We start from the raw sequence: 44,058 nt of genomic DNA, 5'->3' as shown, positions 1-44,058 counted from the left end.
CAACCGCACCCCCGGGGCGCATTTGCACACTCCGCCCATCCCGCGGGCGTGCGCTCCTACCCCCGCCGGCGGGCCCCCCCCCGGCGCCGCCCGTCTGCATTTCAGCCGCCGTCTTGCAGATCGACGGCCGCCTCGGCGCACGGCACCACCGATGCCAGCGTGCGCCCGCCTTCGATCAATTCGCGCTTCTGCCGCGGCGTCAGCCGCTTGACGAAGTATTCCGCGCGCGACGCCTCCGAGCGCCCCGTCAGTTCGAACGACGCCATCACGCGCAACGGCTTTCTTGCCCGCGTATAGCGCGCGCCCTTGCCGCTCAGGTGCGCGGCGAAGCGCGCCTCGACATCGGTGGCGATGCCGGTGTAGAGACTGCCGTCAGCGCATTCGATCAGATACAGGAACCAGGGCATTGCGTTCGCCGGGCGGGAGGGTGTGTGCCGCGCATTATGGCTGAAAGCGTCGGGGCGGGGCGCTGCAACGCTTCGGCCGGCTTCGGCGAGGCGTGGCGAGTTGCGCGAGAATAGCCGCTTTCGGGCGCGCGCGGCCGCGTGGCGCGCGCTCATCGATATTCCAGCGAGGTAGCCTGTTGAATCGCGAAGTCGAAATTCATGTGGTCGATACGCTCGAAGACATCCCGGCGGACGACTGGAACCGGCTCGCCGGCGACAATCCCTTCGTGCGCCACGCGTTCATTGCCGCGTTGCAGGACACGGGCTGCGCGGTCAAGCGCACCGGCTGGCGCGCGCATCATCTGTTACTGAAGCGCGGCGACACCCTCGCGGGCGTCATGCCGCTGTACCTCAAGTCGCACTCGCGCGGCGAATATGTGTTCGATCACGCCTGGGCCGACGCCTTCGAGCGCCACGGCCTGCGCTATTACCCGAAGGCGCTGTCCGCGGTGCCGTTCTCGCCGGTGACGGGGCCGCGCCTGATCGCGGCGCATCACGACGAACGCGTGATGCTGGCGCGCGGCGCGATCGAACTGACGCGCCAGCTCGAACTCTCCTCGCTGCATGTGCTGTTTCCGGAGGCACAAGACGTCGAGGCGCTGACCGATGCGGGCTACATGCTGCGCGAAGGCGTGCAGTTCCACTGGGAGAACGCGCCCGGCGATGGCTACGCAGACTTCGACGCGTTCCTCGCGACGATGAGCCACGACAAGCGCAAGAAGATCAAGCAGGATCGTCGCCGCGTGACGGAGGCGGGCGTGACGTACACCTGGCTGCGCGGCGCGCAGATCGATCAGGGCGCGCTCGACTTCTTCTACGACTGCTACGACAACACCTATCGCGAGCACTGGAACGCGCCATATCTGACGCGCGAGTTCTTCGGCCGCATCCACGCCGACGCGCCCGACAGCATGTTGCTCGTGATCGCCGAAGCGGACGGCCAGCGGCTCGCGTGCGCGCTCAACATGATCGGCGGCGACACGATGTACGGCCGCTACTGGGGCACGCGCGAGTTCATCTCGGGGCTGCATTTCGAGACCTGCTACATGCAGGGCATCGCGTATTGCATCGAGCATCGGCTGGCGCGTTTCGAAGGCGGCGCGCAGGGCGTGCACAAGATGTCGCGCGGGCTGCTGCCGACGCCCACGTGGTCCGCGCACTGGATCGCTGACCAGCGATTCGCCCATGCAATCTCCGAGTTTCTCGACACCGAAACCGAAGCGATGACCCAGCACATCGAGGAGCTGGAGGCGCATACGCCGTTCAGAAAAAAGACCTGATGCGATAATCGGCCGGACAACTCGCGTCCGGCGTCCGGCATCCCACCCGTTCAGATCACCATGAACAGAAACTTCTTCAATCTGTATAGCCACGACTTCGCGCGCGTCGCGGTGGGCGTGCCGGCCTGCAAAGTCGCGGATCCGGAATTCAACGCCGCGCAGACCCTCGAACTCGCCAGACAGGCGGCGGCGCGCGGCGCGGTGCTGGTCGCGTTTCCGGAACTGGGCCTCTCCGCCTATACCTGCGACGACCTGTTTCATCAGCGCGCGCTGCTCGATGCCTGCGAAGACGCGTTGCAGACGCTGCTCTACGCCTCGAAGGGCCTCAATCTCGCGATGATCGTCGGCGCGCCACTGCGCGTGGAGCACAAGCTGTTCAACTGCGCGATCGTCATCGCCGATGGCTTCATTCGCGGCGTCGTGCCGAAAAGCTATCTGCCGAACTACGGCGAGTTCTACGAGGCGCGCCAGTTCAGTCCCGCCGATGCCGCGACCACCACCACGCTCCGGCTGTGCGGCCAGGACGTGCCGTTCGGCGCGTCGCTGCTGTTCCAGATCAGGGACCTGCCGCTGTTCCGCTTCCATGTGGAAATCTGCGAGGATGTCTGGGTGCCGGTGCCGCCGTCGTGCTTCGCGGCGCTCGCGGGCGCGACCGTGCTCGTGAACCTGTCGGCGTCGAATATCGTGGTGGGCAAGTCGGCGTACCGGCATCAGCTCGTCAGCCAGCAGTCGGCGCGTTGCGTGGCGGCGTATCTGTACACGTCGGCGGGCGACGGCGAGTCGTCCACCGATCTCGCCTGGGACGGCCAGGGCCTCATCTACGAAAACGGCGCGTTGCTGGCCGAGTCGGAGCGCTTCGCGCGCGACTCGCACCTGATCTTCGCCGACGTCGATCTCGAACGGCTCTCGCGCGAACGCATGCGCCAGACCACCTTCGGCCGCTCGACGCAGCGGCATGCGGACGAAGTCGCGCGCTTCGACGTGATCGAATTTCCGCTCGCCATTCCCGCCGACAGCAAGCTGCCGCTCGACCGGCACGTCGAGCGCTTCCCCTACGTTCCGTCCGATGCCGCGCGCCGCGACGAACGCTGCAACGAGGTCTACAACATCCAGGTGCAGGCGTTGCTGCAACGCTTGCAGTCATCGGGAATGTCGAAGGTGGTGATCGGCATTTCGGGCGGACTCGATTCGACTCATGCACTGCTGGTGTGCGCGAAGGCGATGGACCGGCTCGGCCTGCCGCGCGCGAACATCCTCGCGTACACGATGCCGGGCTTCGCCACCAGCGAACGCACCTTGAGCCAGGCGCGCGAACTGGTGAACGTGATCGGCTGCACGGCGCATGAAATCGACATTCGGCCGAGCTGCGTGCAGATGCTGTCCGACATCGGTCATCCGCACAGCACCGGCGCCGAGCAGTACGACATCACCTATGAAAACGTGCAGGCCGGCGAACGCACGAGTCATCTGTTCAGACTTGCCAACTTCAACCAGGCGATCGTCATCGGGACCGGTGATCTGAGCGAGCTGGCACTCGGATGGTGCACCTACGGCGTCGGCGATCACATGTCGCACTACAACGTCAACGCCAGTGTGCCAAAGACGCTGATCACGCATCTGGTGCGCTGGGTGGCGGAGTCGGGACAGATCGGCAGCACGGGTAGCGACGTGCTCGAAAACGTCCTCGCCACCGACATCAGTCCCGAGTTGATCCCCGGCAAGACGAGCGGCGTGGTGGAGCAGAAGACCGAGAGCGTGATCGGCCCGTACGAGTTGCAGGACTTCAATCTGTACTACACGCTGCGTTTTGGCTTCGCGCCCACGAAAGTGGCCTTCCTCGCGCTGCATGCATGGCGCGACCGCGATGCCGGCACCTGGCCTGAAGGCCCCGCGGTGGTGCGCAATCAGTACAGCATCGGCGACATTCGCAAGAACCTGAAGATCTTTCTGGACCGCTTCTTCCGCACCAGCCAGTTCAAGCGGTCGTGCGTGCCGAATGCGCCGAAGGTCGGCTCGGGCGGCTCGCTTTCGCCGCGCGGCGACTGGCGCGCGCCCAGCGATTCGCAGGCCACCGTCTGGCTCAAGGATCTGGAGCGCGTGCCTGTCACCGAATAGCGGGCGACGCGTTTTTGAGGACCTCGCGGTTTACCGGACCGCTTGCGCGCTGAAACGCAGCTAGAATCGAAACCATCTGTCCCGCGCGGGACACGACCTCTTTCGAATCCATTGAACCGAACTCCATGCGAGGCACGCCATGAAACGCATCACCGCCATCATCAAACCGTTCAAGCTCGACGAAGTGCGTGAAGCGCTCGCCGAAGTGGGCCTCACCGGTCTCACGGTCACGGAAGTGAAGGGCTTCGGCCGTCAGAAGGGACACACGGAGCTCTATCGCGGTGCAGAGTATGTGGTGGACTTTCTGCCGAAGGTGAAGATTGAAGTGGTCGTCGCGAACGACCAGACCGACCAGGTCATCGACGCGATCATCGGCGCCGCGCGCACCGGCAAGATCGGCGACGGCAAGATTTTTGTCGCCGAAGTCGAACGCGTGATTCGTATTCGCACCGGCGAGGAAAACGAAGCGGCAGTCTGAGCGCCGCGGGTCTGCTGCCGGTTTCAGGGCTCGCCGTCCGCGCGAGCTCTCCTTCAGCCGTTTGGCGCACGCTCGCCGAACGCGCGCCGTCTTCCGCTGTTCATCCCAATTTATTGCCCGACCGCAGGATTTCACGGTCCGTGCGGTAACATCGGTGATCGATTACATATTTGAAAGGGTTTGCTGAATGCATCATGCGATCGGATTCATTCAGGATCTCGCGGTGATCATGGCCATCGCGGGCGTCGTGACGGTGCTGTTCCACCGCATGCGGCAGCCGGTCGTGCTCGGTTACATCGTGGCGGGCGTGATCATTGGGCCGTACACGCCGCCGTTCAATCTCATTCACGACGAAGCCACCATCCAGACGCTCGGCGAGCTCGGCGTGGTCTTCCTGATGTTTTCGCTCGGTCTCGAGTTCAGTCTGCGCAAGCTGTTCAAGGTCGGTGCAACGGCATTCGTCGCGGCGCTCTCGGAAATCGTGCTGATGATCTGGATCGGCTACGAGATCGGCCGCTGGTTCGGCTGGAACGCGATGGACTCGCTGTTCCTCGGCGCGATGCTCGCCATCTCGTCGACGACCATCATCGTGAAGGCGCTGTCCGAGCTGAACATGAAACGCGAGGGCTTCGCGCAGCTCGTGTTCGGCATTCTGATCGTCGAGGATATTCTCGCCATTGCCATGCTCGTGCTGCTGTCGGGCATCGCGCAGACGGGTTCGGTGAGCGCCGGCATCGCGTTCGTGACGCTCGGCAAGCTGCTGCTGTTCATGACGGTGTCGCTGGTGGTCGGCATCCTGACGGTGCCGCGCGCGCTCAACTACGTAGCGCGCGCGAAGAGCGACGAGATGCTGCTCGTCACCGTGCTCGGCTTCTGTTTCGGCTTCTGTCTGCTGGTCGTGAAGCTGGATTATTCGATCGCGCTCGGCGCCTTCCTGATCGGCGCGATCATGGCGGAATCGAAGCACCTTGCACGCATCGAGCATCTGATCGCGCCGGTGCGCGACATGTTCTCGGCCATCTTCTTCGTCACCATCGGCCTGCTGCTGAATCCGACCGTGCTGGTCGACTACGCATGGCCCATCGCCGTCATCACGGTCGCGGTGGTGTTCGGCAAGATCATCTCGTGCGGGCTCGGCACCTTTCTCGCGGGCAAGGACGGCCGCACGTCGATGCGCGTCGGCATGAGCGTCGCGCAGATCGGCGAGTTCTCGTTCATCATCGCGTCGCTGGGGTTGTCGCTCAAGGTCACGAGCGGCTTCCTGTATCCGATCGCGGTGGCCGTGTCCGCGCTCACCACGCTGTTCACGCCGTATCTGATCCGCGCCGCCGATCCGTTGACGATGCGCGTCGCCCGCGCGATGCCCGCACCGCTGTCGAACACGTTCGGGCTGTACTCGCAATGGCTCGCGAGCCTCACGACCGGCTCCGGCGGCCCGACGCTGTTCTCGATGACCAAGCGCATCGTGTTGCAGATCGCGGTCAATCTTGCGCTCGTCGCGGCGATTTTCATCAGCGCGTCGTATGCGGCGCCCTTTGCGTTCGCGCAGCTCGCGCGCTGGCTCGACTCCGACAATGCGCGGCGCGTCGTATTGTGGAGCGCGGCGCTGGTGGTGGCGCTGCCGTTCCTCGTGGCGGTGTATCGCAAGCTCGAATCGCTCGCGCTGCTGCTGGCCGAAGTGAGCGTGCAGCCGGCCAAGGCGGGGCGCTTCACGCGCGCGATCCGCTCGGCGATCTCGGGACTGATTCCGATCGTCGCGATGTTCGGCGTATTTTTGCTGGTGGCCGCGTTGTCGGGCGCGATTCTGCCGCCGTTCGGGCTGATGGTCGGCGTGCTGCTGTGCGCGGCGCTCCTGCTGACGGTGCTGTGGCGCTGGTGCGTGAAGATTCACGCGACGATGCAGATCGCGCTGCGTGAGACCTTCGAGGAACCGCGCGAACACTGAAGCGGTTTCGTCCGGCGGAGTATTACCGCTTTCCGCGAGAATGTGAGTCAATGTGACCAATTGTGTGCCGGTTTGCGGCAGATCGTCCGCAGGCGGATAATTGGGGCTTGTCCATTCTTTCAAGGCGCGCGGGCGTCCGACATCGGAATGAGCGATAACAACACCTCCAAAGGCAGCACCACTCCCGACGGGCGCACGAGCGGCGCGGGTTCTTCAACGGCGGGCGGCTCGCAGCACGACGCGCCGCGCAGCGCGAATCCCACGGCGCCACCGGAAGCTGCGGCGGCCGCCGCGGCGCCCGGGCCGGCCGCCAGCGCGACCGAACGCGCGTCGACGGATGCGCCTTCCAGCGCGGCGAACGTCGAACCCGTCGATACCCAGCAGGCGCGCCGCGATGACGCGCAGCAGGCCGCAAGCGAAGCCCGCGAATCGGCGGCTCGTGCCACGGCCGCGCAGGCGGCCGCGATTCCAGTGAAACCTGCACCTGCGAATCCCAGGTCGAGTCTTGCGCAGAACCTCGAAGCGGCGACAGAGGCGGAAGCGGAAGCCGAAGCCGAAGTCACACGCACCACGAACGCCCGGTCTGCGGCGTCGGACTCTCCCACCGGCCGCACCGCGCCGCCGGCCACAGCCGGTTTCCCCTCCGGCATCGCCGAAGCGCCGGATTTCGGCAAGCTCAATGTTCCGCACGTGGCCGAAGCGGCCCCCGTGCCGCCGCAGCCTGCGTATCTGAAGCAGTCGGATTCGGCGTGGTCGGTGTTTGGACGCATCATCGCGGCGCGCGCGCGCCAAATCTTCGACCGGGCCGGGCAGCGGGTCACGCAGCGCACCTTGCGCATTGGCGTGTCGGCACGGATCTTCCATCCGGAGCCCGGCGCCAAGGGACTGCGCGGCAAGACGCTGCAATACCTGGAGGAATCCATCGCCCATTGGGTGATGTCGCGCGACGTGCTGGTCTTCATGATTCCGACCGTCGGCAACCAGGGCATGCTGCATACGAGCAATATCCGTCTGCGCGACTACGCGAAGCATCTCGACGGCCTGCTGCTGCAAGGCGGCGCCGATGTCTCGCCGCAGTCCTACGAGGAAGTCACGACCCGTCCCGAATGGCCCGGCGACCGCGTGCGCGACATGTACGAGCTCGAACTGCTGCATGAGTTCGTCGAGTCGGGCAAGCCGGTGCTGGGCGTGTGCCGGGGTTGCCAGTTGATCAACGTGGCGTTCGGCGGCACGCTCTACGGCGATATCGCCACCGATGTCCCGATGGCCGGCGTACACGTCAACGAGCAGTACGACCAGCATCGGCACGCCATCCGCTTTCCGGACGGCTCGACGCTCGCCAACATGTTCCCGAACCAGCGCGACGCTCTCGTCAATTCGATCCACCATCAGGCGGTCAGGACGCTCGGCCGCGACCTGAACATCGAGGCGGTGTCGGCGTCGGACGGCATCATCGAAGCGGTGCGCTATCGGCGGGCGCCGTTTGTCGTGGGCGTGCAGTGGCATCCGGAGTTTCATCGATCGGGCGGTGCGGAGCTACTCGATTGCACGCCGCTGCTCGATACCTTCCTGCGCGTGGCGCGAGAAACGCGCTTCTGAGCCGGCGCAACGGTTCCATTCCTGCCAGACAAAGCCCGCTCGAATCGAGCGGGCTTTGTGTTTTATCGGCGGATGAACCCGACGTTCAGTCCGCCGCCTTATCCGACCATCGACGCGCAGCCGCCGTATTCGACGTGCCGAGCCCGGCTTCCGTCGCGCGCTGCAACTGGTCCACCTGCATCTGCAATGCGCGCAGCTTGCGTTCGGCGTCGAGCTTGTCGCTCTGCAAGGTCGCGGCTTCGACCTGCAATTGCTGCTGATGCTGCGACACCTGCGAGTCCTGCTGTTGCGCGAGCGCGAGATCGGCGGACAGCCGGTTCGCGCGATCCGCCGACTTGGCGATCACCCGGTCGAGCAGCACCTTTTGCGCCGTCAGCTGGATGCGGCGGATTTCGCCTTCCGCGAGCGAGAAGCTCTTGCGCGCGAAGTCCGCATAGACGGAATCGGCGCGCCCGGCGTCCTGCGTCTTCACCACTCGCCACCAGCGGTCGTCCTGCGACAACGCCACGTAGTACAGCATCTCCTGAGCAAGGAAGAAGAGCTTCGCGCCGTAGCTGCCGTTGCGGGTGGCGCGCAGCTCGGTGAGGCCTCCTGCCTGCACCAGGCTTTGCAGTTCGGCGATGTTGCCTTCGGCACGCGGCGCGCGCGGATCGCTGGCCGGGCTGGAAGCGTCGTCGGCGGTGTCGTCCGCGTTGCGGGTGTCCGGGCTCGGCCGCGGCGCAGTGGGCGCGGTTCTGGGTTGGCTCGAAGCAGCGGACGCAAGCGCGAACGGCGTGAGCGTCCCGCAGAGGAAGAGAGACAGCGCGAGCGTGAGCGTCGTGTGACGGATGGGTCTCGATGACTTCATGTTGGCGTTCGGGCCGAAAAGGTGGATCGGACGGGTTCGCTGCGTTTTGACGTGCATCCCGGGCTGGGCTGTTCGGCGCGGTTAATCCGCGGTTGCGCCTCCCTCGCCGGCATCGCGTGCGTCAGGCGCGGGCGCATTGCTGTCGAGCGTCGGCGAGTGCTGCAGCAAGGCATAGAGCGTGTGCACATTCATCGGGCCGGGTCGGGCGGACTTCACCTGCGCTGTCTTGCGACGTGCTTCCGTGCGCTCATGCCGCGAACGATTCACCGTGACGGCACGCGCCCGATCGGCTTCCGGTGCGACGGTGATGCGGCCGGGAACCGATGCCGCCGGATCTTGCGGCGGATCCTCCCGGCCGGGCTTGGAGACGTCGGCGAGCGCTTCCGGCTCGGTTGCGCGTGCAGGGGCGGCCACGGCTGGCTCGACCACCGCCGGCGGTGCAAGGGCGGAAGGAGTGGGCGGTTTCCCGGTCGGCCCGGATCGCGTGGCTTCCGTGAAAGGGGCCGCTGGCTGAACGCCCGGCACGCCCGGCTCGTTGCCGAACAAAAGCCACAGCAACAACAGCGCGCCGGCGGAGATGGCCGCGCCCGTCAGGATCTGCGCGAGGCGCGACATGCCGCGGCGTGCGGCTCCAAGCCCCGCATGAATCGGCGCGCTCAGGCGCAGCGGATCCACCGGCGCTTCTTCCAGGCGCGTGCGGGCGCGATGGCTGTCGAGCAGGTCGAGCATGGTGCGCGGCAGTTCGCCGTGCGCGAACACGCTCCACAGGCTCACCGCGCGATAGCGCGAAGTGGAATCGGACAAACGGAAGGCCGGCAGATAGGCGGTCTTGAACCGTGCCGCGTACAGCGCAATTTCGAACGGCGACTGAACCGGACGCGCGCGGGCGAGCGCCCATGCGTTTCCGAAATCCAGCGCGAGGTCCGGCAGCGGGCGCACCGTCGGCAGACGCAGTTCGCCTTCCACAACGATCAACGGTTCGCTCATCGAGATTCCACAGACACGCGCCGCACGCGGGCAGCAGCGGAATGCATCGACCCTGATGGCGCGGAAAACGGTCTCGTCGCGCGGGCGGACAAGCCGAATTTTCGACCGGCAATCATACGAAACGGTTTTCCTTCCCGCGACCAGAGCATTCCTAATTTCATCGGCGCTGGTGAAAAGACGCGTGCGTTCGGCGTGCGGCGCCGCCGGGCTCAGTCGAGCGGCAAAACGTAGCGCAAGGAGAACAGATCGATGCCCGCCATGTGATCGGCTTCGCGCGCCTCGCGTCGCCAGCCGCGCGATTCGTAGAAGCCGATGGCCGCGGCATTCTCCTCCAGCACGGACAAATGCAGTTGCCGCGCGCCGCGCTCGCGCGCCCAGCGGATGGCTTCGGCGAGCATCGCGGTGCCCGCGCCGAGGCCCTTGTGCCGCGGCAGCGCGTGCAGGTTGTCGACCAGCACGCTGCCGTGTTCGTCGGGTTCGATCAGACAGGTGAAGCCGACCGCCTCGTCGTCATGCAGGGCGATGACCACACGGCCCGCGCCGCGAGCCAGTTCCGGCAGTCGCGCGGCCCAGTGCGCTGCACGTTCCGCGTGAATGTCGCGATCGAGATAGCGGTCCGGCAAGATGCCGCGATAAGCCGACGTCCAGCTGCGCACGTGCATCGACACGATGAGGTCGCGGTCGCCGGGCGTGGCGTCGCGCAGGACGAGCAGACTGCCGGGCGTCTCGATTGTCGGTTTTACGTTAGGCATATGTAAGCTAATTTTAATGAAATTTGAACGAAATTAGACGCTGTTCTGTGCAGCGGTCAAGGCGCAGGCGTTAAGATTGAGGTCGCCGCAACCATAACAACGAAGCCTGTTCCTGCCGGTCAGCGCGGCGCGCCGCCATCCGTTCAAGTACGGATTTTGCGCAGGTCGCTGAACCGCGCACCGCGAGGCCCGTCGCGCTCATCTCACGATTCTCGAGAACGTTCATGTCCACAGCCCACGTCGCTCCAGCCAACGAATCAAAGTTCAAGTCGGTGTTTCGCGTCGTCAGCGGAAACTTCCTCGAAATGTATGACTTCATGGTCTATGGCTATTACGCTTCGGCGATCGCCAAGACCTATTTTCCGAGCGGCAACGAGTTCGCCTCGCTGATGCTCGCGCTGTCCGTGTTCGGGGCGGGTTTCCTGATGCGTCCGTTCGGCGCCATCGTGCTCGGCGCGTACATCGACCATCATGGCCGCCGCAAGGGCCTGATCCTGACGCTCGGGCTGATGGCGGTCGGTACCGCCTGCGTCGCGCTGGTGCCGGGCTACGCCACCATCGGCGCGCTGGCGCCGATCATCGTGCTCGGCGGGCGCTTGCTGCAAGGCTTCTCGGCCGGCGTGGAACTGGGCGGGGTGTCGGTGTACCTGTCCGAGATCGCGACCAAGGGCAACAAGGGCTTCTATTGCTCCTGGCAGTCCGGCAGCCAGCAGGTCGCGGTGGTGTTCGCCGCGCTCATTGGCGTGATCATGAACCGGCTGCTGCCCGCCGACCAGATGACCGCATGGGGCTGGCGCGTGCCGTTCCTGATCGGCTGCCTGATCGTGCCGTTCCTGTTCATCATTCGCCGTTCGCTGCGCGAAACGGACGAGTTCCTCGCGCGCAAGCATCGTCCGAGCATGGGCCAGATCGCCCGTTCGATCGCGCAGAACTGGGGCATCGTGCTGGCCGGCATGGGCATGGTCATCATGACCACCGTGTCGTTCTACATGATCACGGCCTACACGCCGACCTTCGGCAAGGAAGTGCTGAAGCTGTCGTCGGTCGATGCGCTCGTCGTGACTGTGTGCGTCGGCCTTTCGAACCTGGTCTGGCTGCCGTTGATGGGCGCGCTGTCGGATCGCGTGGGACGCCGGCCGGTGCTGCTGGTGTTCACGATCCTCACGATTCTCACGTCGTATCCGATCGTGCAATGGCTGGTCGCGGATCCGTCCTTCATGCGCCTCTTGCTATGCGAACTGTGGCTCTCGTTCCTGTACGGCAGCTACAACGGCGCAATGGTCGTCGCGCTCACCGAAGTCATGCCGGTCGAAGTGCGCACCACGGGCTTCTCGATGGCCTACAGCCTCGCGACGACCATCGGCGGCTTCACGCCGGCCATCTCCACGTATCTGATCCATGCCACCGGCAACAAGGCCGCGCCGGGTCTGTGGATGGGACTCGCCGCCGTGTGCGGGCTGATCGCGACGTGCGTGCTGTATCGCTCGCCGGAAGCGCGCAACCAGTACAAGACGGCCTGAGTGCGGCCGCGTGAGTGAGGCCGTCTGGGCAAGACCGCCTTGGCGCGGCACGCGGCCCGGCTTGGCGCCGTCTGCCGTGCAGCAGTCAGGGCGCGAGCCACTGGCCGCGCCAGCTTCCTGCTTCGTCGGAGTGGAAGCGCGCCCGGACGTGTCCTTCCGGCGCCAGATGAAGATAGTCGATCCCTGACACGGTGATCTCGATCAGGCAGAAGTGCTCGAAGCCGTCCGTCGCGGCGGGGTGGGGATGCGCTTCGGCGGGCGTGGACACCGGCGTGCCGGGCGCGATCGGCGTGCGATAGACAATCAGCGTCCGCGGCCGGCTCGCTTCCCATATGGGCCGCGTGTCGCGCGGATCCTCGACGATGCGCGCCGTGCCCGTCAGCCGCAGCTGCTTGCCGGCGTCCATGTCGCAACCCATGATCGCAATACGCGCATCGCGTCGCAGCTCGGCGACTTTGGTCGAACGCAAGTCCGTGTGAAACATGAGCGAACGCTGCGCGCGACACGAGCGCCGCAGCACCACGGTGCGCACGGCGGGCGCGTCGTCCAGCCCGTGCGTCGCGGCCTGGAGCATCGTGAAGGGCGAGCGCTGCGCGCCGGCGTTCGCGCCGGAGTCGAGCAGGGTCCAGACTTCGTCGAGAATCTCATCCATGGCTGATGTTCCGGTGCGTGGTCAGTCCCGCAGCGCCGCCGCCACGTCTTCGATCACCTCGCGCCACGCGCCCGGCGCACGCTGGCGCACCAGCCGCGCGGCGGGATACCACGGACAGCGGTCGGAATCGATGCCCCAGCGCCAGTCGGCGGCATGCGCCAGCATCACCCACAGCGGCTTGCCGAGCGCGCCCGCGAGGTGGGCCACCGAGGTATCGACGGACACCACCGCGTCCAGCCGGTCGACGACCGCGCCGGTGTCCGCAAAATTCGTCAGGCGACCTTCGAAGTCGTGAATGGCTTTCGCATTCGGATGCGCGCGCAGCACGGCGCGCTCATGCGCGGTGAGGAACGGCTGCAACACGATCCAGTCGACATCCGCGAGCGCGAACAGCGGCGCGAGCGCTTCCACCGGCGCCGAGCGCGTTTCGCCCGGCTGCATCCGTCCGGACCACGCAATGCCGATCTTGCGCTTGTGCTGCCCGCCGAGCGAGCCGCGCCATGTGCGCCGGTAGTCCGCCGGCACGACGAGATAGGGCGTGCGCGCCGGCACCGCATCGGGCGACGTGACGCCGAGCGCATGCGGCAGGCTCAACAGCGGACAGAAGGCGTCCGCGCGTGATGGCGCGTCGTCGGCGCGGCTTTTCAACTCGACGCGGGCGGCCTTCGCCGCGGGTGCCAGCAGCGGCGCGAGCGCGGGCTGCACCTCCAGCACGAGCCGGCCGACGCGCTGCGCCGCGAACGGCACGAAGCGCACGAACTGCAGCGTGTCGCCGAAACCCTGCTCGGCGCGAACCAGCAGCGTGCGCCCCGGCAGCGGTTCGCCATGCCAGCGCGGCAACGCCGGCGCGGGCTCGCTGCCGGCCGTTTCCAGACGCGCTTCGTAGGCGGGCAGGCCGCGCGCATAGTCGCCCGTTGCCAGCAAGGCGAGCGCGCGATTCAGTTGCGCGGCGGGCATGCCGGCGTCGAGCCGCAACGCCTGATCGAAGGCACGCAATGCCGCCTGATGCGCGCCGCGCGCCAGATGTGCATTGCCGAGCGACAGCCACGCGACGCCGTATTTCGGATCGAGCCCGACTGCGCGCTCGAAGTGCGGCACGGCTTCCTCATGAAACCCGAGGCGGGCAAGCGCATGACCCAGTCCGAAATGTCCGGGCGCGAAGCGCGGCTGCAAGCCGACGGCCTGACGCAAGACGGGCAGCGCATCGGCGGGATTGCCGTTCGCATCCAGCAGATTGCCGAGATTGAAGTGCGCGGCGACGTAGTTCGGCTCGACATCGAGCGCCGCGCGAAAGTGTTCGATGGCCCCGGGCGTATCACCGAGCGCATTCAGCGCCATGCCAAGATTGTTGTGCGCCCCCGCATGGCGCGGACGCAGGACGAGCGCGCGCCGGAACGCCTGCGCCGCGTCCTTGAAGCGCCGCAGCGCGGAGAGCGCGTTGCCGAAGTTGTTCCAGGCGGCGGGGTCGTCGGGGCGCAGGCGCAGGGCCTTCTCGAAGGCATCGGCGGCGTCTTCATGACGGCCCGCCGCCGTGTAGGCGTTGCCCAGGTTGTACTGCGCGAGCGGAAAGCCGGGCGCAAGCGTCAGCGCATTGCGGAAACGCTCGATGGCGTCGTCGAGCCGGCCGAGCGCCTTCAGCGCGTTGCCGAGGTTCAGCTGCAGGCCCGCGTCGGTCGGGCGCAGGTCCACGGCGCGGCGCACGAGCTCGGCCGCCTCCGCGTGCTGGCCTTGCTGATGGCGCAGCACGCCGAGGTAGTGGAGCGCATCGACGTGATGGGGTTCGGCGGCGAGCGCGGCTTGATAGTCGCGCTCCGCGTCGGTCAGGCGGCCGTCACGATGGGCCGCGAAACCGCGGGCAAAAACGGTGTCCATGACGGAAAGAGACACAGGCCGGAAATACAAACCTCGTATTTTCCCACACCGGCAGCTCCGGCTTTCCAAAAGCACGGTTGACCTTCGGCGATAATGGCGTCTAACATATGAATACCTGTTCATATGTTTGTTCGAATTTGCCATGTCCGCACCGTTCGTTGCTCCCGGCGAAATGACTTCAGACGAACGCGTCGTGCCCTTGGCCGACCTGTTCCGCCTGCTGGGCGATCCCACGCGGTTGCGCATCGTGCTGGCGTGCGTCGAGCAGAAACGGGCGGTGGGGGCCATCGCGCAGGGGCTGGGGCTGTCGGCGTCCTTGGTGAGCCACCATTTGCGGCTGTTGCGCGCGGCGCGCATCGTGCGGGCCGAACGTCAGGGCAAGCAGGTCTTCTATGTAGCCGCCGACCGCCACATCAGCGCGATGCTGGGCGAATTGCTGGAACACGTCGCCGAGCCGCAGCCGGAAGCCCCCGACCTCGACTGAATCAACCAACGAAGAGCATCGAGATGGACACGCATCGACACGAAGATCACGAACACAAGCACGAACACAAGCATGACCACAAGCATGACCACAAGCACGAAGGGCACGGCCACGGACATGCCCATGGTCCGGGCGGTCACCATCATCACCACGCGCCGCAGGCGGGGCAGGGGCGCAGCTTCGCGCTGGCGGTCGGGCTGAACGTGTTGATCGTCGTCGTGCAGGCGATCTATGGCTTTCTCGCGCACTCCACCGCGCTGCTCGCCGACGCCGGCCACAATCTCTCCGATGTCCTCGGTCTGCTGCTCGCGTGGGGCGCCGTCTGGCTCGGCACGCGCCAGCCCAGCGCGCGCTATACCTTCGGACTCGGCAGCTCGTCGATCCTCGCGTCGCTCGCCAATGCGGCGCTGCTGTTGTTCGCGTGTGGCGCGATCGTGCTGGAAGCCATTCAGCGGCTCATCCATCCGGCGCCCGTCGCGGGCCTCGACGTGTTCATCGTCGCGACGCTCGGCATGGTCGTCAACGGCTTCTCGGCGTGGCTCTTCATGCGCGGCAGCAAGGACGACCTCAACGTGCGCGGCGCCTTCATGCACATGGCCGCCGATGCCGCCATTTCCGCCGCTGTCGCGGTGAGCGGCCTCGTCATCCTGTTCACCGGCTGGAGCTGGCTCGACCCGCTGATGAGCCTGATCGTGGTCGCGGTGATCGTCTACGGCACCTGGGGCCTCGGACGCGACGCCATGCGGCTCGCCATGGCCGCCGTGCCGCCGGGCGTCGACGTGACGCGCATCCGGACCTATCTGGTGCAACTGCCGGGCGTGAGCGACGTGCACGATCTCCACGTGTGGGCGCTCTCCACGACCGAGAACGCGTTGACCGTGCATCTCGTGATGCCGGAGGGCCATCCCGGCGATGCGTTCGTGCAGGGCATCGTTACCACCTTGCGCCGCGACTATTCGATGCATCATGCGACCGTGCAGGTGGAGTTCGGGATGGCCTGCCACGCGTGCATTCTTCAGGAACGCGGGCACGTGCATTGAGCATGCGCGTGACGCAACCCACTGCGGACGTAAAGGAGGCGGGCGTACACTAGACGCCGTGACGTTTCACGGAGGACCGCATGTACGCGCCAAAGCTGAATCCGAACGACAAGCTGGACGTGGCGCCCGTCCTGATCGCGGGCGCCGGTCCGACGGGCCTCGCCGCCGCCATGAGTCTTTCGCGCGCGCACATACCGGTCAGGCTCGTCGACAAGGCGAAGCACCCGCTGCCGTATTCGCGCGCCATCGGCATCCAGGCCCGCACGCTCGAACTCTTCGAGCAACATCGAACCGTTGCGCCGTTCCTTGAACTCGGCCATCGCGCACGCGTCGCCAATCTCTATTCGAACGGGCAGCGCCTCGCGCGCCTCGACTTCGATCCGTTGCAGACTCGCTATCCGTATCTGCTGTTCCTCGACCAGACCGAAACCGAGCGCCTGCTCACCGAGCATCTGAAAGGCTTTCACGTCGAGATCGAACGCGGTGTGGAACTCATCGACTTTTCGCAGGGCTCGGCAGGCGTGCAGGCCACGCTGCGGCATCCCAACGGACGCGACGAACTGCTGCGCCCGTCCTACCTGATCGCGGCCGACGGCGCGCACAGCTTCGTGCGGCACCGGCTGGGCATCGGCTTCGACGGCAAGACCTTCGACCAGACTTACCTGCTGGCGGATCTCCAGGTGGACGTCGACTGGCCCGACGACGAGTTCCATATCTTCGCCTCGGGCGAAGGACTCGCCGCGCTCTTCCCGATGGGCGGCGAGCGCGCGCGCCTGATCGCCGACCTGCCAACGGCCGCCGCGGATGCCGTCAAGGCCGACAGCACCAAGACCGGTCCAACGCTCGACGAATGCCGCGCGCTCGTCAAGCGTCGCGTGCATCACAAGATGACGCTCTCGAACCTGACGTGGTCGTCGTACTTTCATTTGAACAGCCGGATGGTCGACCGTCTCCGCGTGGAGCGCGTGTTTCTCGCCGGCGACGCAGCGCACGTCCACAGTCCGGCCGGCGCGCAAGGCATGAACACCGGCATCCAGGAAGCGCTCAATCTCGGCTGGAAGATCGCGCGGATGCTCGCGGGCGGCGCGCCCGAGCGGCTGCTGGACAGCTATCACACGGAGCGTCATCCGATCGAGCGCGACGTGCTGCGGCAATCGAATCTGCTCACGCAGATGGCCGGCGCGGAACACGGTCCGATGAAGCTGATGCGCGATCACGTGATGCCTGCGCTTGCCGCGATCGGCCCGTTGCGCGACGCGATGCGGCGCACGGTGAGCGAGCTGTCCATCAACTATCGCAAGAGTCCGCTGACGCTGGAGCGTCTGCTCGATGGCGGTCCGCGCGCGGGCGAGCGTGCGCCCGATGCGCGCGTGCATGTGATCGACGGGCCGCTCGGACGTCTGCCGGGCGTCGGCTGTCTGTTCGACCTGCACGATCCCGGCTGCTTCTCGTTGTTCCTGCTCGTGAATCCGAGCGGCGGGGACGACATTGCGCTGGCGCCCGCCACGATCACCGTCGCGCACGCGATGCGCGACCCCGACCTCGACGGCCTGGCGAAAGCCATCGACGCGATCCTGCCGAACGCCGTGCGCGTGTGGCGCATCACCGACACGAGCGGCGAGGGCGCGCAATCGCTCACCGACCAGTACGGGCGCACGCGTCCCGCGTTCTACCTGATGCGTCCGGACGGTTATATCGCCGCGCGCGGCCGCGCGCCGTCCGATGTGCCCGCGTTGCTGCGTCACTGCGAAACCTGGTTTGGCGCGCAGGACACGAGCGTCGAGCGGCCGGCGCCGCGCGAGGATTAAAAAAAGCCCTGCGATGCAGGGCTTGTGGGGTCAGGCGTTCAAGGTCAGGCCGGCGCGGTCTTGGGCTGCAAGTCCGACCTGTGCAGTGTCAAAGCCTCGTGCAGGATCGGCTCCATCGTGGCGCTTGCTTCCGGGTTGTCCAGCGCGGCGAGAATCGCGAGCCGCATGCGCGGCTCCCAGAAACGGCGGATGTGATCCGCCACGCCATCGATGGCTTCGGCACGATCCGGCATCGAATCGAAAAATTCGCCGATCCGGTTCGCCATCTCGATCAGGTTGTCGACGTCCATGCGTTATTTTCCTGATGTGGTGGCAAGGTTCAGCAGTTCGAGCTGTTGCGTGTTGAAGCGCGAATAATCCTTCTGCCATTGCGACGGCTGCTCGACCGGCATCACCTGCACCGCCGTCACCTTGTACTCCGGACAGTTGGTGGCCCAGTCGGAGGAGTCCGTCGTGATGACGTTCGCGCCCGATTCCGGGAAGTGGAAGGTCGTGTACACCACGCCCGGCTGCATGCGCTCCGAGATCTTCGCGCGCAACACGGTCTGTCCCGCGCGCGATTCGATGCCGACCCAGTCGTCTTCCCGGATGCCGCGATCTTCCGCGTCCACCGGATGGATCTCGAGCCGGTCCTCGTCGTGCCACTGCGAGTTCTCGGTGCGCCGCGTCTGCGCGCCGACGTTGTACTGCGACAGGATGCGCCCCGTGGTCAGCAGCAGCGGATATTTGCGCGTGACCTTCTCCGGCGTCGCGACGAACTTCGTGATGACGAAACGGCCTTTGCCGCGCACGAACTCGTCGATGTGCATCGTCGGCGTGCCGTCCGGCGCGCGTTCGTTGCACGGCCACTGGATGCTGCCCAGCTCGTCGAGGCGTTCGTAGGACACACCGTGGAAGGTCGGGGTGAGACGCGCGATTTCGTCCATGATCTCGGACGGATTCGCGTAGTTCATCTCGTAGCCGAGCGCGCGCGACAGCTTGATCGTGACTTCCCAGTCCGAGAAACCGGCGAGCGGCGGCATCACCTTGCGCACGCGCGAGATGCGGCGTTCCGCGTTGGTGAAGGTGCCGTCCTTTTCCAGGAAGGTCGAGCCCGGCAGCAGCACGTGCGCGTACTTGGCGGTTTCGTTGAGGAAGATGTCCTGCACGACGATGCATTCCATCGACGAGAGCGCGTTCGCCACATGCTGCGTGTTCGGATCCGACTGCACGATGTCCTCGCCCTGGCAGTACAGGCCCATGAAGGTGCCGTGCATCGCGGCGTCGAACATGTTGGGAATGCGAAGGCCCGGTTCGTCCTGCAGCTTCACGTTCCAGGCTTCCTCGAACAGCGCGCGCGTGGCGGCATCGCCGATATGGCGATAGCCCGGCAGCTCGTGCGGGAATGAACCCATGTCGCAGGAGCCCTGCACGTTGTTCTGGCCGCGCAGCGGATTCACGCCGACACCTTCCCGGCCGATATTGCCCGTCGCCATCGCGAGGTTCGCGATGCCCATGACGGTCGTCGAGCCTTGCGCGTGCTCGGTGACGCCGAGGCCGTAGTAGATCGCGCCGTTGCCGCCGAGCGCATAGATGCGCGCGGCTTCGCGGACCTGCTGCGCGGGCACGCCGGTGGTCGCTTCCATGGCTTCGGGCGAATTCTCTTCGCGCGAGACGAAGTCACGCCATTGATCGAACGCGCGCGGCTCGCAGCGTTCCGCGATGAAGTCTTCCTTCAGCAGGCCCTCGGTGACGATCACGTGAGCCAGCGAGTTGACCATCGCGACGTTCGTGCCCGGACGCAGTTGCAAGTGATACTGCGCCTTCACGTGCGGCGTATCGACGATGTCGATGCGGCGCGGATCGATCACGATCAGCTTCGCGCCTTCACGCACGCGGCGCTTCAGACGCGAGCCGAATACCGGATGGCCGTCGGTCGGATTCGCGCCCATCACGATGATCACATCCGACTGCTCGACCGACGCAAAGGTCTGCGTGCCGGCGGATTCGCCGAGCGTGGACTTGAGACCATAGCCCGTCGGCGAGTGGCAGACGCGCGCGCAGGTGTCCACGTTGTTGTTGCCGAACGCGGCGCGCACGAGCTTCTGCACGAGATAGGTTTCCTCGTTCGTGCAGCGCGAAGACGTAATCCCGCCGATGGAATCGCGCCCGTACTTGTCCTGGATGCGGCGGAATTCGCGCGCCGCGTAGTTGAGCGCTTCCTCCCACGAGACTTCGCGCCATGGATCGGTGATCTTCGCGCGGATCATCGGCTTCTTGATGCGGTCCTTGTGCGTCGCGTAGCCCCAGGCGAAGCGGCCTTTCACGCAGGCGTGTCCTTCGTTGGCCTGGCCGTTCTTGTTCGGCGTCATGCGCACGACGGTGTTGCCCTTCATCTCCGCCTTCAGCGAGCAGCCGACGCCGCAATACGCGCACGTCGTGATCGCTGAATGTTCGGCCTGGCCCAGCATGATGACGGTCTTTTCCTGCAGCGTCGCGGTGGGGCAGGCGGCCACGCAGGCACCGCACGACACGCATTCGGACTCCATGAACGGCACGTTCTCGCTCGCCGCGACGCGCGACTCGAAGCCGCGTCCGGCGATGGTCAGCGCAAAGGTGCCTTGCGTCTCTTCGCACGCCCGCACGCAGCGGTTGCAGACGATGCACTTCGACGGATCGTAGGTGAAGTACGGGTTCGATTCGTCCTTCTTGTCCTTCAGGTGATTCGCGCCTTCATAGCCGTAGCGCACTTCGCGCAGTCCGACCACGCCTGCCATGTCTTGCAGTTCGCAGTCGCCGTTGGCGGGGCAGGTGAGGCAGTCGAGCGGGTGATCGGAGATATAAAGCTCCATCACGTTGCGGCGCAGCGATTGCAGCTTGTCGCTTTGCGTGCGGACCTTCATGCCGGCTTCCACGGGCGTCGTGCACGAGGCGGGATAACCGCGCTTGCCTTCGATCTCGACCAGGCACAGGCGGCACGAACCCCACGGTTCGAGCGAATCGGTAGCGCACAGCTTCGGCACGTTGACGCCGGCTTCGATCGCCGCGCGCATCACCGACGTGCCTGCGGGCACCGTCACGCTTTCACCGTCGATTTCCAGCGTCACGTCGACATCGGCATGACGCAGCGGCGTGCCGTAGTCGGTTTCGTCGAACGGGTCGCGGCGCTGCACCGATGCCGCGCTCTTGCACGCGCAATTGCCGGAACCGCAGCCGTTGATGGTATTGGACATTGTCTTTGTCTCCTTCTGTTCGCTCAGTCGCGTGCTCAGGCCGCCTTCTGTGCGGGCGTACGGGGCAGACCGAAATCTTCCGGGAAGTGATCGAGTGCGGACATCACCGGGAACGGCGTCATGCCGCCCATTGCGCAGAGCGAACCGGACACCATCGTGTCGCACAGTTCGCGCAGCAGGGTGATCTGCTTCACCGAGGTATCGCCTTCACGGATTTTCGCGATGACTTCCTCGCCGCGCGTCGAGCCGATGCGGCAGGGCGTGCACTTGCCGCACGATTCGAGCGCGCAGAAGTGCATCGCGTATTGCGCGAGTTCGGCGAGGTTCGAGGTGTCGTCGTGGATCACGAGACCGCCGTGACCCACCACCGCGCCGACCTTCGCGTATTCCTCGTAGTCGAGCGGGATGTCCCACTGGCTTTCCGGCAGATAGGTGCCGAGCGGGCCGCCGACCTGCACCGCGCGCGCCGGACGGCCGCTCGCGGTGCCGCCGCCATATTCGTAGATCAGTTCGCGCAGCGTCACGCCGAACGCCAGTTCGACGAGTCCGCCTTGCTTCACGTTGCCCGCGATCTGGAACGGCAGCGTGCCGCGCGAGCGGCCCATGCCGAAGTCGCGATAGAACGCCGCGCCCTTCGCGAAGATGATCGGCACGGTGGCGAGCGTGATGACGTTGTTGATGACGGTCGGCTTGCCGTACAGGCCGACCAGCGCGGGCACCGGCGGCTTCGCGCGAACGATGCCGCGCTTGCCTTCGAGCGATTCGAGCAGCGCCGTTTCCTCGCCGCACACATACGCGCCGGCGCCTTTCGCGACATGGAGCTCGAACGCATGCGACGAACCCAGCACGCTCGCGCCGAGCCAGCCGGCGTCGCGGGCACGATCGATCGCGCGGTTGAGCGTCGTGATCGAATGCGGATACTCGCTGCGCACGTAGATGTAGCCCTTCGTGGCGCCGCATGTCACGCCCGCGATGATCATGCCTTCGATCAGCATGTACGGATCGCTTTCCATCACGAGACGGTCGGAGAACGTGCCCGAGTCGCCTTCGTCCGCGTTGCAGACGATGTACTTCTGGTCCGCATGCGCCGCGCGCACCGTCTTCCACTTGATGCCGGCCGGGAAGGCGGCGCCGCCGCGTCCGCGCAGACCGGAATCGATCAGCGACTCGACCACGGCGTCGCCATTCATGTCGAGCGCGTTGCGCAGGCCCTGCAGTCCGCCGAGCGCGACGTAATCGTCGATCGACAGCGGATCCGTGATGCCGATGCGCGCAAAGGTCAGGCGTTGCTGGTTCTTGAGATACGGAATCTCGTCGACGACGCCGACGCGCTTCGCATGCGCGCCGCCTTCGTGGAAAGCGGCATCGAACAGCGCGGCGATGTCTTCGGCCTCGACGTTCGCATAGCCGATGCGGCCTTCGGGTGTTTCGACTTCGACCAGCGGTTCGAGATAGAAGAGGCCGCGCGAGCCGTTGCGCACGATCTGCACGTCGAGGCCGCGTTGCTGCGCCTCGCGCGCGACGGCTTCGGCGACGGCTTCCGCGCCCAGCGCGAGCGCGGCGGAATCGACGGGAACATAGATGCGCGTCATGCCGTCACCTCCGACACTTTGGTCTGTGCGGCGGCAAGGAGACGGTCGAACTTCGCGGGGGTCACGCGCGCGTGCAGTTCGCCGTTGATCATCATCGCCGGCGACAGCGCGCACTGGCCGAGGCAGAACACCGATTCGAGCTCGGTGTCTTCGGCGTGACCGCTGTCGAAGCGGCAGCCCGTATGGCCTTCGATGTGGTCCTTCAGCGCTTCCGTGCCCATGCTGCGGCAGGCTTCGGCGCGGCACAGCTGCACGGTGACGCGCGCGGGCGGCGCGGAACGGAAATGGTGATAGTAGGTGATGACGCCATGCACTTCGGCGCGCGACAGCGACAAGGTCCGTGCAAGCGGCGCAATGGCCGTCTCCGGCACATGGCCGACTTCGTCCTGGATGGCATGCAGGATGGTCATCAAGGTGGCGCCTTGCACGGCGTGACGACGCACCAGCTCTTCAGATGCAGCGGCATTCGGCTGCGTAGGTGTCATGGGGGGCTCCTCCAACGCTCGGCATATGTTTTGTGGTACATATTTGAGTCGATATAATTTCAGGTGCCGAGCCTGTAAAAGAACAATAGGCGTCGTGATATATCCTGGCAATAGGAGGGGGGAGTACATATGGTTGATGTCGAATGCCGTGCGGAGCTGGTGCTGCGGGACGCCGATGGCCGGGAAACCAGTCTCAGCGCGGTTGTGCCGCTGCTGCAGCTGGTCGCGCAAACAGGCAGCATCGCGAATGCCGCGAACGCTAAGGGTTTGTCCTATCGGCATGCGTGGGGTTTATTGCGGGATATCGAAGCGCGTCTCGGCGGCGCGCTCATCACTAAGTCACGCGGACGGGGCTCGGTGCTGTCCGAACTGGGCGAGTCCGTGCTGCGTGCGCAGCGGGTCTGCGGAGACCGGCTTGCAGCGCCACTGGAAGCCGTGGCGAGCGAAGTAGCGGGAGAACTGAACCGGCGCCTTGCGGGCGATGTCATGCAGGTGCGGATCCACGCGTCGCACGGCTACGCGGTCGCGACACTCGTGCGTGCGCTTGGCGAGCAGCGCGTGCCGGTCGACATCAAGTATCGGGAAAGTGCGGAGGCGGTCAGCGCGCTGGCGCGCGGCGAGTGCGAACTGGCGGGCTTCCATCTGCCGATCGGCGAGTTTCGTTCGACCTGCGCCGACATCTATCGTCCCTGGCTGGATCAGCGCAAGCATCAGCTGATCCGTCTCACGCGTCGCACGCAGGGTCTGTTTCTGCCGAAGGGCAATCCGAAGCGGATCATGGGCCTGCGCGATCTCGCGCGCCACGACGTGCGCTTCGTGAACCGGCAGCCCGGTTCGGGCACGCGCATGCTGCTGGATCTGTCGTTGCGGAGCGTAGGGGTCGATCCGGACCAGATCAACGGCTATGCGACCACGGAACTCACGCATTCGGCGATTGCCGCGTTCGTCGCGAGCGGCATGGCGGATCTCGGCTTTGGCGTGCAGCCTGCGGCGCAGCATTTCGCGCTCGACTTCATTCCGATCATCGACGAGGACTACTTCTTCGCCTGCGAACGCGCTCGGCTCGACGAGGCGCGTCTGGCCTCGGTCCTGCGCACTTTGCGCAGCCCCGGCTTCACCGATAGCGTCGCGCACCTCGAAGGCTACGATCCGGCGCGCTGCGGCACGGTGGTCGATGTCGATGAAGGGCTGCGCGGGTAATGCGCCGCAATGCGCGGTAAGAGGTTGAACCGGTTTCGGAACTGCCATGGGCGGCGAATTGGGTTAACCTAACGCTTTGCTGTCAGCCTCTTCGTTCAAGACGCGGTTTCGCCGCGCGACTATTGCCATGAAACTCTCGTTGCTTGCCTGTTCCGCTGCCGCGCTCGTCGCCGGCGCCGCTTATCTGGTTCCTGTCGCCTTTGCCCAGAATTCGCCTGGCATGCCAGGCGGCATCCTGCAAGACCAGTTCCGTCTCAACGAACATCCGCAGATGCAGTTCGCCGCCTCCGCGCCGTCGGAGAAGTATCAGAACGGCAAGTCCGCGATGCGCCGCCGCGGCGATTCCGGCGACCCGAACGGCTGTAACCTGAAGTGCCCGAAAGACGGCTCGAACTGATTTTCAGCGCCTGTATTACCGCGGCGCGTGTTCTCGCGCCGCGTCTCTCCTCCCGCCGCTTGTCCCCGTGCAACCGCGTCCGATTGACGCGCCGCCGTACCGTTCGACGCACTTTTCTGCCGCGACCGAAAAACACTACCTGATGGCGTGCGTTTGATATGACGTCAGGAGTACGTTAACCGTGCGCGGTGCTCTGCGATTTTCCCGGCGGGCGCCTTGATTCTCATAACGATAAAAACAGGAAGTGCGCTGACTGGCCGGTGACGCGATTCATCGCGCGTGCGGCCGGCGGCAACGAGGACACCCTACGTTGGCAGGACGGATCGGGCTCCGGGCGCTTCGGAATAGCCGAGGGACAGCATACATGCGAATTCTCCAGGTCATACTGGCGCCTCGCCTCTCAGGGGCGGAGGTGATCGCGAAGGGCGTGGCGATCGGTCATCAGCAAGGAGGACACAGCGTCTGCATTGCGTCGCTGATGCCGGAGCACGACGATTTCGCTCACATCAGCGCCGAACTTCAGGCCCATGACGTGATCCGCCGGTTTCCGAAACGGCCGCTGGGCCGGCTCGGACGTCTGCTGTTCCTGCAGCGGGCGATCCGCACCTTCAAGCCCGATATCATCTTTGCGCACGCGACGATTCCCGCGCTCTACGTCCGCGCCTTGCCGACACGCGTGCCGATCGTGTGGGTCATGCATTCCGGCGTGAACGATTTCGCGAACGGCCTGCTGCTGCGCGCGGAACGCTTGCTCTCGGGGCGCGCGAAAGCGGTGATCGGCGTGTCGCAGAAGAACATCGACGAGTACGTGCGGGAGATCGGCTCGCATCCGTCGATGATCGTCGTGCCGAACGGCGTCGATGTCTCGCACTTCACGGACGCAACGCTGCCCGCCGCGCCGGTTGCGCACAAGCAGATCGTGCAGGTAGGCCGCTACATTCCCGAGAAGAACCAGTTGCAGACGGTCGAAGCCTTCGCACACGTGGCCCGCGTGCATCCCGATGCGCGCCTGCGGCTGTGCGGCGTGATCGAGAATGTCGCGTATCACAAGGCCGTGGTCCAACGCGTTGCGCAACTGGGGCTCACCGAGCGCGTGGCGATCGACGGGCCGCAGATGCAGGTCGCGCAGATCCTGCGTGCGTCGTCGGTGTTCGCGATGCCGTCGAGCTTCGAGTCGCAGGGCATCAGCTTTCTGGAGGCGCTTGCGTCGGGCATTCCGGTGGTGGCGAGTGCGATTGCCGCGTTCGGCTTCGCGAGCAATTTTGCCGGCGTGCAGTTGCTCGATACCGCCGACATCGACGCCTATGCGCGCGGGCTCCTCGACGCGCTCACACAGCCGCGCGCCGAACGTCCGCTCAACGGTCTCACCTTGCAGGGCACGGCGGACCGTTATCTGGCGATCGCGCGCGATGTACTGAACCTGCGGGTTGGTCTGGGCTGAATTCGGATTGGGGTCGTTCTCATCGGCCCCAATAGCCGAGTGTCTTGAGCCACAACGACTCGGAGAACAGCCCCGGCAGATCGCCCCACAACTGCACGGGGCCGAGATTGAAGCCCGTGTCGAAGTCGCGGCCCGCGACGCTCGGCGGCCCGCCCGTGTAGTAGAACTCGCCGAGACGCGCGTTGGCGCGTCTGAAGAACACCAGCGTCGCGTGATTGTCGTGCTCGTCGCGGCGGATCAGCGCGGGCATCGAGTCGGCGTAGGACGTATCGGCGAGCGTTGCGCTTTCGCGGGCCGCGCCGAACACCTTGCCGCCCTTCATCGTGAAGACGCGGGTGCCGGTTGCGTCGCCGCGCGGTTCGAGCACGACGAGATCGTCGATGCCGTCGCCGTCGATATCGCCCGCCACCACTTTCACGAACGGCGCCCGGAACTGCGGCCAGACGTTCGTGCGATAGGCCGGCGTGAAGCCGCTCCCGCTGCTCGTGAACTGCGACAGCGTGAGCGCGCCGTTCACGTCCTCCAGCGCGACGAGTCCCGCACGGCGCGCGTCAGCCGCGCCCGCGACGCGCGCGGGCATGAAGCGCGCGCCCGCGTCGAGTTCGGGCGCCGTCAGCCAGCGCACAGGCGCGTTGCCGCCCGCCGGACCCGCCGTCAGCACGTCGAGATCGAGTCCCGCGTCGTGGCGCTTGCGGGCAATCAGCACGTCGGCGCGGCCATCGCCGTTGAAGTCGCCGGCAACGTATTGCTGCGCGTCGGCGGGCGTCCAGTCGGCGCTTGTCTGGTACCAGAGGCGCGGCGCCGCGAAGTGCGCGCCCGTGCTTTTCAGCAGCCAGAAAGCCGTGCCGCCGTTGCGCGGCGTGATGACCATCAGGTCGGCGCGGCCGTCGCCGTCGACATCCGCGAGCAGGAAGCGCGCGCTGTCGAAGCAGAGTACGTCGCCGGTGCAGGTGGGCGTGAGCGTCGCGTGCGGATCGAACGGCACGGCATTCAGGTACCACGGCGACGCCTGGTCCATGCGCGACATCTCCGCCACCCACACGTTGAAGCCCGGCCCGTCCTTGCGACGCTGCACGTACACGACGCTGTCCCGGCCCGCGCCTTTCACGTCGCCATAGAGGGCGCCTTCCTGGCGCGCGTCGGTCCAGACGGTCTGCGGCGAGGGCGACCAGCGGTACTGCGCCGTGGACATCGAGCAGCGGCCGGCGTCCAGCAGGCCGTCCTTTTCGCCGAGGCAGTGATCGAGCGGCGTGTAGACGAAGCCGAAGTCCCACGGCGTCCAGCGTTGCGCCGGGCTCGACGGGCTGCAGGCTTGTTCGACGAAGCCCGCATCGCGTTCCGCGATGCAGCCGCGCGTCGCGGCGTTGACGAGCAGGGCGTCGTTCTTGTCGCCCGGCATGACCGGCAACTGCTGCCAGAACCAGTTCTGCGACGGCGCGCCCGAGCACGCCGCCAGCCGTGGCGCGCGGCCGGTGCCGGACGAATCGATGCAGCGGCTCGAATACTCGTTGACGAGCTGGAACGGTCGCAACTGGAAATCCGGGCCGGGATCGTTCGAGCGGGCCGTGGTGCGATAGCGCCGCGCCACCCAGTTGCCGTCCCACATGTATTCGCCGAAGACGTGGCCTGCCTCGTTGCCATCGATCGCAAAATAGCTGCCGACGACATCGCGCTTCGTCTGGATCTCGTCGGCGCTCAGGTTCTTGGGCAGGCCGCCGGTCGGATACGTGATGTGATAGCTGATCGGTACGCTGCGCTTCAGGCTCTGCGCGACCGCGCGAGTGATGCGGGCAGCGTAGATATGGTCCGGGTGCTCCATGAAGGCGACCGTATCCGGATTGAGCGTGTAGATGTCCGTGGCGGGCGACAGGATCTCGCGCAGCGTCGCGCTCAGCGAGGCGCGATCGTAGCGGGTTGCGCCGCTGCCGTCGGCGTTCATCGGATGGGTGGTGAGAGTCTCGCCGCGATCCCAGAGCAGGCCGAGCGGCACCTTGCCGCCGCGCACGTGTCCGCCGGGCAGGCGCAGCTCCAGCAGCTTCACTTTCGGCTGGGGTTTGAGCACGATCTGATGAACCGGCTTGCCCGCGAACATGACGGTCGATTCGTCCCATTCATCGGCGACGCCGGCCATGCGGGCATAGGCGAGCTGGGTGCCGGTCTCGCGCAGCACGACGTAGTCGAACTTCGCGTCGTTCGAGCCGCCGATCAGATGGACGACGGTGACGCACCAGCCCGCCTTGAGCTTGTCGCTGATGCCGGGGTTGACGAACAGCAGGTCGTCGTCGAGATGCGCGACCACGGTGACGAGCGTGCCGGCGCTGCAATCGGCGGAGGGCGCGGCGGCGCTTGCCGTAAGCGGGGACAGCGCGAGGATCGCGAGCAGCGCGGCACGCGCCAGGGACAGCCACGCGGTCACGCTGCGACTCACCGATATGCCTTTGCCCATGCTGTCCCCGTCAGCGACGCCGGCGCGCCCGTTGGTTCACAGGATAAAGCAGGAGAATGCGCTTGCGCGAGTCAGGCGGTCGGTGGTCGAACGAACATGTGTGCGGAGCGGTGATGCGGTGTGGTGTCGCAAACGGCCTCAGGCGGGGTTGGCGGACCGCTCCGATTCGAAGGCAAGGGTTGCGCGCCGATTCATTTCTGCGTAGGCGGGATCGTGGAGGCTCTTGCCACGTCTCTCAAGGATCTTCACCCCGCTTCGTGCGGGGTCTTTTTTGGATGGGGTGCGGGAGTGCTTCGGCGAAAGTTTCAGAAGCGATAAAGCAGTGAGGCCGTGCCGTTGAGGTCGAGGCGGCGCTCGGTGATGGGGCTGCCAGCTGCGTTGTGCTCGAGGCGGCCCACGACGGCCGCGATATTCACCGACCAGTGCCGGTTGAGCGTGCCGGTCGCACTGACGTTGAAATGAACGTCGCGCAGGCCGGAACCTGTGTCGTAACGCGGCAAGCCGGATGCCGCGCTTTCCTGTGGCGTGATGCCGAAGAAGGTTCGCGTGTATTCGCCGTTGGCCCACGTGAGGCCCGGACCTATCGAGAACAGCCACTTGCCGACGGGCGCCGATACCAGCAGATCGCCCGTCGCCGTCAGACCCTGGCCGGTCCCCGCGATGTCCTGATACACCGCCGCCGCGCCGGTGAACGCCCACACGGTGTAGTCGCCGAACAGACGCAGCTTCGGGCCATAGTGAACATTGGGCAAGCCGCTGAGCCGTGGGGAATCGGACGACGAGCGCGACTGGAAGTCAAAGCTCACCGACATCCCCAGGTGATAGTTGTCGCCCTGCAGCGCGTTGACGCCGAGCACGTCCGGTCCTTGCGAGAAGACCCGGTCTTTCCAGGAGATATCCTGCATGGGGAAGGGCAGCACCTGAAGCTGCGAGGAGCCGGGGAACTTCGGGAAGACGTACAGGCCGGGTCCGATCGAGACTTTCCAGTCGCCTGGCGTTTCGGGTTCATCGGCGTATGCGACGCTTGTCGTGCCGCATACGGCGAACGCGGCAAGCGCCGCTGCACGCCTCGCAGCCGTTGCTTCGAACATCATGGCTTCCGCGCCACGGCGCTCAACTGTCGCAGACGTCGGGCCAGCGCTCGCGAGACGACCGGGGTCGGCGTGGCGCAGGACGCGGAAGACGCGGCGCTCTCGCGCAGAAACAGCGTGCATTCGCGCGCGACGACCTCCCGTTCGTTGTCGGAGGCGATCATGTGGTACGAGTCGTCGAGCCAGATGGTGCGGAGAAACGGCGCCTTGATGCTGGCCGCGACGAGGCGCGCGTTGTGAGGGCTGGAGGTTTCATCGTCGATGGCGTGAATGATGAGGCAGTCGGCACCGATGCAGTTCAGCTTCCGGTTTACCGCTTCGGCAAGCCGGCTGGCCTCGTGAATCGCAGGCATCGTAATGAACGCAGGCCCCACTTCGCTGATGTCGCCTCTCTGCATCGCGCGGGCGATCTTCTCGCGCAGCGCCTCATTGCGCACGCCGTACGGCGTGTGCTCGCGGTAACGGTAGCGCGAGCGCCACGGCGTGAAATACACGGCGTCGAGCAGGAAGCGGTACCACGGTATCGCCCAGCCGTCGTAGTTCAAAGTGATCGACAGCAGCAGCAACGCGCGCACGTTCGGGCGCTGCTGCGCGACCGCGGCCGCCAGCGTCGCGCCCATCGACAGGCCGCACACCGAGACGTGCTCGTGCCGTGCCGCGAGTGCGTCGAACTCGGCAAGCGCCGCGTCGATCCACTGCCCCATCGGCGCGTGCCCCATGCCGGCGCTGTAACCGTCGAGGGTCGGCGCGTGAGTGGTGATGCCTTCCTCTGCGAGCGCGCGGGAAAGATAGCGCAGCTCCACCGGGGTGCTCGACAGGCCATGCAACAGGAGAACGGCGTGATCGTCGCGTGGCGTGGGGAAGATCAGAGAGGCGCGCATGGTCAGTCGTCCGTTCGAAGGACCAGGAATTCGCCGGTCGGCGTAGCGAAGCGCTCGCACACGCAGTCGCCTGTTTGCCAGTCGGGTCCGCTCATGAAACGCAGGCGATAGTGACCCGGCGTCAGGCGATCACTCACGCGTGCGAGATCCTCCTGATGCACTTGCGAATGCTTCGAGCCAAACGTCATGCCGAAGGAAAACAGTGCGTCGTCGACGTCATCACCGGTTGCGGGAACGGGTGTTGCCGCAACGCTGCCGCGCGTGCGGGCGCCAGTCGCGGGATCGAGCGCCTTGATGAGAATCAGCGACTGGTTGAAATGCGAGATGTGATGCAGCATGCGATGCATTTCATCGTTGGCGCGACGCGTGAGGAGGCGTTCGTTGTCGCCGCGCAATAGCATTTCATAGCGGGAGTGCGCGACGGACGCCAGCAGTTCGCCGCGATATTGTGCGCGCTTCAGGTGTTCGATCAGCGTGATTACGAGAATGGCAATGAGCAAGTAGGAAAGCATCAGGCCGACTAGCGGTTGATCGATAGGGCCGATACTGCCGTAGGGCGGGACGAACATGTAGATCGAGATGAACAGTCCCGTCAGCATGACGATGACGGCAGGGGCGAGGCCGCAGAAGTATTCCACGAGCACGGCGGCCAGGAGGAAGGTGATTTGCGGCATGATCGGGCCGAGCAGCGGGTGCAGCATCAGGCGGACAAAAAGCGCGGTGAAGAGAGCCGCAGCGGCGATGATCCAGCGTCTACGGCCTCGCGAGGCCCATCGTTCAGAGTTCTTGACTTGCATTGTTTCGTGTGGCGATTGAGTGCTTCTGGTTAATATCAAAAACTCGGGCGGTCATGTCGTGAAAATGGTTCGACTTGTGCGAACTACATGTTCTGGTTCAAGTATCGTTTCACGTTACGACGGAGTTTTTATGATTAATATCAAAAAATCGGGCGGTCATTTGATGAAAATCGTTCGGATCATGCGAACTGCATGTTTTGGTTAATGTGACAGGTTGAATAATTGAATAGTGGCGGTGACTGTGTTGATTTTCGAAATTCAGGTCGGATGGGTGTCGCGGGTTCAGCCGCGCCTCGGAACGACGCGCACGTTCCCGTTGGCGGTGGCCGCATCGCGCGGCTCGACATAGCGCGTCTTCTCGATCAGGTTGAATGCGTACATGCAATCCGGATAGAGCGCGCCCAGTCTGCTGAAGACTTGCTTGAACTCAGCCAGTCGCAGCGACCGCACGGACGCGTATTCAATGCCCATCCTGGTCAGCACGGCTGACAGCTCGGGTGTCTCGGTCTGAAATTCGAGGCGGGTCTCGTAGCCGATCACGGTTGCCAGCGGCTTTGCCCGGCTGGTCGAGCCGTCCACGAGAAGACACGCCGGTTTGCCCATGCCATTTTTAACGGTTCGGTCGATTGCGTCGTTGGCGCGCGCGATGCCTCCTGCCTTCTTCACTAGCGTGCTGGCGACACGCAATTGCTCGACGGGTGCCATGCGAGTCAGTTCATCCGTGAGTTCTGTCAAACTCGACACGCCAAAATACTGGATCAGGCGCTGTACGGCCTCTTCGTTTGCCACGGCCTTTTCTAATCGTTGCGCATCCGCGGGCATGACTTCGATCAGGCTTTGCAGATGAGCCGGGAAAAACCTCTTTGAACTTTTGCTGGAGTGCGAGCGCGGCCGACTACCAATCCTCATTTTTCGTTACTACCGATATCGCATAAGCGATAAGTCCGAAAAATATGATCTGGAAAAGAAAGTCAACGAGCGTCAGCAAGAAAACGCGGTCTTGTTGGCTAAGCGATTGCATGTATGAAAATCGGGCGATTCATCATGATGAAATCGCGTGAGAGGCGAGCGAATTGTCGGCGGCGTTCGCCACACGCCTTATCCCAGCCGGTTCAGAACAAGGCGATCTGTGTTGCAGAGGCTGGCTCGACGCTCACAGCGATGAGATCGATGGACGCGGCCGAGCCGGTTTTGAGAAGCGCGGCAAGATCGGATTGATGCAGCTCGACGGACCGTTGCCTGATCCAGCGCGTGTCGGAGCCATCAGCACGACGATAGAGCGTGACGCCGAGTACTTCATGGCTGATCAACGTATCGTCGCCGATACCTACGATCTTCTCGACAGTTTCGTGCGTCACTTGCAGGTACCACTCGCCGCACCGGCTCTCGAACGAATCGCCTGCTCGAAACGTGTACGCCGGCGAGGATGTCTCTGTTTCCAGCATGACCTTCCTCGAGATTTTCATGATCTCCTGGAAGTTGCTCTTCATCTCGACGCTTTCGCGTCTTCGGCGACGCAAGTCTGAAAGCGACAATTCGAACCTTTCCTGAGCGTTCCTCTCGCGCAATGCCAAGGTGATATTTGCGTCGATTCGTTCGACGAAGCGTATGTCCAGCGCTCCCTTGAATGCCTCATGGACCCAGAAGAACCAGCCGTGCGCAAACCCCTTCACCTGTCCGCGCGTGTCGGAAAAGCACACGGTTTCGAGAGGAACGCGACGCGCCGCACGCGGCTTCACAGGCGCTTGCCCGCTCATCATGCTTCTCCTTTCCGTTCACTTAATTGTTCCGGGACTGGGCCGCACGGGACGGTTTCGAGTCATTTCGGGGCGTGAACAAAATGAAAACGTCCGAGCCAGCCGCGAAGATGATTTGATTGCGCGAACTCACTCGCCTGGACCCTGTCGCGTGCAACACCGACGAAACGCTCACGGTGCCCAGCGAACGGGGTCGGGGCGCTCGAACGTTTGCGAACTGCTCGCCCGAAAAGTACTGTGGCGATCAGATGAGAGTCTCGAAAAAAACCGCGATGCGCGCTACTAGAAAAATCTGAAATAGAGGAGGTTGAAACGCGCCGTCGCTGTAGCGAACGGTTGCCGCTGCCAAGACCATGGACGCAAAGGGCGAGACTGAAGGCGAAAAAAAACCCGCGTAAGGCGATGACCTTATGCGGGTTTTCTGGAGGATTCTGGTGGAGGCGGCGGGAATCGAACCCGCGTCCAGAAGCGCTCTACGAACAGTTCTACATACTTAGTTCTGTCTTTTGATTTAACTGCCACGACGCGGACGAACACGCTGCGTGACGGCGATTCACTAAATTTTCGACCTTGGCGTCGCGACGCCGCAAAGGCTTATCTGACGTATATGACCTCTCGTGGTATTGCTACCCTAACCCGTCAGCGAATTAGTGAGAGGACGGCTAGCCCTTAGGCAGCCAGTGCGAACGTTTCGTCGTTTGCAGTTACGTTTTTCCCATTGATTAACGAGGTGACGGGTCCTCGGTATGCCCTGACCGCTTCACAACCCCTGTCGAAACCAGGTCGCCCCCAAAACTGAACGATGATTATCCCACGAAACGCCAGATGGGGCGAACTGCGGGATTCTCAAGCCATCATTTCAGCAGCTTCTCAACCGATGTCACGCAGCAGCTGCTGCAGCTCCTCCGGCGTGTCCACCACATGGGTGGCATGCCAGCGACGCGGCGGAATGTCGTCGCCGCAATAGCCATAGGCGGCTGCGACCGTGATCATGCCGGCCGCGAAACCCGCTTGCACGTCGCGGAGATCGTCGCCGACATAGACGATGCGCTCCGGTGCGACATCGAGCAACTCAGCCGCGTGCAGCAGCGGCGCCGGATGGGGCTTCGAATGCGGCGTCGTGTCGCCGCAGACGAGACAGCCGGCGCGCGCGTCCAGTCCAAGCAGCGCGACGAGCGGCTCGGACAGCCGCGTCACCTTGTTCGTCACGATGCCCCAGCGCACGCCGCGGGCATCGAGCTGGTCGAGCAGTTCGAGGATGCCGGGAAAGAGCGTCGTCTCGATACACAAATCGGCTTCGTAATTGGCGAGGAATTCGTCGCGCATCGCCGCGAAGTCATGATGTTCCGGGCCAATCTCGAAAGCGCCGCCCAGCAGCCCGCGCGCACCCGCCGACGCAAACGGCCGCAGCAGTTCCAGCGGCCGCATTTCGAGGCCACGGTCGTGACGCATCTTGTTCACCGCCGCGACGAGGTCGGGCGCGGTGTCGGCGAGGGTACCGTCGAGATCGAACAGCACGGCCTGGCAGAGCCCGAGACCGTCCCGTTCGGCGACGCGCTGGGGCAGGGGCGTGGGGTCGTCCGGCAATGGCTGGGTGTCGAGGGTGCCCGTAACGAGGGGATCTTCTGGGTTCATGGCGTCAGGCTTCGCGACGGCAAGCCATCATGTAGTTGATGCTCGTGTCGTTCGACAATCCGAAGCGCTTCGAGATCGGCCGATAGGTGATGCCCTTGATATCCACGGGCAGCAGCGATGCCGTGCGCGCGAAGGTCGCGAGTTCCGACGGCTTGATGAAGCGCGCGTAATCGTGCGTGCCGCGCGGCAGCATGCGCGCGATGTACTCGGCCCCGATGACGGCGAACAAATAGGCCTTCGCGTTGCGGTTCAGCGTGGAGAAGAATACCCAGCCGCCCGGTTTCACGAGCGTGGCGCATGCGGCGACGGTGCCGGCGGGATTCGGCACGTGTTCGAGCATTTCCATGCAGGTGACGACGTCGTAGGACGCGGGCTCGCGCGCGGCGAGCGCTTCCGCCGAAATCTCCTCGTAGGCGACTTCGACACCGCTCTCGAGGCTATGCAGATCCGCAACGCCCAACGCGCTCGACGAGAGATCGATGCCCTTGACGCTGGCGCCGCGCGTGGCCATCGATTCCGACAGGATGCCGCCGCCGCAGCCGATGTCCACCACGCGCTTGCTCATCAGGTGGGCGTGGGCGTCGATCCAGTCGAGACGAACCGGGTTGAGTTCGTGCAGCGGCTTGAACTCGGCGTTCGGGTCCCACCAGCGATGCGCCAGCTCGCTGAATTTTTGTAGTTCGTGGGGATCGACATTGGTCATGTTGGGAATTGCCTTGGATTGAGTCGTCATGCGCTCGGTTATCGATTAGGCCGAGTATATAGGCGTCTCCGGAGGCGGGCAAAAAGGCGCCGGCCCGGATTGCCGGGGGAGTGTGGGCCCAGCGTGTTCAGGACAAGCTGCAAGCCTGAAGAAAGGCATAAAAAAACCCCCGCCGAAGCGGGGGTTTGATCTGCGGCAATCCAACTCGCGATTACTGCTGCGGCTGACGCGTCGTGCCGACAACTTCGACTTCCACGCGACGATCCGGTGCGAGGCAGGCGATCAGTTGCTTGCGGTTCTTCTGCTGGCACTTGCCGCCCGTAACCGGGTCGCGCTTGCCCTTGCCTTCCGTGTAGACACGGTTGGCTTCGATGCCCTTGCTGACCAGGTAAGCCTTCACAGCTTGCGCGCGGCGCAGCGACAGACGATCGTTGTACTTGTCCGAACCGATACGGTCCGTGTAACCCGTTGCAACCACAACTTCGAGGTTCAGCGCGCCGATCTTCGATGCCAGATCGTCGAGTTGCTGCTTGCCAGCCGGCTTCAGGACGGCCTTGTCGAAGTCGAACAGGGCGTCAGCCTGGTAGGTAACCTTTTGCGACTGGATGACCGGCGGCGGCGGAGCAACCGGTGCCGGCGGCGTCGGTGCTTGCGCGACCAGCGCGCCATCGCACTTCGCGTTTGCCGTAGCCGGGGTCCAGAACGCATCGCGCCAGCACAGTTCGTTCGTGCCGTTCATCCACACATATTCGCCCGTGCCGTTCACCCAGTTATCATTCACTGCTTGTCGCGAGGCCGGCACCGACTGCGCCGAGGCCGATGCAGCCATAACTGCGGTAGCTGCAATGAACGCGAGCTTTGAAAGTTTATTCATATTTCTCCTCTCGAAATTGAGATTACCGCAGGTTTACTGCGAGCCTGTAGACGAAGACAAGTCATACATTGCTCGAAGTATAACATTCCCTACGGAACAAAACGCGCTGTGTAGACTTCGAGCAGTGTCTAACTTTGTGCGTTGGCATTTTGCCATATCGTTCCCTTGCAACGATAAAAATATCCCCGCACCCTCAAGCCCCGCAACCTTATGTGGTGCTTCCGCAACATGAAAGGGACAGGAAGCGGCGCACGCCAAAGAAGGCGCAAAACCTGCGCACATTACGTGCCTGAGTGCCATTTTGTGCGGGATTTACTCGTCGAATTCGTTGCCGCGGATAAAACGGCGAGGCGGCATCATAGCCCGCCGACATGACGAACCGACGATACGCGTTCCCGCGATTTTGTAAATGTTTGGAACAGCATTGCGCATTGCGAACTTCGGATTCGCCATCCGGGTAATGTCGGCGGATCTGGATACACACACTATGTATACGCAGGGCGTCCGGTCGGGCAGGGTGCGCATGGTAGAATTTCCTGATGCGTTGCGTTCGCAGCGTGTGAAAAGCCATGAAGCAAAGCCATTAAGCGAGGCATACAGCGAGGCATGCAGCGGACGTCGGCCCTATAAGAAAGGCCGCCGCGCGGCGCATGTCACGCGGCTGGCGGGCGCGTAACGAGCATTCGAACCCGAATTCGACGCTCACGAACGCGCTGCCGTGTCGCCGCTGCACAGTTCAAGACACGGATAATGGATCAATTCGCCAAAGAGACTCTGCCAATCTCCCTCGAGGAGGAAATGCGCCGTTCGTATCTCGATTACGCGATGAGCGTGATCGTCGGACGTGCGCTTCCCGATGTCCGCGATGGCCTCAAGCCGGTGCATCGCCGGGCGCTGTATTCGATGCACGAGCTGAATAACGACTGGAACCGCGCGTACAAGAAGTCTGCGCGTATCGTCGGCGACGTCATCGGTAAATACCATCCTCACGGCGACGCCTCCGTCTACGAGACCATCGTGCGCATGGCGCAGCCTTTCTCGCTGCGCTACATGCTGGTGGACGGCCAGGGCAATTTCGGTTCGGTCGACGGCGACAACGCCGCCGCCATGCGCTACACCGAAATCCGCATGGCGAAGATCGGCCACGAGCTGCTGGCCGACATCGACAAGGAAACCGTCGACTTCGGTCCGAACTACGACGGCAGCGAAAACGAGCCGCTCGTCCTGCCGGCCCGAATCCCGAATTTGCTGATCAACGGTTCGGCGGGTATCGCGGTCGGCATGGCCACCAACATTCCGCCGCACAACCTGCGCGAAATCGTCGACGCCTGCCTGCATCTGCTGAATACGCCGGAAGCCACGGTCGACGAACTGATCGAGATCGTGCCCGCGCCCGACTTCCCGACCGCCGGCATCATCTACGGCGTCGCCGGCGTTCGCGACGGCTATCGCACGGGCCGCGGGCGCGTCGTGATGCGCGCGACCACGCACTTCGAAGAGATCGACCGCGGCCAGCGCATGGCGATCATCGTCGACGAAATCCCGTATCAGGTGAACAAGCGCACGCTGCTCGAGCGCATCGCCGAACTCGTCAACGAGAAGAAGCTGGAAGGCATCTCCGACATCCGCGACGAATCCGACAAGAGTGGCATGCGCGTCGTGATCGAGCTGAAGCGCGGCGAAGTGCCCGAAGTCATCCTGAACAACCTGTACAAGCAGACGCAGTTGCAGGACACGTTCGGCATGAACCTGGTCGCGCTCGTCGACGGCCAGCCGAAGCTCCTGAACCTGAAGGAAATGATCGAATGCTTCCTGTCGCATCGACGGGAAGTGCTGACGCGGCGCACGGTCTATGAACTGCGCAAGGCGCGCGATCGCGGCCACGTGCTCGAAGGTCTGGCGGTGGCGCTCGCGAACATCGACGAATTCATCGCCATCATCAAGGCCGCGCCCACGCCGCCCATCGCGCGTCAGGAACTGATGGCGCGTCCCTGGGACTCGTCGCTCGTGCGCGAGATGCTCACGCGCACCGAGACCGAAGCCTCGGGTGGCCGTGCGGCCTATCGGCCGGAAGGGCTTAATCTGGCGTACGGCCTGCAGGAAGACGGGCTGTACCGCCTGTCCGACGTGCAGGCGCAGGAAATCCTGCAGATGCGTCTGCAACGCCTCACCGGTCTGGAACAGGACAAGATCGTCGGCGAATACCGCGAGGTGATGGCGCAGATCGCCGACCTGCTCGACATCCTCGCGCGTCCGGAACGGATTCGCCAGATGATCGTCGACGAGCTCGGTCAGATCCGCGCGGAGTTCGGCGACGACCGCCGTTCGCGCATCGAGATGAACGCGACCGAGCTGAACACCGAAGACCTGATCACGCCGACGGACATGGTCGTCACCATGTCGCACGCGGGCTATGTGAAGTCGCAGCCGCTGTCCGAGTATCGCGCACAGAAGCGTGGCGGGCGCGGCAAGCAGGCGACGCAGATGAAGGAAGACGACTGGATCGACACGTTGTTCATCGCGAACACGCACGATCACATGCTGTGCTTCTCGAATCGCGGCCGCGTGTACTGGATCAAGGTGTACGAAGTGCCGCAGGGCTCGCGCAACTCGCGCGGCCGGCCGATCGTTAACATGTTCCCGCTGCAGGACGGCGAGAAGATCAACGTCGTGCTGCCGATCAAGGAATTCTCGGCGGACAAGTACGTGTTCATGGCCACCTCGCTCGGCACCGTCAAGAAGACGCCGCTCGAGGCGTTCAGCCGCCCGTTGAAGAAGGGCATCATCGCGGTGGGTCTGGACGAGGGCGATTACCTGATCGGCGCCGCGATCACCGACGGTCAACACGACGTCATGCTGTTCTCCGATTCCGGCAAGGCCGTGCGTTTCGACGAGAACGACGTGCGCGCGATGGGCCGGGAGGCACGCGGCGTGCGGGGCATGCAGCTGGAAGACGGGCAGCAGGTTATCGCGCTGCTGGTGGCGGGCGGTGAAAACCAGTCGGTGCTGACCGCAACTGAGAACGGCTACGGCAAGCGCACGCCGATCAATGAGTACACGCGTCATGGCCGCGGCACGAAGGGCATGATCGCGATCCAGACGTCGGAGCGCAACGGCCGCGTGGTGGCGGCAACGCTCGTCGAGCCGGAAAGCGAGATCATGCTGATCACGAATTCGGGCGTGCTGATTCGCACGCGAGTGTCCGAAATCCGTGAGATGGGCCGCGCAACCCAAGGTGTTACACTCATCAGCCTTGACGAGGGAACCAAGCTGTCCGGATTGCAGCACATCGCCGAGGCGGAAGCCGAAGCGGAACTCGACGAAGCCGATGCGCCGCTGAATGGCAATGCGTCGGGCAATGCGTCGGGCAATGAATCTGCTCCGGGCGATGAGGATGCCTGATATCGCGTAGTTGGCGATTCTCGGTTCTACCTCGTTTTAGCCGCGGTTATAGCATTTGTAAGCTTGGATTGGTTAAGCTGCGCGACGCAGCGCGTAAAGAGGTGGATTGCGGTCATCCGCGCGGATGACCGGATCGGCTTCAGATAACGCGAACGCTCGTGGCCAGTGCTGAACTGGATAATTTCTACAGGGAGTAATGATGCAAGGACGTTTCAAGCAGTGGATGTTGCTGGCCGCATTCGTGCCGACTTTCGCAATGGCTCAGTCGCTTCAGAACCAGGCGCCGGCCACGTCGGCAGCTCCGGCGCCGGCAGCAGCACCGGTTGATCCGGCCAAGCAAGCCGCGATCAAGGACCTGCTCGACGCCATCGACGCGCAGAAGCTGGTGGGCGCAATCGGCAACAGCGCGCAGATGCAGTCGAAGCAACTCGTCCCGGCCATCCTCTCGGACGCGCTGTCGGAAAACAAGTCGCTGAACGACAAGCAAAAGCAGGCTGCTGTCCCGACGCTGCAGAAGAACGCAGTGCCGAAGCTGGTCGACTCCGCGGGCCAGGTCTTCGCGACCGACTCGTTCCGCAAGGACGCCATGCAGGCTCAGTACGAGGCGTACGCGAAGTACTACACGACGGACGAGATCAAGGATCTGACCACGTTCTACAAGAGCCCGACCGGCCGCAAGTTCATTCAGGTGCAAGACCAGGTTGGCCGCGATGTGGTCAACGGCCTGATGCAGAAGTACATGCCGCAAGCCATCAAGGCAACGCGCACGCAAGCCGATCAGGAAGTGGCGAGCGTCAAGCCGGGTAAGTAAGCACGGCGGCATCGTCCGGACGGACCATGCGAAGGGGCTCACGGCCCCTTTCGTTGGCGCGTTTCCTGGACAGTGCGATAATGGCTGTTTGCGCGCGAGCGCAAGCAGCCATTTCTTTTTTGGGCGTGAACACGCGGTAATCACCTGGCCGCTGTTCGTTTCGCGCCTGCCATCCGGACTTTCTCAGATGCGCGTGTTCAATTTCTCCGCCGGCCCCGCGGCGATGCCAGAAGAAGTGCTCCAGCAAGCAGCCGACGAAATGCTCGATTGGCAAGGCAGCGGCATGAGCGTGATGGAAATGAGCCACCGCGGCGCCGAGTTCATGTCGATCCACGAAGCGGCGCTCACCGACCTGCGCGAACTGCTGCAGGTGCCGGCATCGCATCGCATCTTGTTCCTGCAGGGCGGGGGGCTTGGCGAGAACGCCATCGTGCCGATGAACCTGCTCGCCGGTAAGCACACGGTCGATTTCATCGTGACCGGTTCATGGTCTACCAAGTCATTCAAGGAAGCGCAGAAATACGGCACGGCCCATCTCGCGGCCAGCGGCAAGACGGAAGCGGGCTTCACGCGCGTGCCGGCCTTCGACGAATGGCAGTTGTCCGACGATCCGGCCTACGTGCATCTGTGCTCGAATGAAACCATCGACGGCGTCGAGGCCTTCGAGATTCCGGATCTCGGCGATATCCCGCTCGTCGCCGATGCTTCCTCGCACATCCTCTCGCGCCCTATGGACATCGCCAAGTACGGCGTGCTCTTTGGCGGCGCGCAGAAGAACATCGGCATGGCGGGCGTGACGGTCGTGATCGTGCGCGAGGATCTGCTCGACCGGGCGCTGCCCATCTGTCCGTCGGCGTTCGAGTGGAAGACCGTCGCCGAAAACAACTCGATGTACAACACGCCGCCCACCTATGCGATCTACATTGCGGGGCTCGTCTTCAAATGGCTGAAGAAGCAGGGCGGACTGGAAGCGATCGAAGCGCGCAACGTCGAGAAGGCGAAGCTGCTTTATGACACCATCGATTCCAGTGCTTTCTATGTCAACAAGGTGGAGCGGCAGAACCGTTCACGCATGAACGTGCCGTTCTTTCTCGCCGACGAATCGCGCAACGCGGATTTCCTGGCCGGCGCCAAGGCGCGCGGGCTGTTGCAACTGAAGGGCCACAAGTCCGTCGGCGGCATGCGGGCATCGATCTACAACGCGGTGCCGGTCGAGGGCGTCAAGGCGCTCGTCGAATACATGAAGGAATTCGAGCGCGCCAGCGCTTAAACCGGCATCACACATCTAGCACCGCATGGACGACGATCTCAATTCGCAACTCAAACCCCTGCGTGAGCGCATCGACGCGCTCGACGCGCAACTCATCGCGCTGCTGAACCAGCGTGCCTCCGTCGCGCTCGAAGTGGGCGAGGTGAAGAAGCATTTCAACGCACCGGTGTTTCGTCCCGAGCGCGAATTGCAGGTCATCGCGCGGCTTCAGGCCATGAGCCAGGGTCCGCTCGCGGACGACCACATCGCGTCGATCTGGCGCGAGATCATGGCCGCGAGCCGCGCGCTCGAACAGAGCATCAGCGCGGCATTCCTGGGCCCGGTCGGCACCTATAGCGAACAGGCGATGTTCGAGTATTTCGGACATTCCATTCATGGCGTGCCGTGTCCGTCGATCGACGAAGTGTTCCGCGCGGTCGAAGCCGGCGCGGCCCAGTACGGCGTCGTGCCGGTCGAGAATTCGGCCGAAGGCGCCGTGTCGCGCACGCTCGACCTGCTGCTGTCCACGTCGTTGCTGATCGGCGGCGAACTGGCCTTGCCGATCCATCACAACCTGCTGACGGCGTCCGGCACGCTCGACGGCGTCAAGCGCGTGTGCGCGCATCCGCAGGCGCTCGCGCAGTGCCAGCGCTGGCTCGCCGCCAATGCGCCGCATCTGGAGCGGCAGGCGGTATCGAGCAACGCCGAGGCGGCGCGCATGGCGGTCGAAGATGCGACGGTCGCGGCCATCGCAGGCGACCGCGCGGCGACCCATTACGGCCTCGGCGTCGTGTTCTCGATGATCCAGGACGATCCGCACAATCGCACGCGCTTCGTGATCATCGGGCGGGAGCCGACGGGTTCGAGCGGCCACGATCAGACTTCGCTGATCGTCACGGTGAAGAACGAGTCGGGCGCGGTGTTCAAGCTGCTGGAGCCGCTCGCGGCGCACGGCGTGTCGATGAACCGCTTCGAGTCGCGACCGGCGCGTGCCGGCACGTGGGAGTACTACTTCTATATCGACATCGAAGGCCATCGCGATGATCCGTCCGTCGCCGCCGCCCTCGACGAACTCGGGCACAAGGCCGCGTTCCTCAAGATTCTCGGTTCGTATCCGCGCGCCCGCTGACGGCTTCGTTGCCGTCGCGCGTGCGCGGCGGTCCGGTTTCCTGCGTCGCACGACGCGTTTTTATCGATGTCCCCCGTGGCTGCGTTCTCTTTCAATAAACTCGTTATCCTCGGCGTCGGCCTGATCGGCGGATCGCTCGCGCGCGCGCTGCGTGAACGCGCGGGTCTTGCAGGGCGGATCGTCGGCGTGGGGCGGTCGGCGCAGTCGGTGGCGCGGGCGCTCGAACTCGGCGTGATCGACGAAGCCGTCGCCCTCGACGACACTCCCGCGCTGACGCGCGCGCTCGAGGGCGCCGATCTCGTGCTGCTCGCCGCGCCCGTCGCGCAGACGGGACCGCTGCTCGCGCGCGTTGCGCCGTTGCTGGACCCGCACGCCATCGTCACCGATGCCGGCAGTACCAAGAGCGACGTCGTCGCGGCCGCGCGGCAGGCGCTGGGCGCGCGGATCGCGCAATTTGTGCCGGGGCATCCGATCGCGGGCCGCGAGTCGAGCGGCGTCGATGCGGCATTGCCGGAGCTGTATGTCGGACGCAATGTCGTGCTGACTCCGCTGGCGGAGAACGCACCCGCTGACGTTGAACGCATCGCGTCGATGTGGCGTGCCACCGGCGCCTGCGTGCGCGAGATGAGCGAGGCACAGCACGATCGCGTGTTCGCTTCGGTGAGCCATCTGCCGCATGTGCTGTCGTTCGCGCTCGTCGACCAGATCCTCGCGACGCCGGACGCCGAGCTGAAATTCTCATTCGCGGCGGGCGGGTTTCGCGACTTCACGCGCATCGCGGCGTCGAGTCCGGAAATGTGGCGCGACATCTGTCTGGCGAACCGCGCCGCGCTGCTCGCCGAACTGGACGATTACACGGCCGTGCTCGCGCGCTTTCGCGCGGCGATCGAAGCATCGGACGGTGCGGCGCTCGAAGAAGCGTTCGCCCGCTCGCGCGTGGCCCGCCGGGAATGGCAGGAGCGCGGCGGCGTCAGGCCGGCCGGTGAAAGCGCTGAGAAGTAAGACGCGGAAAAGCAAGCCGCGAAGAAGCACGCCGCGAAGAAGCACGCCGCGAAGAAGCACGCCGCGAAGAAGCACGCCGCGAAGAAGCACGCCGCGAAGAAGCACGCCGCGAAGAAGCACGCCGCGAAG

36 protein-coding genes and 1 other RNA gene are annotated in these 44,058 nt (G+C 64.5%); 17 read left to right on the top strand and 20 right to left on the bottom strand.

Features of this window, described 5'->3' with window-relative positions; translation table 11 throughout:
- Nucleotides 1-101 precede the first annotated feature (101 nt).
- Nucleotides 102-407: a GIY-YIG nuclease family protein gene (locus QCE63_RS11730; protein WP_309833002.1), complete on the bottom strand. Its 306-nt coding sequence runs from the start codon at nucleotides 405-407 to the stop codon at nucleotides 102-104.
- Nucleotides 408-583: 176 nt separating this feature from the next.
- Between QCE63_RS11730 and QCE63_RS11725 the strand changes: the two genes are divergently transcribed.
- From QCE63_RS11725 to QCE63_RS11705, 5 genes are all read left to right on the top strand, one after another.
- The gene (locus QCE63_RS11725) at nucleotides 584-1,726 is read left to right on the top strand and encodes a GNAT family N-acetyltransferase (RefSeq protein ID WP_309833001.1); all 1,143 of its coding nucleotides are present in this window, start codon (nucleotides 584-586) and stop codon (nucleotides 1,724-1,726) included.
- 60 nt (nucleotides 1,727-1,786) lie between these two features.
- Entirely contained in the window at nucleotides 1,787-3,841 is a 2,055-nt protein-coding gene (locus tag QCE63_RS11720; protein ID WP_309833000.1) for an NAD(+) synthase, read from the top strand.
- Between the two features lie 139 nt (nucleotides 3,842-3,980).
- Nucleotides 3,981-4,319, top strand: coding sequence for a P-II family nitrogen regulator (glnK, locus tag QCE63_RS11715; RefSeq protein WP_086969848.1), 339 nt, complete (start codon nucleotides 3,981-3,983; stop codon nucleotides 4,317-4,319).
- 187 nt (nucleotides 4,320-4,506) lie between these two features.
- Nucleotides 4,507-6,264, top strand: coding sequence for a cation:proton antiporter (locus tag QCE63_RS11710; protein ID WP_309832999.1), 1,758 nt, complete (start codon nucleotides 4,507-4,509; stop codon nucleotides 6,262-6,264).
- Between the two features lie 147 nt (nucleotides 6,265-6,411).
- Nucleotides 6,412-7,863, top strand: a complete 1,452-nt coding sequence (locus QCE63_RS11705) for a type 1 glutamine amidotransferase (RefSeq protein ID WP_309832998.1) — start codon at nucleotides 6,412-6,414, stop codon at nucleotides 7,861-7,863.
- A gap of 85 nt (nucleotides 7,864-7,948) precedes the next feature.
- On the opposite strand, the gene QCE63_RS11700 is transcribed toward QCE63_RS11705, so the two are convergent.
- From QCE63_RS11700 to QCE63_RS11690, 3 genes are all read right to left on the bottom strand, one after another.
- On the bottom strand, nucleotides 7,949-8,710 hold the full coding sequence (locus QCE63_RS11700) for a DUF2968 domain-containing protein (RefSeq protein WP_309832997.1): 762 nt from the start codon (nucleotides 8,708-8,710) through the stop codon (nucleotides 7,949-7,951).
- Between the two features lie 81 nt (nucleotides 8,711-8,791).
- Nucleotides 8,792-9,697 carry a hypothetical protein gene (locus QCE63_RS11695; RefSeq protein WP_309832996.1) on the bottom strand — a complete coding sequence of 302 codons (906 nt, stop codon included), beginning with the start codon at nucleotides 9,695-9,697 and terminating at the stop codon, nucleotides 8,792-8,794.
- 209 nt (nucleotides 9,698-9,906) lie between these two features.
- Entirely contained in the window at nucleotides 9,907-10,449 is a 543-nt protein-coding gene (locus QCE63_RS11690) for a GNAT family N-acetyltransferase (protein WP_309832995.1), read from the bottom strand.
- A 224-nt stretch (nucleotides 10,450-10,673) separates the two neighbouring features.
- Here QCE63_RS11690 and QCE63_RS11685 point away from each other — a divergent pair, with 224 nt between their 5' ends.
- Nucleotides 10,674-11,969, top strand: a complete 1,296-nt coding sequence (locus QCE63_RS11685) for an MFS transporter (protein WP_309832994.1) — start codon at nucleotides 10,674-10,676, stop codon at nucleotides 11,967-11,969.
- 85 nt (nucleotides 11,970-12,054) lie between these two features.
- Here the strand turns inward: QCE63_RS11685 and QCE63_RS11680 are convergent, their stop codons facing one another.
- Both QCE63_RS11680 and QCE63_RS11675 read right to left on the bottom strand, forming a co-directional pair.
- Nucleotides 12,055-12,621, bottom strand: a complete 567-nt coding sequence (locus tag QCE63_RS11680; protein WP_309832992.1) for a pyridoxamine 5'-phosphate oxidase family protein — start codon at nucleotides 12,619-12,621, stop codon at nucleotides 12,055-12,057.
- A 21-nt stretch (nucleotides 12,622-12,642) separates the two neighbouring features.
- The gene (locus QCE63_RS11675; RefSeq protein WP_309832990.1) at nucleotides 12,643-14,493 is read right to left on the bottom strand and encodes a tetratricopeptide repeat protein; all 1,851 of its coding nucleotides are present in this window, start codon (nucleotides 14,491-14,493) and stop codon (nucleotides 12,643-12,645) included.
- Between the two features lie 142 nt (nucleotides 14,494-14,635).
- Here QCE63_RS11675 and QCE63_RS11670 point away from each other — a divergent pair, with 142 nt between their 5' ends.
- The 3 genes from QCE63_RS11670 (at nucleotide 14,636) to QCE63_RS11660 (ending at nucleotide 17,825) form a co-directional block, all read left to right on the top strand.
- On the top strand, nucleotides 14,636-14,977 hold the full coding sequence (locus QCE63_RS11670) for a metalloregulator ArsR/SmtB family transcription factor (RefSeq protein WP_309832988.1): 342 nt from the start codon (nucleotides 14,636-14,638) through the stop codon (nucleotides 14,975-14,977).
- Nucleotides 14,978-15,000: 23 nt separating this feature from the next.
- The gene (locus QCE63_RS11665; protein WP_309832986.1) at nucleotides 15,001-16,017 is read left to right on the top strand and encodes a cation diffusion facilitator family transporter; all 1,017 of its coding nucleotides are present in this window, start codon (nucleotides 15,001-15,003) and stop codon (nucleotides 16,015-16,017) included.
- Between the two features lie 80 nt (nucleotides 16,018-16,097).
- The gene (locus QCE63_RS11660) at nucleotides 16,098-17,825 is read left to right on the top strand and encodes an FAD-dependent monooxygenase (RefSeq protein ID WP_309832984.1); all 1,728 of its coding nucleotides are present in this window, start codon (nucleotides 16,098-16,100) and stop codon (nucleotides 17,823-17,825) included.
- Between the two features lie 44 nt (nucleotides 17,826-17,869).
- Here QCE63_RS11660 and QCE63_RS11655 read toward each other — a convergent pair whose 3' ends face one another.
- Genes QCE63_RS11655 through QCE63_RS11640 form a run of 4 tightly spaced genes read right to left on the bottom strand, consistent with a single transcriptional unit; the run spans nucleotide 17,870 to nucleotide 23,114 of the window.
- Entirely contained in the window at nucleotides 17,870-18,115 is a 246-nt protein-coding gene (locus QCE63_RS11655) for a formate dehydrogenase subunit delta (RefSeq protein WP_309832983.1), read from the bottom strand.
- 3 nt (nucleotides 18,116-18,118) lie between these two features.
- Nucleotides 18,119-21,037 carry a formate dehydrogenase subunit alpha gene (gene fdhF, locus QCE63_RS11650; protein ID WP_309832982.1) on the bottom strand — a complete coding sequence of 973 codons (2,919 nt, stop codon included), beginning with the start codon at nucleotides 21,035-21,037 and terminating at the stop codon, nucleotides 18,119-18,121.
- A gap of 35 nt (nucleotides 21,038-21,072) precedes the next feature.
- Complete coding sequence (locus QCE63_RS11645) at nucleotides 21,073-22,629, bottom strand: NADH-ubiquinone oxidoreductase-F iron-sulfur binding region domain-containing protein (protein WP_309832981.1); 1,557 nt, start codon at nucleotides 22,627-22,629, stop codon at nucleotides 21,073-21,075.
- Nucleotides 22,626-23,114 carry an NAD(P)H-dependent oxidoreductase subunit E gene (locus QCE63_RS11640; protein ID WP_309832980.1) on the bottom strand — a complete coding sequence of 163 codons (489 nt, stop codon included), beginning with the start codon at nucleotides 23,112-23,114 and terminating at the stop codon, nucleotides 22,626-22,628. The genes QCE63_RS11645 and QCE63_RS11640 overlap by 4 nt, the downstream gene beginning before the upstream one ends.
- 129 nt (nucleotides 23,115-23,243) lie before the next feature.
- Between QCE63_RS11640 and QCE63_RS11635 the strand changes: the two genes are divergently transcribed.
- The 3 genes from QCE63_RS11635 to QCE63_RS11625 all read left to right on the top strand — a co-directional run bounded on the left by QCE63_RS11635 (nucleotide 23,244) and on the right by QCE63_RS11625 (nucleotide 26,152).
- On the top strand, nucleotides 23,244-24,314 hold the full coding sequence (locus QCE63_RS11635) for a substrate-binding domain-containing protein (protein WP_309832979.1): 1,071 nt from the start codon (nucleotides 23,244-23,246) through the stop codon (nucleotides 24,312-24,314).
- A 127-nt stretch (nucleotides 24,315-24,441) separates the two neighbouring features.
- The gene (locus QCE63_RS11630; protein WP_309832977.1) at nucleotides 24,442-24,711 is read left to right on the top strand and encodes a hypothetical protein; all 270 of its coding nucleotides are present in this window, start codon (nucleotides 24,442-24,444) and stop codon (nucleotides 24,709-24,711) included.
- Between the two features lie 364 nt (nucleotides 24,712-25,075).
- Nucleotides 25,076-26,152 (top strand): glycosyltransferase family 4 protein, encoded by a 1,077-nt coding sequence (locus QCE63_RS11625; protein WP_309832976.1) that lies wholly within the window; start codon nucleotides 25,076-25,078, stop codon nucleotides 26,150-26,152.
- Between the two features lie 19 nt (nucleotides 26,153-26,171).
- On the opposite strand, the gene QCE63_RS11620 is transcribed toward QCE63_RS11625, so the two are convergent.
- From QCE63_RS11620 to ompA, 10 genes are all read right to left on the bottom strand, one after another.
- Nucleotides 26,172-28,598, bottom strand: a complete 2,427-nt coding sequence (locus tag QCE63_RS11620) for an FG-GAP-like repeat-containing protein (RefSeq protein WP_309832975.1) — start codon at nucleotides 28,596-28,598, stop codon at nucleotides 26,172-26,174.
- Between the two features lie 305 nt (nucleotides 28,599-28,903).
- Nucleotides 28,904-29,692 carry a MipA/OmpV family protein gene (locus tag QCE63_RS11615; protein ID WP_309832974.1) on the bottom strand — a complete coding sequence of 263 codons (789 nt, stop codon included), beginning with the start codon at nucleotides 29,690-29,692 and terminating at the stop codon, nucleotides 28,904-28,906.
- Entirely contained in the window at nucleotides 29,689-30,570 is an 882-nt protein-coding gene (locus QCE63_RS11610) for an alpha/beta fold hydrolase (RefSeq protein ID WP_309832973.1), read from the bottom strand. Before QCE63_RS11610 ends, QCE63_RS11615 begins: the two co-directional genes overlap by 4 nt.
- A gap of 2 nt (nucleotides 30,571-30,572) precedes the next feature.
- A complete protein-coding gene (locus QCE63_RS11605) occupies nucleotides 30,573-31,367 on the bottom strand; it encodes a DUF4118 domain-containing protein (RefSeq protein ID WP_309832971.1) in 795 nt (264 codons plus the stop codon).
- Nucleotides 31,368-31,649: 282 nt separating this feature from the next.
- Entirely contained in the window at nucleotides 31,650-32,189 is a 540-nt protein-coding gene (locus QCE63_RS11600) for a hypothetical protein (RefSeq protein ID WP_309832970.1), read from the bottom strand.
- Nucleotides 32,190-32,479: 290 nt separating this feature from the next.
- Nucleotides 32,480-33,124, bottom strand: coding sequence for a hypothetical protein (locus QCE63_RS11595; protein WP_309832969.1), 645 nt, complete (start codon nucleotides 33,122-33,124; stop codon nucleotides 32,480-32,482).
- Between the two features lie 432 nt (nucleotides 33,125-33,556).
- Nucleotides 33,557-33,915, bottom strand: a transfer-messenger RNA (tmRNA) gene (ssrA, locus tag QCE63_RS11590).
- A 79-nt stretch (nucleotides 33,916-33,994) separates the two neighbouring features.
- Nucleotides 33,995-34,759 (bottom strand): phosphoglycolate phosphatase, encoded by a 765-nt coding sequence (gene gph / locus QCE63_RS11585; RefSeq protein ID WP_309832968.1) that lies wholly within the window; start codon nucleotides 34,757-34,759, stop codon nucleotides 33,995-33,997.
- Nucleotides 34,760-34,763: 4 nt separating this feature from the next.
- Nucleotides 34,764-35,462: a bifunctional 2-polyprenyl-6-hydroxyphenol methylase/3-demethylubiquinol 3-O-methyltransferase UbiG gene (ubiG, locus tag QCE63_RS11580; RefSeq protein ID WP_309833790.1), complete on the bottom strand. Its 699-nt coding sequence runs from the start codon at nucleotides 35,460-35,462 to the stop codon at nucleotides 34,764-34,766.
- Between the two features lie 211 nt (nucleotides 35,463-35,673).
- Nucleotides 35,674-36,336: an outer membrane protein OmpA gene (gene ompA / locus QCE63_RS11575; RefSeq protein ID WP_309832967.1), complete on the bottom strand. Its 663-nt coding sequence runs from the start codon at nucleotides 36,334-36,336 to the stop codon at nucleotides 35,674-35,676.
- Nucleotides 36,337-37,086: 750 nt separating this feature from the next.
- On the opposite strand from ompA, the gene gyrA reads away from it, so the two are divergent.
- The 5 genes from gyrA to QCE63_RS11550 all read left to right on the top strand — a co-directional run bounded on the left by gyrA (nucleotide 37,087) and on the right by QCE63_RS11550 (nucleotide 43,929).
- Nucleotides 37,087-39,738, top strand: a complete 2,652-nt coding sequence (gene gyrA, locus QCE63_RS11570) for a DNA gyrase subunit A (protein WP_309832965.1) — start codon at nucleotides 37,087-37,089, stop codon at nucleotides 39,736-39,738.
- 199 nt (nucleotides 39,739-39,937) lie between these two features.
- Nucleotides 39,938-40,549 carry a DUF2059 domain-containing protein gene (locus tag QCE63_RS11565; RefSeq protein ID WP_309833788.1) on the top strand — a complete coding sequence of 204 codons (612 nt, stop codon included), beginning with the start codon at nucleotides 39,938-39,940 and terminating at the stop codon, nucleotides 40,547-40,549.
- A 187-nt stretch (nucleotides 40,550-40,736) separates the two neighbouring features.
- A complete protein-coding gene (serC, locus tag QCE63_RS11560) occupies nucleotides 40,737-41,819 on the top strand; it encodes a 3-phosphoserine/phosphohydroxythreonine transaminase (RefSeq protein ID WP_309832964.1) in 1,083 nt (360 codons plus the stop codon).
- Between the two features lie 25 nt (nucleotides 41,820-41,844).
- The gene (pheA, locus tag QCE63_RS11555) at nucleotides 41,845-42,927 is read left to right on the top strand and encodes a prephenate dehydratase (protein ID WP_309832963.1); all 1,083 of its coding nucleotides are present in this window, start codon (nucleotides 41,845-41,847) and stop codon (nucleotides 42,925-42,927) included.
- 66 nt (nucleotides 42,928-42,993) lie between these two features.
- Nucleotides 42,994-43,929 (top strand): prephenate dehydrogenase/arogenate dehydrogenase family protein, encoded by a 936-nt coding sequence (locus tag QCE63_RS11550; RefSeq protein ID WP_309832962.1) that lies wholly within the window; start codon nucleotides 42,994-42,996, stop codon nucleotides 43,927-43,929.
- Nucleotides 43,930-44,058 lie beyond the last annotated feature (129 nt).

The organism is Caballeronia sp. LZ065, from assembly GCF_031450975.1.
Lineage (GTDB): Bacteria > Pseudomonadota > Gammaproteobacteria > Burkholderiales > Burkholderiaceae > Caballeronia.
Note: the sequence above shows the minus strand (reverse complement) of the source record. Positions and strands in the feature narration are given on the sequence as shown.

Excerpts from the sequence above, each read along its gene's own strand:
- ubiG (WP_309833790.1), bottom strand. The coding sequence starts at position 35,462 with ATGACCAATGTCGATCCCCACGAACTACAAAAATTCAGCGAGCTGGCG.
- gyrA (WP_309832965.1), top strand. The coding sequence starts at position 37,087 with ATGGATCAATTCGCCAAAGAGACTCTGCCAATCTCCCTCGAGGAGGAA.
- QCE63_RS11645 (WP_309832981.1), bottom strand. The coding sequence starts at position 22,629 with ATGACGCGCATCTATGTTCCCGTCGATTCCGCCGCGCTCGCGCTGGGC.
- QCE63_RS11710 (WP_309832999.1), top strand. The coding sequence starts at position 4,507 with ATGCATCATGCGATCGGATTCATTCAGGATCTCGCGGTGATCATGGCC.
- QCE63_RS11595 (WP_309832969.1), bottom strand. The coding sequence starts at position 33,124 with ATGAGCGGGCAAGCGCCTGTGAAGCCGCGTGCGGCGCGTCGCGTTCCT.
- QCE63_RS11695 (WP_309832996.1), bottom strand. The coding sequence starts at position 9,697 with ATGAGCGAACCGTTGATCGTTGTGGAAGGCGAACTGCGTCTGCCGACG.
- QCE63_RS11690 (WP_309832995.1), bottom strand. The coding sequence starts at position 10,449 with ATGCCTAACGTAAAACCGACAATCGAGACGCCCGGCAGTCTGCTCGTC.
- QCE63_RS11700 (WP_309832997.1), bottom strand. The coding sequence starts at position 8,710 with ATGAAGTCATCGAGACCCATCCGTCACACGACGCTCACGCTCGCGCTG.
- QCE63_RS11600 (WP_309832970.1), bottom strand. The coding sequence starts at position 32,189 with ATGCCCGCGGATGCGCAACGATTAGAAAAGGCCGTGGCAAACGAAGAG.
- QCE63_RS11680 (WP_309832992.1), bottom strand. The coding sequence starts at position 12,621 with ATGGATGAGATTCTCGACGAAGTCTGGACCCTGCTCGACTCCGGCGCG.
- QCE63_RS11550 (WP_309832962.1), top strand. The coding sequence starts at position 42,994 with ATGTCCCCCGTGGCTGCGTTCTCTTTCAATAAACTCGTTATCCTCGGC.
- fdhF (WP_309832982.1), bottom strand. The coding sequence starts at position 21,037 with ATGTCCAATACCATCAACGGCTGCGGTTCCGGCAATTGCGCGTGCAAG.
- QCE63_RS11705 (WP_309832998.1), top strand. The coding sequence starts at position 6,412 with ATGAGCGATAACAACACCTCCAAAGGCAGCACCACTCCCGACGGGCGC.
- QCE63_RS11685 (WP_309832994.1), top strand. The coding sequence starts at position 10,674 with ATGTCCACAGCCCACGTCGCTCCAGCCAACGAATCAAAGTTCAAGTCG.
- QCE63_RS11565 (WP_309833788.1), top strand. The coding sequence starts at position 39,938 with ATGCAAGGACGTTTCAAGCAGTGGATGTTGCTGGCCGCATTCGTGCCG.
- QCE63_RS11605 (WP_309832971.1), bottom strand. The coding sequence starts at position 31,367 with ATGCAAGTCAAGAACTCTGAACGATGGGCCTCGCGAGGCCGTAGACGC.
- QCE63_RS11625 (WP_309832976.1), top strand. The coding sequence starts at position 25,076 with ATGCGAATTCTCCAGGTCATACTGGCGCCTCGCCTCTCAGGGGCGGAG.
- QCE63_RS11670 (WP_309832988.1), top strand. The coding sequence starts at position 14,636 with ATGTCCGCACCGTTCGTTGCTCCCGGCGAAATGACTTCAGACGAACGC.
- QCE63_RS11635 (WP_309832979.1), top strand. The coding sequence starts at position 23,244 with ATGGTTGATGTCGAATGCCGTGCGGAGCTGGTGCTGCGGGACGCCGAT.
- QCE63_RS11720 (WP_309833000.1), top strand. The coding sequence starts at position 1,787 with ATGAACAGAAACTTCTTCAATCTGTATAGCCACGACTTCGCGCGCGTC.
- QCE63_RS11655 (WP_309832983.1), bottom strand. The coding sequence starts at position 18,115 with ATGGACGTCGACAACCTGATCGAGATGGCGAACCGGATCGGCGAATTT.
- QCE63_RS11640 (WP_309832980.1), bottom strand. The coding sequence starts at position 23,114 with ATGACACCTACGCAGCCGAATGCCGCTGCATCTGAAGAGCTGGTGCGT.
- QCE63_RS11630 (WP_309832977.1), top strand. The coding sequence starts at position 24,442 with ATGAAACTCTCGTTGCTTGCCTGTTCCGCTGCCGCGCTCGTCGCCGGC.
- QCE63_RS11610 (WP_309832973.1), bottom strand. The coding sequence starts at position 30,570 with ATGCGCGCCTCTCTGATCTTCCCCACGCCACGCGACGATCACGCCGTT.
- ompA (WP_309832967.1), bottom strand. The coding sequence starts at position 36,336 with ATGAATAAACTTTCAAAGCTCGCGTTCATTGCAGCTACCGCAGTTATG.
- glnK (WP_086969848.1), top strand. The coding sequence starts at position 3,981 with ATGAAACGCATCACCGCCATCATCAAACCGTTCAAGCTCGACGAAGTG.
- serC (WP_309832964.1), top strand. The coding sequence starts at position 40,737 with ATGCGCGTGTTCAATTTCTCCGCCGGCCCCGCGGCGATGCCAGAAGAA.
- QCE63_RS11675 (WP_309832990.1), bottom strand. The coding sequence starts at position 14,493 with ATGGACACCGTTTTTGCCCGCGGTTTCGCGGCCCATCGTGACGGCCGC.
- pheA (WP_309832963.1), top strand. The coding sequence starts at position 41,845 with ATGGACGACGATCTCAATTCGCAACTCAAACCCCTGCGTGAGCGCATC.
- QCE63_RS11615 (WP_309832974.1), bottom strand. The coding sequence starts at position 29,692 with ATGATGTTCGAAGCAACGGCTGCGAGGCGTGCAGCGGCGCTTGCCGCG.
- gph (WP_309832968.1), bottom strand. The coding sequence starts at position 34,759 with ATGAACCCAGAAGATCCCCTCGTTACGGGCACCCTCGACACCCAGCCA.
- QCE63_RS11660 (WP_309832984.1), top strand. The coding sequence starts at position 16,098 with ATGTACGCGCCAAAGCTGAATCCGAACGACAAGCTGGACGTGGCGCCC.
- QCE63_RS11730 (WP_309833002.1), bottom strand. The coding sequence starts at position 407 with ATGCCCTGGTTCCTGTATCTGATCGAATGCGCTGACGGCAGTCTCTAC.
- QCE63_RS11665 (WP_309832986.1), top strand. The coding sequence starts at position 15,001 with ATGGACACGCATCGACACGAAGATCACGAACACAAGCACGAACACAAG.
- QCE63_RS11620 (WP_309832975.1), bottom strand. The coding sequence starts at position 28,598 with ATGGGCAAAGGCATATCGGTGAGTCGCAGCGTGACCGCGTGGCTGTCC.